Below are 57,167 nucleotides of genomic sequence, written 5' to 3'. Positions count from 1 at the left end.
CGCGGATGGCGCTCGATCTGGTCGACGAGGTAGCGGGACATGCTCTTTCCGAGGTCACCGCCGCGGATGAGCAGGTCCACGTGGGAAACACGGTCCGCGAGAAAGACGGTGGCCTGCCCGGCGGAGTTTCCGCCGCCGACGATGGCCACCGGGTCGGTGCCGCACATCCGCGCTTCCTGATGGGTTGCGGCGTAGTACACGCTGGTCCCCTCCAGTACCTCGATTCCCGGCACCGACAACTTGCGATATCGCGCCCCGGTGGCGAGCACGACGGCCCGGCCGCGAACCGTGCCGCCGTCCGCCAGCCGGAGCACGTGGAGCCCGTCCTCGGACCCCAGACCGGCGACCTCTGCCGACACCAGGATGCGGGCGCCGAACTTGCCGGCCTGGATCACGGCCCGCTCCGCCAATTCGGCCCCGGAGATCCCGGCCGGGAAGCCCAGGTAGTTCTCGATCCGGGAGGAGGTGCTCGCCTGGCCACCTGCGGCGAAGGACTCGAGTGTCACCGTGTTCAACCCGTCCGAAGCGGCGTACACGGACGCGGCCAGACCGGCCGGTCCCGCACCCACCACGACGAGGTCACACACGTGCTGGGCCGCATCCCGGGCCGAGTCCGGGACCGGAAGCCCGACGATGCGGGCGAGTTCCGCGTTCGTAGGATTGCGCAGCACCTTCTCGCCGTGCCAGATCACCACGGGAGTGTCCTCGGGGGCGACGCCCAGGCTGCGCAGCAGCTGCTCCGCCCGTTCGTCGCGCTCCAGATCGATCCACCTGTGGGGCAACCGGTTTCGCATGGCGAACTCACGAAGCCGCAACGTATCCGGTGAATAGCAGGAGCCGATGATCCGGAACCCCGAACCGAGCCCGATCAGCAGATGCCGCCGCACCAGGTAGGCGCGCAGGATCAGATCGCTGAGCACGGGATCGTGGGAAACCAGCTCGCGCACCCGCTCCGCCGGGACGACAAGTATCTCGCCGTCCTCGATCGTCTCGGCGGTGAAGAACGCCACCTGGCCTTCCAGCAACCCGAGCTCGCCCAGAAATCGACCGGGACCGTGCACGCGCAGTATCCGGCGTTCGCCGTCTCCGTCGCCCTCGTCGATGATCGCCACCTTGCCCGAGAGGATGACGAAGAAGTCGTTGCTGGGCTCGCCTTCTCGGACCAGCACCTCACCGGCGCCAACCGATCGACGCGTGCCACCGACCTCGAGCGTCGCGACCTGGTCGTCGCTCAGGCGCGGGTAGGCTCCCAGCTCATCCGAAGTCTCGGCGTCGACAGCCGGAATCTCGCGCACGGGAGCGCCGTCCTCAGACGAAGTTCTGGTCGACATAACACCAGCGCCAATCTTCACCCGGCTCCATCGACTGGACGATCGGATGGCCGACAGTGTGAGCGTGCGCGCTCGCATGCTTGCCCGGCGACGAGTCGCAGCAACCGACGTGTCCGCACGTCAGACACAGCCTCAGATGTACCCACGGGGTGCCGAGGCGAAGACATTCCTCGCAGCCCTGCGGCGTCCGGGGTGCGACGGGCCGGATCGCGGTTACGTGTGGGTCGACAGGGACTGAAGTCATGGCGTCGCCTCCTTGCCCGCATCCGCCGAGAGCGCCTGATCGAGCCATGTCCGCAGTTGTGGTACCGGAGCGGCGCCCGCCTGACGAGCCAGCACCTCGCCCCGGTCCATCACCAGCAGAGTCGGTACCGCGCGGACGGTGAATCGTTCGGCCGTCCTGGGCGCAGCATCCACGTCGACCTTCACCAGTTTGATTCGACCCGCGCGTTCCCTGGCGAGCTGCTCGAGCGCCGGACTGACCGTGCGGCACGGGCCACACCACGTGGCCCAGAGGTCGACGAGAACGGGGATCGAGGATCTCTCGGCGACCTCCGCGAAGTCGTCGTCCCCTGCCGAGGCGATCCAGGGCAGCGGCTCATGGCAGTTCCCGCATCGCGGTTTTCCTTCCCCGGCCGACGCCACCTTGTTGACCTTGCCGCAGTTCGGGCACTTCACCTTCTCGGTTCCCATGACAACACCTCTTCTCAGGCCGCCGCGACGGCAGGTTCGGCATACGCGACGGCGAGCTCGCCGCCGGCCACCGTGACACGGATGGTGCCCCCCGGTTCGATCTCGCCGCGCAACAGCGCACGGCCGATCCTGGTTTCGACCTCGTGGGCGATATACCGCCGCAGCGGCCGCGCACCGTAGACCGGGTCGAAACCGTGTTCGGCGATGAGCCGTCGCGCTTCCGGCGTGATATCCAGGTGTATCTGCCGCTCCGACAACCTGTTCCGAAGATCGGTGAGTTGTAGCTCCACGATGTGCTCGATCTGGGGCAGCGTGAGCGGGGTGAACAACACGATGTCGTCGACCCGGTTGAGGAACTCGGGGCGGAAGTGCCCGCGCAGCTCCGCGAGCACCCGCTCCCGCGCATCCGGTGTGATCTCGCCGTCGGCTGTGACTCCCCCGAGGAGATACTGGGATCCGATGTTGGAGGTCATGATGATCACCGTGTTCCGGAAATCGACCTGCCGCCCTTGAGAGTCGGTGATCCGGCCGTCATCGAGCACCTGCAGCAGGGTATTGAAGACGTCGGCGTGGGCCTTCTCGATCTCGTCGAAGAGCACGACGGAGTACGGCTTGCGGCGCACCGCCTCGGTGAGCTGGCCGCCCTCGTCGTACCCGACGTACCCGGGGGGCGCACCGATGAGCCTGCTCACGGTGTGCCGCTCCTGATACTCGCTCATGTCCAGGCGCACCATGTTGTCTTCGCTGTCGAAGAGGGCACTGGCCAGCGTCTTCGCGAGCTCGGTCTTGCCCACGCCCGTCGGGCCCAGGAAGATGAACGAACCGATCGGCCGGCGCGGGTCACGGATACCGGACCTCGCCCGGATCACCGCGTCCGCGACCAGTTGCACCGCCTCCTCCTGACCGACGACCCTCTCGTGCAGAATCTCGTCGAGCTTCAGCAGCTTCTCCCGCTCGCCTTCCTGCAACCGGGCAACCGGGATACCCGTCCACGCGGCCACGATCTCCGCGATCTCGTCTTCGGTGACCACCTCCCGGAGCAACGGATTCCGCCCCTGCCGGGCGGCCAGTTGCTCCTCCGCCGCCGTGAGCCTGCGTTCCAGCTCGGTGATCTCGCCGTATCGCAACTCGGCAGCACGATTGAGGTCGTAGTTGCGCTCCGCCTCTTCGGCCTCATGGCGCAACCGTTCCAGCTCTCCCCGCAGCTCCTGCACCCGCCGGATCGCCTGCCGCTCCGCCTCCCATTGCGCGTGCCGGGCGTCGGCCTCGGCCCGCAGGTCGGCCAGCTCCTTACGGAGCTCTTCGAGGCGCGCCTTGCTGGCCGCGTCCGTTTCCTTGGACAGCGCGGCCTCTTCGATCTCCAGCCGGGTGACCTTCCGGGTGAGCTCGTCGAGTTCGGCGGGCATCGAGTCGATCTCGGTCCGTAGCCGAGCGCATGCCTCATCGACCAGATCGATCGCCTTGTCCGGAAGGAAGCGGTCGGTGATGTACCGGTGCGAGAGGGTTACGGCGGCAACCAGGGCGCCGTCCTGAATCTTCACGCCGTGAAACACTTCGAGGCGTTCCCGAAGTCCGCGCAGAATCGAGATCGCATCCTCGATGCTGGGCTCGTCGACGAGAACGGTCTGGAATCGACGCTCCAGTGCCGCATCGGATTCGATGTGTTTGCGATATTCCTCGAGAGTGGTGGCGCCGATCATGTGCAGCTCGCCGCGGGCGAGCATCGGCTTGAGCATGTTGCCGGCGTCGAGAGACCCTTCGCCGCCGACCGATCCCGCCCCCACCACGGTATGTAACTCGTCGACGAACAACAGGATGCGCCCCTCGGCCGCCTTCACCTCCGACAGCACCGCCTGCAGTCGCTCCTCGAACTCGCCGCGGTACTTCGCGCCGGCCACCAGGGAACCCATGTCGAGCGAGAAGATCGTCTTGTCGCGCAGGCCCTCGGGCACGTCGCCGCGGACGATCCGCTGGGCGAGGCCCTCCACGATCGCGGTCTTACCGACGCCGGGGTCGCCGATCAGCACCGGATTGTTCTTCGTCTTCCGGCTCAAAATCTGTGTCACCCTGCGGATTTCGGCATCTCGGCCGATGACCGGATCGAGTTTGCCTGCCCGCCCCTCGGCGACGAGATCGCGTCCGTACTTCTCCAGAGCCTCATACGCCCCCTCCGGGGTGGCCGAGGTGACGCGCTGATTCCCGCGCACTGTGGTCAAGGCGGTGAGGAAGGCCTCCCGTGTGACCCCATGACGCGCGAGGACCCGTCCCGCCGCACTGGCCGACCCCTCCTCGGAGAGGGCCATCACGAGATGCTCCACCGACACATAGGAATCCTTGAGGCGCTTCGCCTCCCGTTCCGCGGCGTCGAGCAGCTTGGCCAAGCGCTGGGTGATCATCACCTGACCGGGCGTCGCGCCGGGGCCGCTGACCTTCGGCCTACGCTGCAGTTCACCTTGCAGATCGGATCGCAGGGCATCGACGTCCGCACCGGCCTGCTCGAGCAGTCGGGGTACCAGCCCTTCCGGCTGATCGACCAATGCGAGCAGCAGGTGCTCTCCGTCGACCTCGGTGTGCCCCATTCTGGTCGCGATGTTCTGAGCTTCCTGCAGGGCTTCTCGTGACTTTTCAGTCAGGCTGCCGGTGTCCATGTGGTGTCCTCCTTGCGCGGGAAGCTGCTTCGAGTTTCTCGATTCGATCCAGCAGATCGAGCACAAGCCCGATCGCCGAGTAGTTCAGGCCCAGGCCGGTCCGCAGCCGTTGGATGCGGGCGGCGTTAGCCACTTCGGATGGTTCGAACGACATCTCGCCGGCGGCGTCGCGGTGGGCATCGAGCAGGCCGAGAGCCACCAGCCTTCGTGCCAGATCCGGGTGCAGGCCGGTACGTTCGGCGAAGGCTTCCGGCGACAATCCGGGACGGCAAACCAATACGTACCGGGTGACCGGGGTCGGTGTGCTCATGTCTTTTTCCTCGGATCGAAGTTCGATTCGGCGGCCAGCTGTTCGAACAGTTCGCGTTCGCGCGCTGTGGGTTTCGACGGCACCATCACCTTGATTTCGGCGTAGAGATTGCCCTTGGCGCCACGCGGATTGGGCATCCCTTCTCCGCGCAGGCGCAACTTCCGGCCCGTCGAGGAGCCCGGTGCCACTTTGACTTTCGCCTCGCCGCCCGGGGTGGGAACGACAACGGTCGACCCGAGCACCGCCTCCCATGGCGATACGGGCAGGTCGACGTAGATGTCGCGGCCCTGTACCCGGAACCGGGGATGCGGTTTGATCCGCACCACGAGGTACAGATCCCCGGGCGGTGCGTCACCGTTGCTCCGGCCGCCTTGTCCGGCCAGCCGGATCCTTTGGCCGTCCAGGACACCGGCGGGGATGTCGACGTCGTACTGCCGTCCATCCAATCGGAGACTGCGTTTGCCGCCCCGATACGCCTCTTCCAGGGTCAGTTCCAGTTCCGCTTCCTGATCGGCGCCTGGGATCGGTCCGTACCCACCGGCGCCGCCGAACATCTGACCGAAGAGGTCGTCGAAACCGACGGCGCCCTCGCCGCCGAAACCGTGACCGAAGCGCACCCTTGTGCCGGTGCCGCCGTACCCGCCGGCGCTCGCCCGGACCCGTTCGTCGTAATCCTCGGGAATACGCCGGAAGTCGTCACCGAATCGGTCGTAGCGTTTCCGGGTGTCCGGATCGGACAACACCGAATAGGCCTCGTTGGCCTCCTTGAACTTGTCCTCCGCGGTGGGGTCCTTGTTCACGTCGGGGTGATACTTGCGCGCCAGCTTGCGGTAGGCCTGCTGGATTTCGTCGGTGCCGGCACCTCGTGGGACACCGAGCACTTCGTAGTAGTCACGCGCCATCGCTGCTCACCCCTCGGGCCGGCTGACGACCACGGAGGCGGGACGCAACTGCCGGCCGTCCTCCCCATAGCCGGGGCGCACGACCTCGATCACGGTCCCGGAGGGAAGGTCGGGTTGGGCCGCCACGCTGACCACTTCGTGGAGCTCCGGGGAGAACGGCACACCGACCTCGTCGTGGCGCTCGAAGCCGAACTGCGCCAGCACTTGTACCGCCTGGTCCCGGATCGCCTTCACGCCCTCGACGACGGCCTGGGGATCGCTGCCCGCATGGGCCAGGGCGAGCTCCAAGTTGTCCAGCACCGGGAGCCACGCGGCGGAAACCCTCGCCACCTCCGCGGCCCGTGCGCGCTCCAGATCCTTGGCAAACCGCTTGCGCAGGTTGTCCAGATCCGCCAGGGCCCTGCGCCAGCGGTCCTCGAGTTGAGCCAGCTCGGCCCCCGTGTCGGTGCGGTCAGGAGCCGTCTCGGCCTGATCCTCGTCGGTAGCCGACTCGGTCGCCGACTCATTCGTCGAATGATCTGCAGACCTTTCCATCGTGTGCCTCAGCTTCGATCGAATTCGGCGTCGATCACGTCGTCGTCATCCGACGACGACGCACCTCCGCCGCCTGCTGCCTGGTGTCCGTCGCCGCCGCCGGTCTGCGCCGACGCGAGCCCGTAGAGCAGCTGCTGCAGCTCCGAGGTGAGTGGCTCCACCTCCGCAGGCGAAGCATTGTCTTGCACGGCTTTTCGGGCGTCGGCGATCAGCATCTCGGCACGCGCCTTCTCGTGCGGAGGGGCACTGTCGCCGAGTGCGGCCAGTCGCCGTTCCACTTGATAGGCAACCGAATCGAGCGCGTTGCGCGCATCGACCGCCTTTCGCAGCGCCTCGTCCTCGGCCCGGTTCCGTTCGGCCTCCGCGAGCATGCGCTCGACCTCACTCTGGTCCAGGTTGCCCTGCTCGCTGATCGTGATGCCCTGCTCCTTACCGGTGTCCTTGTCGCGAGCTGTGACGTTGAGGATGCCGTTGGCGTCGATATCGAACGTGACTTCGACCTGGGCCTCGCCACGAGGCGCGGGGCGGATGTCTTCCAGCCGGAACCGACCGAGCACCCGGTTGTCGGCGGCCCGTTCGCGTTCGCCCTGCAGAACCACGACATCGACCGCCGACTGATTGTCTTCCGCGGTGGCGAACACCTCACTGCGCCGGACCGGGATCGTCGTGTTGCGCTCGATGATCTTGGTCATCACCCCGCCCTGGGTCTCGACACCGAGGGACAGCGGGGTGACATCGAGCAACAGCACATCGGAGACCTCGCCCTTGAGCACGCCCGCCTGAACCGCGGCGCCGAGCGCCACGACCTCGTCCGGGTTGACGCTCATGTTGGGGTCCTTGCCGCCGGTGAGCCGGCGAACCAGCGCCTGCACCGCCGGAATACGTGTCGACCCGCCGACCAGAATCACCTCGTCGATGTCGTTGGCGGTGACCTTGGCATCACTCATCGCCTGCTTCACCGGGCCGAGGCAGCGTTCCACCAGATCCGCCGTCAGATCCTCGAACTTCGATCGCATGACCGTGGTGGTGAGATGCTTGGGACCGTTCGCGTCAGCGGTGACGAAGGGCAGGTTGACCTGAGCCTGTGTCACCGAGGACAACTCGACCTTGGCCTTTTCTGCCGCCTCGAAGAGACGCTGTAACGCCTGCGGATCCTTGCGCAGATCGATGTTCTCCGCCCGTTGGAATTCGTCGGCGAGGTAGTCCACCAGACGTCGGTCGAAGTCGTCGCCGCCTAGATGGGAGTCGCCCGCCGTCGCACGAACCTCGACCACCCCGTCGCCGACGTCGAGCAGGCTCACATCGAAAGTGCCGCCACCGAGGTCGAAGACCAATACGGTCTCGTGGGTCTGCTTGTCCATGCCGTACGCCAGCGCCGCGGCGGTCGGCTCGTTGATGATCCGCAGAACGTCGAGTCCAGCGATCCGGCCGGCGTCCTTGGTGGCGTTGCGCTGCGCGTCGTTGAAGTAGGCCGGAACGGTGATGACCGCTTCCTTGACCTTCTCACCGAGGAACTTGCTCGCGTCGTCGACGAGCTTGCGCAGCACGAGGGCACTGATCTCCTCCGGCGCGTACTTCCTGCCCCGCACGTCGAATCGAGCTTCACCGTTGTCCCCCGGTACGACGTCGAAACTGACCGCCTTGGCCTCTTCGGAGACCTCGTCGTAATGACGTCCGATGAAGCGTTTCGCCGAATATATGGTGCCCTTCGGATTCAAGATCGCCTGTCGTCGGGCGAGCTGACCCACCAGGCGCTCCCCGCTCTCCGTGAACGCCACCACCGACGGCGTCGTTCGCGCTCCCTCGGTGTTGGAGATAACGACCGGCTCACCGCCTTGCCAGCTTGCGATGACCGAGTTCGTGGTGCCCAGGTCTATACCTACAGCGGTCGCCATGGCTCATTCCTTTCGACCGGTCCGGCCGGTGAGCAGGCGGACGGCTCGTCCGCGACCTCGACGTCGGCGAGGACCTCGTAGTGACGTGGTTGTGACGGCTGGGTTGAGGTGAAGTCGCGCACCGCCGGCCAATGCGAAGATCCCGCCGAACAGTGCGCTGGTCAGCCCGGCCGCGGCGGCGCCTCGCATAGCGGTCCGGCCGTAGTTCGATCGGCCGACGACCTGCTTGATGTCGTGTCCGTCGATGGCCGATTCGTCTACCGCGAAATGCTGGTCGGAGCGGAGGTCGACGGCGCTTTCAGCGTCGGCGTAGTCGTCGAACGTTGCTATTACCTGGCGGGCAGGTTGGTTCGGACGCATAGCGGAGGTTCCACGACCGGACTCGGACATCACGCCTCCTGGGCGTCGATGAATCGGTGTTCGCCGAGCCGGCGCATACTGGTTCGGCGTTCGGCTGGTCGGTCCAACCGCTCGAACTCACGGCTCAACCGCCTGACAGTTCCTCATTCGCCGCAGGGCGTCGAAAGAACGGGAGACGGTGGCGTCCAGAACCCAGCCGGAACACAGATGTCTGCCGGAACCCGCTCGAGGCGGCCGGTGCGCACACTCCGGGCATCAGCCACCACTCCCGGTGGCTACCACGCGTCGAACGCCCGAAACCAGAAATCTTTGCATCCGAGCGATGTGTCTCAGCAAGCTCGCAGCGGGGTCCCAATCCAGACATCACCGTGCTGTGTTGCCCCTCGTGCGGAGCAGCTCTCGATCCGCGCGATCAGCAACACCAGCGCGAGCACGATGATCAGGAGCAGCCAGGCGCCCTCAGTGAACTTCTCTCCAGCAGGACCAGCCCTGCCACCGCCGTGAGTACGGCCCCGAACTCGTTGAGTACTGCCCGGAGTTACCCATCCGGGTCTGCGGTCGTGGCGCCAGCACCGGACCAAACCGGCTTGGCTCGAGTTGCATCAGCCACCACTCCGGTGCTTCCACGAGTAGAACTCCGGTACGAAACATCGGGACTGCTGAGCCGAGCCCACAAATCAATGAGACCAATCGCAACCCCTAGCGATCGCGGAGCCGAAAGAGGAGACTCCAAGGAGGAGAGAACGCGACGCCTGGAATGCACCCACTACTTGTTGTCCATGACGCGAAACATGGTGGTGCGCCCTAGTTTTGGTGTGTTCTTCCGTTGCGTGCGCTATCGCGTCGGCTGCCCCAGCAGAACGGTTCGTTCGGTCGGTGGCTCATACATAACCGACTGTGGCCGCCGGGCGTCAACCGGAAACCCGCATGTGAGGGAGTGTCGAGATGAAAGCGCTTGTGTACGACGGGCCGCGTGAGGTTCATGTCAAGGATGTGCCCGATGCGAGGATTGAGCAGCCGACCGATGTGCTGGTAAAGATCACCAGCACCAACATTTGTGGGTCGGATCTACATATGTACGAGGGCCGCACCGATCTGGAACCCGGGATGGTCCTCGGTCACGAGAACCTGGGGATCGTCGCCGAGGTGGGCAATGCGGTGGTAAAGGTCACCACCGGGGACCGGGTGTGCCTGCCGTTCAACATCGGTTGCGGTTTCTGCCGAAACTGCGAGGAAGGGTTGACCGCGTTCTGCCTGACCGTGCATCCGGATCCGAAGATGGCGGGCGCCGCTTATGGTTTCGCCGGGATGGGACCGTTCTGGGGCGGACAGGCCGAGTATTTGCGGGTGCCGTTCGGCGACTTCAACTGTCTGCGGCTGCCCGAGGATGCTCAGGACAAAGAAAACGACTATGTGATGCTGTCGGACATTTTCCCGACCGGTTGGCACTGCACCCGTCTGGCCGATATGCAGCCTGGCGATTCGATGGTGGTCTACGGGGCCGGCCCGGTGGGCTTGATGGCTGCATATTCGGCGATGATCCAGGGCGCGAGCAAGGTGATGATAGTGGACCGGCATCCAGACCGGTTGCGCCTGGCCGAGCAGATCGGCGTCATACCGATCGACGACTCGAAGGGCGACCCGGTCGAGCAGGTGCTGGAGCAGACCAACGGGCGCGGTGCCGACAAGGGTTGTGAGTGCGTCGGCTATCAGGCCCATGACCCGCAGGGACATGAGGATTCGGCGATGACCATGAACCGGCTGGTCGATTCGGTGCGGTTCACCGGGCACATCGGCGTGGTGGGCATCTTCTTGCCGCAAGACCCGAACGCGCCCGACAAGCTGGAGAAGAAGGGCAGGATCGCCTTTGACATGGGCAAGTTCTGGTTCAAGGGTCAAAAGGCCGGAACCGGGCAGGCCAACGTCAAGCACTACAACCGCCAGCTTCGTGACCTGATCCATGAAGGCCGGGCCAAACCGTCGTGGATCGTCTCTCATGAACTCCCGCTGGCTGAGGCCGAGTCCGGCTACCAGCATTTCGATGCCCGCGACGACGGATGGACCAAGGTCGTCATGCATCCGTGAGGCGGCCCGGACCGAGAGGAGCGCCACGATGGCAAATGCACTGCAGGGCAAGCAGATCGCGAGACCGGCTGCCGACGGGATCGAAAGAGTCGAACTCGACCGACTCCGCGACGCCGTATCCGATGCCGCGGTCGATGTCTACGATGCCTTGCCGCTGAGGGGTGGCGCGGCGAACCCGGACGAGCTGCGAATCGCGGAAGCGGCGGTGTCGTTCGTGCGCGACTTCGTCGGTTCCCGAAAGTCGATCGGGGCAGGCGAAACGCTCACCCCATGCCCGAGTCTGCGGGCAGACCTGCGCAACGCCGGGGCCGACGTCGTCGAGGAAATCGTGATCTACGACAGCCTGATCCCGCGCAGGTCGCCCGACGACCTATCCGCGGTCTGTCAGGCCGTCGTCGAGCAGTTCGCGAAGACCGGGACAGGTGCGTCATGACAATCAATCAGACCTCAGTGTCCCTCGATGATGCGCAGCGGGTGATTGCCGCCGGGGAGGCCAAAGCCGCCGAAATCGAGTCGCCGTCGAATATTGCGGTGGTCGATGCCGGCGGCAACCTCGTAGCCCATGTGCGGATGGACGGTGCATGGATCGCCAGCATCGACATCTCGATCAACAAGGCATTCACCGCCCGAGCGCTGGATATCTCGACCGAGGACCTCGCAACCGATGCGGGTCCGGGCAAGCAGTTCTACGGGATACATACCTCCAACGGGGGGCGCATCATGATCTTCGCCGGCGGTGTGCCGCTGCGGCGAAATGGCCAGGTCGTCGGGGCGGTCGGCGTCAGCGGCGGCACCGGAGAGCAGGACAAGGCGGTCGCCGAGGCAGCCTCCACGGCGATGTGAGCGGGGCTGCTGCACCAAAGGTGACAAACTGACCCGCCCCACCGGTTGGGTTCCAACTCCAGTTGCCTACATATGTTAGATGTCATCGAATACACGATTTAGGGAAATCTGCCGCGTCGGGGTATACGAGTCCTGCCCTGCACCCGAAAGCCTGACGAATCTGCCAACTTTCCCGCTCCGTCACGAGCACGACGGAAGTTCTTATCACAAGTGGGGAGACGAGACTCTTAGGATTTCGCGATACCCCACGAACCACCCTCTTCGACTCCCCTGAGCCGCTATGTCTCCATCGGGGAAGCGGCTCAACGCGCCAGCGTTAGTCGAGACACCATCTGTCGGATGATCGCTGACGGCCAGCTACCGCATACAGATCTCGCGGTCGGGTCCGCATCGCCGTGGAAGACATCGACAAAGCCATGCGCCCATCAGGTGAGAGCGGCATGAAGCACCAGACTATTGCACGCAAGTTGCACGAACGGACACCGAATTGCTGAAAACCACGGGTGACCTGCACAAACAAAGTGGTCCCAGCTGGTTTCGAACCAGCGACCTCTCGCGTGTGAGGCGAGCGCTCTCCCGCTGAGCTATGGGACCGGGGATTTCGAGAGCGGCTGGGGTGCCGTTCCGAACGAGAAGGAACCTTAACACGCATCCCCGGTGTCACACCAAATCGGGGCTTGACCTGGGTGTTTCAGTCGAGCGGCGATGGACGGAACGTGAACGGGCACAGAAGGTCTCGCGATGTCGGCTCGGCGCGTGGTCGCCCCCTCCACCGAGTGAAGCATCGCGGGAGATCGGACGGGGCCGTGTCCGAACGGACCGCGGTTACAGAGTTCCGCGCCGCGGAACGAGACCCCTGGGCCGGTCCGCCGCGCCGCGACGGATGTGACCACAGGGATCGCCTGGCGCACCGGGCCGGCCGGGCGCCGCGCCGGCGCCACCGAGCCGGTGTCATCCGACGGAGCGCAACCACCCCGGAAAACACACCGGTGTTATTCACTTTTACCCCCATCTACCAGGCGATTTGTTGACGGTGCGGGTTGTGGGCTAATGTTCTCTCTCGCAGCCGGAAGGGGCCGAAAAGCCCCGGAGACGCAGCATGCGGATGTAGCGCAGTTGGTAGCGCATCACCTTGCCAAGGTGAGGGTCGCGGGTTCGAATCCCGTCATCCGCTCGAAGGCCAACCCGGCCTTGGTTGGCGGTGTGGCCGAGTGGTGAGGCAACGGCCTGCAAAGCCGTGCACACGGGTTCGATTCCCGTCGCCGCCTCTGAGTAGGCGAACCACGCGCGATTAGCTCAGCGGGAGAGCGCTTCCCTGACACGGAAGAGGTCACTGGTTCAATCCCAGTATCGCGCACCAACGAAGAACAGGTCAGCCCCGGTTTCGACCGGGGCTTTCTTGTATCCGCATCACGGATGTAACGAGTTCGCGGACGACTGGGTCCGCCGTCTCGTCGCCTGGGATACGGTCGAGGCCCAACCAGCCGAGCGGCAAGGAGAGATGTCGTGCGCGATTCGGTAACCGTCCACATGGCCGCGTCGCCGGCGCAGGTGTGGGCGCTGGTCAGCGATATCACGCGGATCGGCGAATTCAGTCCCGAGACGTTCGAGGCCGAATGGCTCGGCGGCGCAACGGGTCCCGCGGTGGGGGCGAAGTTCCGGGGGCACGTGCGGCGCAATCAGGTGGGGCCGGTCTACTGGACCACGTGCCGGGTAGACGTGTGCGAGCCCGAACGAGAATTCGCCTTCACCGTCCTCGGGCCCAGGGGGATGAACATCAACCGGTGGGGCTACCGGCTGGAACAGCGTGACGGCGGCACCGACGTCACCGAATCGTTCGAGCTCTCGACGATCCTGCCGCTGCGGCTGTACTGGACGGCGCTCGGGTGGGCGCGCGGACGGCGCAACCACAACGATATGGCCACCACCCTCAACCGGATGAAGATCGCCGTCGAGCACGGCTGATCCGCGGGTTCGACGCGCTATTCGGCGAATTCGACGCCCAGCACCCGATCCAGCACCCGCGCTCCGCTGTCGGTCAGCCGCAGCGTGCGGCGGGTACCCGGCCGTTCCACCCAGCCCGCCGATTCCATGCGGGTCAGTACCGCGGCACCGAGCGCACCGCTCAGATGATGGCGTTGCTCGCTCCAGTCGACGCAGAAACGCAGCAGGGGGCGGCGCCGGTCGCGGGCGGCGTCGAGATCCACGCCCAGCTCGGCGAACAGGGGCTCGGCATTCGGGCCCAGGCGGTACGGGTGGTCGGTCATCGGCGCCGAGATCGGATCTCCCTGTGCGCGTGCGGTTCCCGCGACGCCGTCGGTGCGGGTCAGCGCCTGCCGCTCGAGCAGTGCCTCGGTGACCGCGACGCCCAGTCGCCCGGCCAGGTGGTCGTAACAACTGCGCGCCCGGCGCAGCGCCGCCGCACGGGTGGATTCCCGCAGTGAACGCACGGGTCGCGTCGGCGCCAGCACTGCCAGCGCTTCGATCGCGGCGCCGACCTGGGCATTCGCAATGCGGTAGTACCGGTGGCGGCCGGATCGTTCGACCGTGAGCAGTCCCCCCTCCACGAGCCGGGCCAGGTGTTCGCTGGCCGTGGACGCCGCGACGCCGGCCTCCGCGGCCAGCACCGACGCCGGCAGCGCGCGCCCGTCCGCCAGGCCGATCATCATGCGCGCCCGGGTCGCGTCGGCCAGCAGGGCGCCGACAGCGGCGATATCGGAATACCCGTAGAGAGGTCGGCGATCGGTCATGACTCGAGTCTGCCGCGACGACACTTCGGTGCGCACCGAACCGTGGCCGTCCGCGCACGTCCGCGACGACAGCGGGCAGACGGTCAGCCGGCAATCGGCGGGCGACCTCGCTCCACAACCTTGACTACCGTTCCGGTTCGGCCGACATTGGGGTGGTGCGTATGCGTGCGGAGGAACTCGATGTGCCTCCGGCCGAAGGATTCGATCGGATCGGAACGGTCGAGATGACGCTGAGCGCGTTCGGTGCCGGTGATATCCACGGCTCGATCGACGAGATCGCCTATGCCGCCGCCGACCTCGGTGGCGAGTATTTCCACGTCACCGATTCCTTGGGCGCACGGGTCACCGCCGTGGTGTATCGCCGCAGTCGCCGGCGTCGGCGATGGTTCCGCCGCCGGACCTGACGCTGCGCCGCCAAGGAGACGGTGAGCGAAAGAAGCTGCGGCAGGACGCTGTTCACTTCACCCGCTGCCTCATCGCCGATACTTCGGTCCACACCGAAAGGTTGCGCACCGACACTGCGGATATGACTTCGACTCCACAGGTTCGCAACCCGGCCGCCATCCTCACGGTGATGGGCGCCGGGATGTTTCTGGTGTTGCTGGATGTGACCATCGTGAATGTCGCGCTGCCCGCGATCGGTCGCGGCCTGCATACCGACATCGCATCGCTGCAGTGGGTGGTGGACGGATACGTGGTCGCGATCGCGGGACTGCTGCTGGCGGCGGGAACCGTCGGCGATCGGATCGGGCATCGCCGGATGCTGCTCGCCGGATTCGCGGTCTTCGGACTGGCCTCGCTGGCGTGTGCACTGGCTCCGTCGGTCGGGGTGCTGATCGCCGCGCGGGTGGTCCAGGGCGTGGGCGGGGCGCTGCTGTTGCCCAGCACCATGGCCGTCATCGTGGACGTCTTCCCGGATCGGGCGGAACAGGCGAAGGCGCTGGGCACCTGGGCGGCGGTGTCGTCGCTGGCGTTGCCGGCCGGACCGCTGCTCGGCGGAATTCTCGTCGACCGCCTCGGGTGGCGGCCGGTTTTCTGGATCGCGGTGCCGCTGACGATCGCGGCGACCGTCGCGGCCCGGATCGTGGTACCGGCCGCACCACCGCGGCGCGGCGAGCGCATCGACGTGCCCGGACTGGCCGGATTCGTCCTCGGCCTGGGGGCGCTGGTGTTCGCCGTCATCTCCGCGGGGCACCACGCGGGGACGGCGGTCGTCGGCACCGCGGCGGTGGTCGCGGTGTGTGCGCCGGCGGGCGCCTACCTCTCGGCGCGGCGCAGCGCTCATCCGTTCCTGCCGGTGGACCTGTTGCGGCACAAGGATTTTCTCGCTCCCAATGTCGTCGCCCTGATGATGAACCTGATCTTCAACGGCATCCTGTTCATCGGCATGCTGTATCTGCAGGACACGCTGGGGCGCTCCCCCGTCGCGGCGGGCGTCAGCGTGCTGCCGCTGGCCCTGCCGCTGGTGCTGCTGGCGCCGGTGTCGGGACGATTGACCGCCCGGTACGGCCCGCGCCCGGCCATCGCGATCGGCTGTGCCCTCGCGGCATGCGGTTCGGCGATGCTGCTCACACTCGACGGCCGCGGTGGCAGCGGCGGACTGCTGCTGAGCTTCACCGTGCTCGGCTGCGGCTCCGGCCTCATCACGACATCGGTGGTCGCGGCGACGGTGCGTGCCACACCGGCGGACCGGTCCGGCCTGGCGACGGGAGTGTCCAATACCGCCCGGCAGGTCGGAACCGCCTGCGGTGTCGCGATATTCGGCGCGGTGGCCGGATCGCCGACCGGGCCGGGTTTCGTCGGCGCCATCCACCGGCTCGCGGCCGGCTCGACTCTCGCGTGGATGGTCGCGCTGCTGATCACCGTCTTCGCCGTGGAGGCCGGCGGGTCGGCAGCGGCCGACTCGGGCCGAGACAGCCGCCTCACCGAACCCGCGCGCCGCTGAACCGTCGAAGCGGCTCGCCGTTGAATCGGCCACCATATCGGCGGACACGCCCGCGCTCGCGCACCCGGAACCCGTACGAAGGCATAGGCTTTCGAAAGGACGTGCGAGACAGCGAAAGGCATGTGGTGACGACCAACCGGATCGAGGAGATACAGGCCGGGTTGCTCGACGACCTACGCGACGGCATCTCCTTCACCTCCGAGCAGATGGCCGACACGCTGGCGGACATGGTCGCGGCCCAAGCCGAGGAACGTCCCCGCGACGGCGAGCTGCTCACTCGCCGGCTCGGGCTCGACGGTGTGCGCCCGGAGACGCTGACGCTGCTGGGCGCCCGCTTCGAACTCTCGCGCGACCGGGTTCGCCAGCTCTACACCCGAGCGGCGGGGCAGCTGCTGCGGCGCGTGCAGGCCACCGGCCATCCCGATCCGGCCGTGTTCGCCGACCGGTATCCGGTCGGGTGGGGCGATCAGCGGCTGACCCGGACACTGCTCACCGAAACCTATGTCGGAGATTGCGATATCGCCGCCCAGGATCTGGCGTATCTGAAGTTGCGGCTGGCCGGGCATTCGCTGATCGACGCCAAACGGGTGGCCGGCTTCGTCTTCCAGCGCATCGCGGGCTGGCAGCAGCGTAGCCGGTGGCATCTCGATCGCCCCCGCACTGCCGAACCCGCTGCCGGGCAACTGCTTCCGCTGCTGCGACGGGTGGACTGGCCGAGCGGCGATCCCGGCGACCTGCCCGAGCTGCCGATCACGACGGTCGACGCCGACGACGACGCCCGCGGCCACATGTTCGCCGAGAAGCTCGGCCGCGAAACCACATTCGACACCGCTCTGCAAGCCCGGCTGCTGCGCATGCTCGACGAGGGCGAACAGGTCGACAGCTACACCGAGCGGCCCGTGGCCGTCGACTTCACCGTCGACGGCGTGGCGGATTCCTACTGTCCCACCGTCGCCGCCCGACTGACCGATGGACGCGTGCTATTGGCCGACGTGGTCGCCCTGGGACAGTTGGGATTACACGCCAACCGGGTGCGGCTCGAGGCGGCCCGCGCGCACGCGCATGCCCGCGGCTGGGGATGGCTGGTCTTCACCGGCAGCAGGCTCGGCGAGCCGGATCTGTTGCGGCACACGGTGTCCGCCCGTTCGGAGAACATTCTCCGCAACCGGCTCGCCACCGGCGCCGTGCAGTGGGCCGAATTCCGGAGCCTGGTCGACGAGACCGGCCTGGAACCGGTGGACCTGATCGCGCTCGCCCTGCGCCACGGCTGGCGCTGGGATCGTGCCCCGTTCCGGCTGAGCGCGACCTGACCTCACTTCAACATGAAACCCGCAACGATGAACGTCACGATCACCAGCATCGCGAAACAGGTCATCAGCTGCCAATGCAGCACCGCTTCGCGCTGACGCGCGATCCGTACCCGCAGACCGGCCTCGAGCCGGTCGCGATCGGACAGCCGGCGTTTGACCGCGTCCAGCTCACCGGCGACGAGTTCGGCGCGTTCGAGCCGATGCATCATCTTGTGCATCTGTTTGGCTTTGTCGCGAGTCGCCCTGCGCGCCAATGCCAATTCGGTGCGCTGGTCGAGCAGTTCCTGCCGCTGCTGCGCGATCATCATCGCCTGTGCGTGGGTGTGGGCCTCCCAATCGCTCACCGTCGCCCACCCTCTCGTGTCCTCGTCCAGATAGCCGCAGGCCAACTCGCCCGCGACCCAGCCATCGATGAATTCCCTTATTTCCCAGGGGGTTTCCCTGGGGCTGAGGATACCGTCGGAATCGATGACCAGCCCACCCGACAATGCCCGGTACTCACATCCGGCGGCGGCGAAATCGTCCACGCCCAGCGCCGGTATCTGCCCGATCCAATATCCGGTCGGGCACAGCCACAACACCTCGTCACAGCCCACCGCCTTCAACCGGGCCGTGCGTTTGCGCGCGTGCTCGATCGAGACCGGCGCGCTGCGCACCTCGATAGCGCACAACCGGTTCCCACGCCGCCACAGCAGACCGGGCGTCTGCGCACCCAGCGGCTTGTCCACCTCGGCATCGTCGGCACCCGCCGCCAGCAGCCTGCCGCGCAACCAGTATTTGAGCCGCTGCACATCCCAGTGACAGTTGCCACAGCCGGGTTCGCGACACCGGTCACCCGCCTGATGTCCGCGCGGATTCGGCTCCACCACAGGCAGTTTCACCGACTCCAGGGGAGCCAGCGTCGTCGTCTGCTGCCTCGTCTCGGCCCGTTCTGTCGTACTCACGCGACCACTCCCCTACCCGTGCACCAGCGGCCCGTGCGGCCCGCTGTATCCAGAGTGCCGCACGTGCCAGGGGGCTACACGTCCCCGTGACCGGTTTCGTTATCCAACCGGGAGCCCCACGTGATCATCGAGTCCGGTGAACTGCGGAATCGCCCGCGCTCGGACAGCGGCGTAATCGCGACGTTGCGAAGCCGGAACTTCTCCTGCCGGGTGCGTGGCTCGGGCGCTCCGCTACCGCCTCCGGGCTTTCACCCATTAGGCTGCGCAGATGTTCGACCGCGGATACATTCCTGTATCGACCACGCTGCGGGCCGCCCGCACCGCCAATTCGGTGGCCTTCGCGCTGCAGGGCTTCTTCCTCGCGGTCGTCCTCACCGAACTGCCGCAGCAGCGGGATCGACTCGGGCTCACCGACACCGTCATCCTGGTCGCGGTCGTGATGATCTCCGGGCTGGCCGCCGGCGGCAGTTTGCTGGCCGAGCGGGTGGCGGTGCACTGGTCGAGCCGGGTGGCGCTGCGGGCCGGGCTCGCGCTGATCGCGGTGACGGGACTGGCGATCGCGGTCGCGCCGAACATCGTGGTGGCGCTGATCGCGCTCGGTTGTTACGGCGTCGCGGTCGGCATGGTCGACGCGGGCACGAATATGCAGGCGGTGTTCATTCAGCACGGATACGGGCGGTTCGTGCTGTCGTCGTTCTACGCCGCGTGGAGTGCCGGGTCGATTCTGGGCGCATTGTTCGTCTCGGGCTGCCAGAAGGTCGGAATCACCCTGCCGTACGCGGTCACTGTCGCCGCCGCGGTGGTCGCGGTGGCAAGTCAGGTGTTCGGGCCGCGGCTGCTCGGCGCCGGCCATGCCGAGGCCCAGCCCGCCGAACCGGGCCGCGCGCCCGAAACCGTTGCGGCCGTTGCCCTGCGGGCATATCTCGCGTTGGGAATCGCGGTGGCGCTGGTGTTCGCCATCGATCTGGCGGTGGGCAACTGGTCCGCGCTGTATCTCACCGACGATCTGCTGTCCTCGTCGGCGACGGCGGCCTTAGCGCTGGCCGCCTACCAGGGCGCCTCGCTGCTCACCCGGCTCAGCGGCGACTGGTGGGTGCGCCGATACGGCGCGCGGGCGGTGGTCCGGGTGGCCGCCGGGATCGGCGTGCTCGGCCTGGCACTGGTCGTGGCCGCGCCCGGACCAGCCACGGCACTGGCCGGATTCCTCATCGCGGGCCTGGGCCTGCCCGTGATCGCACCGCTGTGCTTCAGCGAGGCCGGGCGGCTGACCGAAGGCCGCGGACTGGACGCGGTGATCGCCCGGCTCAATCTGTTCAACTACGCGGGCACGCTGATCGGTGGCGGCGTGGTCGGGGCCGTCGCCGATGCGTCGAGCTTGCGGAGCGGGTTCGCGATCCCGCTGCTGTTCGCCGTCGTCCTGATCGCCACCGCGCGTTTCTTCCGGCCGCGCCCGGCGCCCGGCGAGCTGTCGTCGACCCGTTCCGGACATGTTGTACTGGACCCATGACCGAGCAAGTCGTCGTCGACCGCGCCGGGATCTGGGACGCGGAGGAATTGAGCGACGTCGCGACCGCGACGTTTCCCCTGGCGTGCCCGCCGGAGTTGACCGAGGAGAACATCGACACCTTCATCACCGAGGTGCTGTCCGGCGAACGGTTCGGCGAGTATCTGAGCGATCCGCAGCGGATCGTGCTCAAGGCCGTCGTCGGCGGCGAGATCGTCGGCTACACCATGCTGATCTCCGGTGAACCGGTCGATCCCGCGGTCGCCGCCATGATCGCGGCCCGCCCAGCGCTCGAGATCAGCAAGATGTACGTGATGCCCGGCCACCACGGCAGTGGCGTCTCGACCGCCCTGATGGACGCGGTGGTGGATTACGCTCGCCGCGGCGGATATTCGGTGGTCTGGCTCGGTGTCAACCAGCGCAACGAGCGGGCCCAGCGCTTCTACGGCAAGCACGGTTTCCGCCGCGTCGGCACCAAGACCTTCACCGTCGGCAATCAGGTATGCCACGACTTCGTGATGCAACGGCGGGTGTGAATCCGGCTGTTCCGCAACCGGATTCGGCCCGCCCGTCGAAACCGCCAGTCAGGCGAGCAGCTTCGCCTTCAACGCCGCGATATCGCCGTCGGTCAGCTTCAGTCCGTCGTGCACGTAGTTGTCGAAACTGCCGTAGCTCTGATTCACCTGATCGAAGGCGGAATCCAGGGCCGACTGCAGCACTCCGTCGACCGCGTCGCCCTCGGCGGCGTCGCGGTAGTAGTTCGACAGCAGGAAGTCGTAGTTCACGGTCTCGCGGTCCACGCCGAGGATCGTCAGCAGGACAGCCGCGGTCCAGCCGGTACGATCCTTCCCGGCCGAGCAGTGGAACAGCACCGAACCGTCGCTGCCGGCGATGTCGTGCAGGACACCGGCGAACGCCTCGCTCGCACCGGGAGCCGTGATGAACGCGCGATACAGGTCGCTGCCCGCGCTCAGCGTCGAGGCCATGACCTGGGGCGGGGCCTGCCCGATCACATCGCGAATATTCAGCGTCGCACCGACCGGTACGCGATCCGGCCCCAGTGCGCGTTCGTAGCTCGTGCGCAGATCGTCGACGACCCGCAGCCCGCGCGCGGACAGCGCGGCGGCATCCGCGTCGGACAATCTGCTCAGGTCCGCGGTGCGGAACACCAGGCCGGTCTCGACGACGTGGCCGTCGGTGGTGCGGTATCCGCCGATATCGCGCGCGTTCTGCACACTGGCCAGCCGCAGCGACCGGTCTTCGGTGTGCACCGAGACCGACGAGGACGCCGGGGGCGGGTCGGCGGCAACCGCGACACCCAGCGCCGGACCGGCCGCGATGAAAGCGCCGACGGCGACGGTGGCGGCGAGGCGAATCGAACGATGGGCCATGTCAGCTCCGTTCAGAGGGAAACTGGACAGTCGTCCATGGTAGGGAATTCGCCTCCCGACAGTACGCTGTACGAACCGGGATCAGCCCGCCGGGACCTCGAATCGTGACAGCGCCAGCAGGCGCGAGATCGCGCGCAGATACTTCTTGCGGTAGCCGCCGCCGAGCATCTCCTCGGAGAAGATCTTGTCCAGCGGCGCGCCCGACACGGTGACCGGCGTCCCGGCGTCGTAGAGCCGGTCGGCCAGCACCACCATCCGCAGCGCCACTGCCTGATCGGTGATGGTGTGCACCGCCGAGATGTAGACCGCCGACACCCCGGCGATCAGCGAACCGTACTTCGACGGATGCAGCGTGCTCAGGTGCGTGAGCAGTGCGTCGAAGTCGTCCAGCGTGGAATTCGTTGTGGCCGCGGCCTTTTCCGACAGCAGCGCCGAATCGGTGGGTTCCGGCGCCGGCGGCAGATCGCGGTGGCGGTAGTCGGGGCCGTCGACGCGGACGGTGTCGAACAGCGAACCCAGCTTGCGGATCTCGCGCAGGAAGTCCTGGGCGGCGAACCGGCCCTCACCGAGCTGATCGGGCAGCGTGTTCGAGGTCGCCGCCACCGACACGCCGCGCGCGGTCAGTTCGGTGAGCAGCCGCGACACCAGCATGGTGTCGCCCGGATCGTCGAGTTCGAATTCGTCGATGCACAGCACGCTGTTGCCGCCCAGACGTTCCACCGCGTTCGTGAAGCCCAGGGCGCCCACGAGATTCGTCACCTCACCGAAGGTGCCGAACGACTTCGGACCCGGGGAGGCATGGAAGATCGAGGCCAGCAGGTGCGTCTTGCCGACACCGAATCCGCCGTCGAGATACAGCCCGGCGCCGTCGACCCGCTTCTTCTTCCCGAACAGCGACTTCTTACCGGCGGCGGCATGAATCTTGCCCACCCGCGCGGCGAAATCCTCGGCCGCGCGCACGGCCGCGGCCTGGCTCGGCTCCTTGGGATCGGGAATGTAGGAGGCAAAACTCACCTCGTCGAACGTGGGCGGCGGCACCATCTGGGCGATGAGTTGATCGGCCGGAACCTCCGGATGACGATCGACGAGGCGTTGTTGCACGCTCGTAGCGTACTGACGTGGTGTGATCGGACCTTATGCAGCGTGTCCCCGATGCGATCCAGTTCACAGCACTGACCACTGGCGGTGCCGGCGAGATCACCGACCTGGTTCAGCTCTACACCTATCCGGCGGCCCTGGAACGGCCGTGGATCCGGGTCAACTTCATCGCCAGCCTCGACGGCGCGGTCACCGTCGACGACCGCTCCGGCGCCCTGGGCCGGCCCGCCGACGCCACCGTCTTCGCCATCCTGCGCGATCTGGCCGACGTGATCGTCGTCGGCGCCGGGACCGCGCGCGTGGAGAACTACGGCGGTGCGCGCACCGATTCCCGGCGGCGCATGCGCCTGCACCACCACGGGCTGGGCGGGGCGCGCGACGGTGCGCCGCCGCCGGTCGCGGTGGTGACGGCGAGCGCGGCGCTGGACCCGGCGTGCCGGCTGTTCACCGACACCCAGCGCCCGCCGATGATCCTCACCACCGCCGCGGCCGACGGCGAACGCAAACGCCTGCTCGCCGAGACCGGCGCGGAGGTGATCGAGGCCGGGCAGAGCACCGTCACCGCCACCGACATCCGCCGGGTGCTGGGCGAGCGCGGACTGCTGCGGGTGCTGTGCGAGGGCGGCCCGTCGCTGTTCGGCGAACTGATCGGCGCGGGCGCGGTCGACGAATTGTGCCTGACCGTCTCACCGCTGCTGGTGGGCGGCACGGCGGGCCGAATCGCGGTGTCGCCCAATGCCTTGCCGACCCCGATGAGCCTGCGCCACGCATTGATCGACGACGACGGCACGGTGCTGACGCGGTGGGAGCGCAGCCGCACCCAAGGCTGAAACGGCGCGCCGGACCTGGCAGGCTGTAGCGCATGCGTTGGACTCGCGCCGCTCTGCTGGCATCGTCGCTGACGGTTCTGCTGACCACCGCCTGTGGTGCCGGGCCATCGCAGCGACCGGGCGTGGCGGTGGAACAACCGCACGGCGGCTCGGGCCCGGCCACCAGCACCAGCGCCGCGCCGGCGGCGCCACCGCAGGCGCAGGTCCCCAAAACCGATCTGGCCTGGCACGATTGCGCGGCACCGACCTTCAGCTCGCTGGGCACCGGGGCGCCGCCGGCCGGGGTGAGTTTCGACTGCGCGGAGTTCTCGGCGCCGATCGATTCCGGCGGCACGGTCCTGGGCACCTTCCGCATCGCCGCGGTCCGCGCGCGCACGCCGCAGACGCCCGCCGACGCGGCACCGCTGGTAGTGACCTCCGGCGGCGATCGATCCTCCACCGCGACCGTCGCCGGTCTGGTCTCCGGGCCGGGCGCGGCGATTCTGGCGAGCCGGCCGGTGGTCGGGGTGGATCGACGCGGTATCGGCAGCTCCCAGCCGATCGACTGCCTGCCCGACGACACCCGGCAGGGGCTGGCCGACAACGGCCAGTTCGCCCCTGGTGGCGGCGACCGGGTGGATGCGGTGGCGACACTGAGCCAGAACGCCACCGTCGCCTGCCAGGACTTCCTGCAGCCCTATCAGGGCACCTTCGACGCCCCGCACGCCGCCGACGACATCGAACAGCTGCGCAAGCAGTGGCAGGTCGACCACATCGATCTGCTGGGCACCGGAAACGGCGCGCGCGTAGCGCTGAGCTATGCCGCCAAATTCGGCGACCGGCTGGCCCGGCTGGTGCTCGATTCGCCGGAACCGGCGAACACCGATGCGGTGACGCGCACCGAACAGCAGGTGAAGGGCACCGAGGCGGCGCTGACCGGATTCGCCCGCCGCTGCGCCGATCTCGGATGCTCACTGGGCGCGGATCCGCGGGCCGCGATCACCGATCTGATCAACCGGGCGGGAGCGGGACAACTCGGCGCCCTGTCGGCATCGGCGCTGACCACCACGATCACCGCGTTCCTCGGCGACCCACGCGCGGATCAGGCCTCCCGCACCACCGAACTGGCCGATGCGCTCTCTGCGGCCGGACGCGGCGATCAGGGGCCTTTGCAGGCTCTGGTCACCCGGGAGGCGGCAGCGGTGGGAGCCGACGGGCAATTCGTCTCCCGCTGCAGCGACAACCAGCAGCCCGCCACCCCCGACCGCGCCAAGCAGCTCGAGATCGAATGGGCTGCCAAATATCCCGCCTTCGGTAAGACGGCGGCGACCGGACTGATGGAATGTTCGGCATGGCCGGTGACGCAGGCGCCGCGACTGCCGGACAAGTTCACCCTGCCGGTGCTGGTGCTGGGTACGGCCGCCGATCCCGTCGTCGGCGGCGACGGGCGATCCTCGGTCACCGGCGCGCTGGGTGCGGCGGGCGCGCGCACCTCCACCGTGCAGTGGCAGGGCTGGGGGCATCCGGTGTTCACCCACTCGGGCTGCGCGCAGCAGAACATCGCCGGCTATCTGAAGGACGGCACCCTGCCCGCCGACGGCACCGCCTGCCCGGCCTGAGGTTATCGTGCGGCCACGCACGAAGTGGCCGGGCGCACACCCGGCAAAAGCGGTCACCGGCACGCCCGACGGCGGGTCCGCGCAACCAGCGCGCAGGTTTCCGGTGTACCGTGCCCCAGTGTTCCTTCGTCAGCTCGAGCCGCGCACCGCTCGCACCACCGCCGAAGTGTTCAACTTCGCACTGTGGCCGTTTGCGATCCTCACAGTGCTGCATCAGGTCATCGTCAAAGGGACCAACTTCTCCATCACCGACGATTTCGCGCCGGTCTACAAGGCGTCACTGGCCTTCCTCAACGGACGCGCCATCTACGGCGAGAACTTCGACCTGGTCGACCCGCACTATCTGTACCCGCCCAGCGGCACCCTGCTGATCGCGCCGCTTGCGCTGATCGACCCGGAGAAATCGCGTTGGTGCTTCATCGCGCTCAACGCGGTGGCGATCATCCTCGCCTGGTATCTGCTGCTGCGGCTGTTCAAGTTCTCGACGAAATCGGTGGCCGCGCCGCTGCTGCTGTTGCTGATGTTCGCCTCCGAAACCGTCATCAACACACTGGGTTTCGGCAACGTCAACGGGTGCCTGCTGCTGGCCGAGGTGCTGTTCATCCACCTGCTGCTGCAGCGACGCGATCTGCTGGCGGGGCTGGTCATGGGACTCACGATCGCGGTCAAACCGACGCTGGCGCCGCTGCTGCTGATACCGCTGGCGCGCCGCCAGTGGCAGGTGTTCATCACCGCGATCGGCGTGCCGGTGGTGCTGATGGCGGTCGCGTGGCCGCTGACCAAGGATCCGATGGACTTCGTCCACCGCACGCTGCCCTATCTGCTCAAATCGCGCGACTACTTCAACAGCGCGATCGCGGGCAATGCCGAGTACTACGGACTGCCGGTATGGCTGACCTGGAGTATGCGCATCGTGCTCGGTGTGCTGGTGCTGATCTCGCTGTGGCTGCTGTACCGGTACTGCCGCGAGGACGAACTGTTCTTCGTCTGCACCACCGCGGGCATCATCCTGATCGCGTCCTGGCTGCTGTCGGGTCTGGGACAGCAGTACTACTCGATGATGCTGTTCCCGTTCCTCATGACGGTGGTGCTGCGCAATTCGGTGCTGCGCAACTGGCCGGCCTGGCTGGCGATCTTCGGGTTCATGACCTACGACAAATGGCTGCTCGACCACTGGCAGAGCACCGGGCGGGCGCTCGAGTACCTGCGCGTCACCTTCGGCTGGGCGCTGCTGCTGATCGTGACGTTCTGCGTCCTCGGCGACCGGTATCTCGCGGCGCGGCGCGAGGGCCGGCTGGACTCGGGAATCGAACCGGCGTTCCTGTTGCCCGAGACGACCACCAAGGCTCCGGCCGCGACTGCCGATCCGGCGCCGCGCATCGATCGCCACGAACCGCTGCCCGACGACGACACCATGGAACCGACAGCGCAGCCGGAGGCCGGTGCGCTGCGCTGACCTGCGGTGATCGGTCGCGGCCCGGGGATGGTCGCGCGACGCCACTAGACTCGCGTCATGAGCTCACAGGATGGTTCGCCCGCGACTTCATCGCTTCCGGCACCCAAGATCGAGCTGAGCCCGCAGCAGTGGCGGGCGCGGCTGACCCCGCAGGAGTACGCGGTGCTGCGCGAAGCGGGCACCGAACGCGCCTTCACCGGTGAATACACCGATACCGAAACCACCGGCGTCTACACGTGCCGGGCCTGCGGCGCCGAATTGTTCCGCAGCGCCGAGAAGTTCCATTCGCACTGCGGGTGGCCGTCGTTCTTCGATCCGGCCGATTCCGATGCGGTGATTCTGCGGGCCGACGACTCGCTGGGGATGCGCCGGGTCGAGGTGCTGTGCGCCAACTGCCACAGCCACCTCGGGCACGTCTTCGAGGGCGAGGGTTATGCGACCCCGACCGACAAGCGGTATTGCATCAACTCGATCGCGCTGCGCCTGCACCCCTCGGACGACGCGGCGGGCTGATCGCGGCGCCGGTTGAAACTCACCGCCCGAGCGTGCCGGATGCGATCCGCCGACCGCTGCGGATCGCGCGCCAAGCAGGCGCGCGACCGAGCTGACGGGAAGACCCTACGGGCCCGGCCGCATCCCGGCACGCCCCGAATTTCGGGGGCACCGGCGGATCGCGCCGCGCAGGACGGTGTTTTCGAGGCTCAGGGCGTCGAGGCTCAGGGCAGGGCGTTGACCAACTGCTCGACATCCACGCGCGGGCCGCTGAAGAACGGAATCTCCTCGCGCACGTGGTTGCGGGCGTCGGTGGCGCGCAGATCGCGCATCAGGTCGACGATGCGGTGCAGTTCCGGGGCCTCGAAGGCGAGAATCCACTCGTAGTCGCCGAGGGCGAACGAGGCCACGGTGTTGGCCCGCACGTCCGGATAGGCGCGGGCCTGCTTGCCGTGGTCCGCGAGCATGCGACGACGCTCTTCGTCGGGCAGCAGGTACCAGTCGTAGGAGCGCACGAACGGGTAGACGCAGATGTAGTTGCCCGGTTCCTCGCCGGCCAGGAAGGCCGGGATGTGGCTCTTGTTGAACTCCGCGGGGCGATGCAGGGCGGCGTTGCTCCACACCGGCGTGCTCGCGCGCCCCAGATCGGTGGTGCGGCGGAAATCGGCGTAGGCGGCCTGCACATCCTCGATCCGCTCGGCATGCCACCAGATCATGAAATCGGCGTCGGCGCGCAGCCCCGCGACGTCGTAGAGGCCGCGGACCACGACGCCACGCTCCTCGAGCGAGTCGAAGAATTCCCGCGCCTGCTTGACCACGGTGTCGCGCTGATCCCCCAGCACTCCGGGTTTGACCTGGAACACCGAGAACATCAGATACCGGATGGTCGAATTGAGAGCTTGGTAATCGAGTCGCGCCATAGCCTCCATCGTGCCACTGGGCGGTGTCCAGCAGAACGCCCGCACCCGTGTTGTTCGGCACGGTCGCTTCGCGTACAGGCGCCCGCACGCGGTCGGCCGACATCGGTTGTCCGCCACCCGTTCGATGCGCGTCGACGGCCCGGAACCGGCGAGGCAAGGGCGTGGGCTCGCAGGCCGGTCTTCCCGGGCCGATGCGGGCCGATCGAGTTCTGCACGGACAGTCGGCTGGTCACTCGGCACCGGCATTGCTGTGCGCTGCCGCCGGCCGGAGCGAACCCGATCGTCCACTACGAATCGATCATCGGGCCAGAATGCGTTGCGCCGCAGCGGTTCCCGAGGCGGCACAGGCCGGGACGCCGACGCCGTGCAGGTACGCTCCGGCGATCGCGAGGCCGGGCAGTGCGGCAACCGCCGATTCCAGTTCGGTGATCCGAGTGGTATGGCCGGGCGCGTACTGCGGGAGGCCGCCGCGCCAGCGTTGCACCAGGGCCGTTTCGGGGTGGATCGCGAGACCGGTCACGGTGGAGAGGTCGGCCACGGCGGCCGCGACGAGATCGTCGTCCGACCAGCTCAGCGGGGTGTCGTCACCGAAGCGGCCGAACGAGGCGCGTACCAGCGCCACGTCGCGCTCGGCCAGATGCGGCCATTTGCGGCTGGAGAGGGTAAAGGCCTTGGCGCGCAACGGTTCTCCGGTGGCGACCAGAATGCCGGAATTGTCGGGCAGTGGGGTGTCGGCCGGCAGGCCCAGGGCGACCACGGCGGATGAGGACAGTTCGATACCGGCCGCGGCCGCGGCTGCTTCCGGAGCCACCGGCCGCAGCAACTCAGCGGTGACGGGCGCCGGGGTGGCGAGAATCACCGCGTCGGCCTCGCCGACCGGATCGATCCGCCATCCGGTGGCCGTACGCGCCAGACCCGTTGCAGCCGCACCGGTTTCGACCTTCGGCGCCGCGGCCTCGCGCAGGGCGTCCAGAAGCACCCGATATCCGTCGCGCAGGCCGCCGAAAACCGGGGCGGTGGACGGCGGCGGCAGGGCGTCGGCGACCGCCCGGGTGAGATTCGGCGCGCCGGCGTCGAGGGCGGCGGCCAGGGTCGGCAGCGCCGCGCGCACGCCGATCGACTCCGCACGCCCGGCATACACCCCGCCCAGCAGCGGATCGACACTGCGTTGCACCACCTGCGCACCGAAACGGTCGCCGACCAGCTCGGCGACCGACACGTCACCGGCGCGTTCCCAGCGCAGCGGGCGGCTGGGCTCGGCGGCGATCCGGTCGAGCGTCTCGGCGTCCACCAGGCCGGCCACGGCATCGGGCCCGGTGGGAATGCCCATCAGCGTGCCTTCGGGCAGGGGGTGGGCGGTGCCGCCGGACCAGATCAGCGGTCGCCGCCCGGCCGGATGCACCAGCTGCTCGGTCAGCCCCAATTCCGCGAGCAGCGCCGGGATTTCGGGCCGTCGGCCCACGAACGCCTCCGCGCCCAGATCCACCGGCTCACCTGCCAGCTCACCGGTGTGCAGAATGCCACCGACCCGATCGCGCCGCTCCACCAGCACCAGTTCGAGCTCCGAGCCGAGGGCCACTCGCAGCCGATACGCCGCGACCAGACCACTGATCCCGCCCCCGACCACCACGACCCGCATAGCTGCTCCTCAACTCGTCCCCGCGCCGGCGCGCGACGCTACCGCACCCCTGCAACGTACTCGCCTCGGGAGGGGCGCCCAGGTACCGCCTCGATGCCACGCTCACGGTTCCACGTGCGTGAGTTCGCCGCACCACTGGCGACGATCGGGGCTTACAGCGGCGTGGGCAGGCTGTGGATCAGTTCGACCGCCGCGGTGATGGCGCCGGGGTCGGTGTCGGGCAGCACGCCGTGGCCCAGGTTGAAGATATGACCGGTGGCGCCGAGGGTGATCGCCTCGTCCGCCTCGTGGGCGATCCGGCGGATCTCACGCTCGACGACCGAGCTGCCCGCGAACAGGACGGCCGGATCGAGATTGCCCTGCAAGGCTTTTCCGGGCCCGACGCGGCGCGCGGCGGCAGTCAGCGGCACCCGCCAATCGACGCCGACGACATCGGCTCCGGCCTCCCCCATCGCACCCAGCAGTTCACCCGTGCCGACCCCGAAGTGGATGCGCGGCACACCGGCTTCCCCGATCTCGGCGAAAACCCGTTCCGAATGCGGCAGAACGAATTCCCGGTACTGCGCCAGCGACAACGCGCCCGCCCACGAGTCGAACAATTGCACCGCGTCCACCCCGGCCGCGATCTGGGCGCGCAGGAATTCCACGGTGATATCGGTGAGCACACCGAGCAGCGCGTGCCAGGTCTGCGGGTCGCCGAGCATCAGCGCCTTGGTCCGCTCGTGGTTGCGGCTGGGGCCGCCCTCCACCAGATAGGACGCGAGAGTGAAAGGGGCACCGGCGAATCCGATGAGCGGCGTCTCGCCGAGTTCGTCGAGCAACAGCCGCACACCGTCGGTGATCGCGCCGACCTCCTCGCGGCGCAGCCGCGGCAGCGCGCGCACATCGTCGACCGAGCGCACCGGATTCGCGATCACCGGCCCCACGCCGGGCACGATATCGAGCTCGATGCCGGCCGCCTTGAGCGGAACGACGATGTCGGAGAACAGGATTGCCGCGTCCACACCGTGGCGGCGGATCGGCTGCAGCGTGATCTCGCACACCAGCTCCGGATCGAAACACGACTCCAGCATCCCGATGCCCGCGCGGAGTTCGCGGTACTCGGGCAGGGACCGTCCGGCCTGCCGCATGAACCAGACGGGACGGCGGCCGGGTCCGGCGCCGGTGGCGGCGGCGAGGAAGGGCGCATCGGGCAAGCGGCGGCGGGTTGGTGTGCTCATCCCCGCTATCGTATGCCGCCGCCGGGCGCCTACCCGCGCGGCCGTCCACGCCCGGTCACAGCGCCCGTAGCGGCGCGCCTCCGCGTGCCGGACACCGGAGAGGTCTACCGTTCACAGTCGTGACACCGCTCGACTTCCGCGACGGCGCCGCACCGACCCCGGGCCCTGACAGCGAACCAGCCCAGTTTCGCGCCGCGGTCGATGCGATGGGCACCGCATCCGTCCATCCTCGGATCGAGCTCGCACCGATCCGGCCCCCACAACGCCTGGCACCCTTTTCGTACGCCATCGGAGCCGAGGTCAAGCATCCCGACACCAATGTCATCCCGGTCGATTCCGACGACGACGCCTTCGGCCGCCTGATTCTGCTGCACGACCCGAACGGGCACGAGGCCTGGCACGGCGTTTTCCGATTGGTGGCCTACATCCAGGCCGATATCGACGCGGCCTTGGCCGGCGATCCGCTGCTGCCGGAGGTCGCCTGGAGCTGGCTGGTCGACGCCCTGGAATCGCGCGGCGAGGAGTTCACGGCGCTCGGCGGCACGGTGACCTCCACGAGTTCGGTCCGCTACGGCGATATCGCCGGGCCGCCGCGCGCCTATCAGCTGGAGTTGCGTGCCTCGTGGACGGTCGGCTCACCCCAGCTGGCCCCGCATGTCGAGGCGTTCTGCGAGGTGCTGGCCTACGCGGCGGGACTGCCCCCGGCCGGCATCACCCATTTGCGGCCGCATCCGCAGATTGCCGACGACCAGTTCTGAGCGACACGTAGAGTTCGGGCTATGCCCGAAGCCGACGAGTCCGACACCATCTCGAGGACATCACCCGCATCGCAGCACCAGCCCGCGCAGCAGGACGCGGACAGCGTGGTTCCTCTGCTCGCCCCGGCCGACGGCATTCCTCCGGTTCTCGATTCCGCTCGTGAGATCGCGGAAGCGGCCGCCGCGCTGGCCGCCGGTTCCGGCCCGCTGGCCGTCGACGCCGAACGCGCCTCCGGATTCCGCTATTCCAACCGGGCCTATCTGATCCAATTGCGCCGGCGCGGCAGCGGGACCTTCCTCATCGACCCGATTCCGGATCCGGCCGCGGTGGACGCCTTGGCGGCGGTGATCAACGACCTGGAATGGGTACTGCACTCCGCCGACCAGGACCTGCCGTGCCTGGCCGAACTGGGGCTGCGACCGGCCCGGCTGTTCGACACCGAACTGGGTGGCCGGTTGGCCGGATTCGAGCGGGTCGGATTGGCCGCTATGGTGGCGCGGCTGCTGGGCCGGGAACTGCGCAAGGGACACGGCGCGGCCGACTGGTCGACCCGGCCGCTGCCGCAGGACTGGCTCAACTACGCGGCCCTGGACGTGGAACTGCTGGTCGAATTGCGCGACGAGGTCGCGGCAGCGCTGAGCGATCAGGGTAAATCCGATTGGGCCGCACAGGAATTCGACCATGTACGCACCGCCCGGCCCGCGCCGCCGAAGCCGGATCGCTGGCGGCGCACCTCGGGCATCCACACGCTGCGGCGGGCGCGGCAGCTCGCGACCGTCCGCGAATTGTGGACGGCGCGTGACGGTATCGCGCGTCATCGCGATGTGGCCCCGGCGCGAATTTTGCCGGATTCGGCGATCATCGCCGCGGCACAGGCGGATCCGAAGACGGTGCCGCAGTTGCGCGCCCTGCCGGTGTTCGGTGGTCCGCGGCAGCGCAGATATTCGCGGGAATGGCTCACCGCGGTGGAACGTGCTCGCGCGCTGCCGGATTCGGAGTTGCCGCCGATGTCGCAGCCGTTCGACGGTCCGCCGCCGGTCAATCGCTGGGAGCGCCGCGATCCGGTCGCGGCGGCTCGCCTGGCCGCAGCCCGGGCGGCGATGAACGGACTGTCGGAACGACACGCGGTGCCGGTGGAGAATCTGCTGACTCCCGATCTGTTGCGCCGGCTGTGCTGGGACGGGCTGCCCGAATTCCGCACCGGCGCAACGCCGTCGGACCCCGCAGCGGTGATCGACAAATATCTCGAGGCCGGGGGCGCCCGGACCTGGCAGCGCGAACTGGCGGTTCCCGAGCTGGCCGCGGCGCTGTTCCCGGAGCCGGCTCAGTCCTCGTAGACCGGTGTGCGCCGGTCGCGGCGCGCGCGGATGGCCTCGTCGAAATTCTCGGTGGTCAGCCGCACATACAGTTGCGCCGTACCTTCGTGCTGCATATGTGACTCCAGGCTGCCGGCCTCCATCCCGCTCCACAGCATGCGCTTGGTGAGCTCGGTGCCGACCCGGCTGTAGCCGATGATGCGTTCGGCCAGTTCGTAACACGTGTCGAGAAGTTTGTCGGCGGCGACCGTGCGGGAGACCAGGCCGATCCGCTCGGCCTCGGCGGCGTCGATGTCACGGCCGGACAGCATGATCTCGAAGGCGCGGGAGGCGCCGATCGCGCGCGGCAACAGGTAACTGATGCCGAGTTCGGCGGAGGTCAGTCCGTTGTTGATGCCGGCGGCACGGAAATAGGCCTGCTCCGATGCGATGCGGATATCGGTGGCCATACTCAGGCAGAACCCACCGCCGATCGCGGCCCCGTTGATCGCCGCGATCACCGGCTGATGCATGCGCCGCAGTGTGGTCATCACATTGTCGAGCAGATCCATGGAACGGCGCGCCACGGTGGTGCGGGTGAGGCCCTCGATATTCGGGACCCGGCCGGCGCCCTGCAGATCGGCGCCGGAGCAGAACCCGTGGCCCGCGCCGGTGAGCACGACGACGCGAACCTCGTTGTCGGCGGCCACGGACTCGAGCGTCTCCCGCAGCGGGATCATGACGTCGAACGCCATGGCGTTCATGCGTTCGGGCCGGTTCAGGGTGACCAGCGCGATCTGCGGGCGAGGCTTCTCGACGAGCACGAACGACATGCAGACTCCTACCGGCGACGAAAACTGTAACCGGTTTCAGAATCTACACCGCACCACCGGTCAGCCACCGGGTAACGCGCTCGGCGATGTTCTCGGCCGTCAGGCCCAGCTCCTGATGGATCTGGGCGCGCGAGCTGTGCTCCAGGAACTGCTGCGGCACGCCGAGTTCGCGGGTCGGCACGTCGAGTCCGGAATCGCGCAGCCGCGCGGAGACGGTGCATCCGATACCGCCGTGCAGGCCGCCGTCCTCGACGGTGACCACCATGCGATAGTTCTCGGCCAGTTTGACGATGGTGTCGGAGACCGGCAGCACCCAGCGCGGGTCCACCACCGTCACCGAAATCCCGCGATCCGCCAGCAGATCCGCCGCGGCGACCGCGGTGGCGCCGAGCGCGCCGACCGCCACCAGGAGGACGTCACCGCGCACCGCCTGCGCCGAGGAGCCTTCCGGCCTCCGCAGCACGTCGACACCGTCGAGCCGTTCCAGCGCCGAAACCTCCTCGACGACAGGACCTTTCGGGAAACGCAGGGCGGTCGGCCCGTCGGCGACGGCCAGCGCCTCGGCCAGTTCCTCGCGCAGGGTCACCGCATCGCGCGGGGCGGCGACGCGGATGCCGGGCACGATGCCCAGCACCGACAGATCCCACATGCCATTGTGGCTGGCCCCGTCGTCGCCGGTGATGCCGGCGCGGTCCAGCACCAGGGTCACCGGCAGCTTCAGCAGCGCCACATCCATCAGCAGCTGATCGAACGCGCGGTTGAGGAAGGTCGAATAGATCGCCACCACCGGATGCAGACCACCCAGCGCCAGTCCGGCGGCGGAGGTCATCGCATGCTGTTCGGCGATACCCACATCGAACAGCCGGTCGGGGAACCGCTCACCGAACGGCGCGAGCCCGGTCGGACCCGACATGGCGGCGGTGAGGGCGACGATATCGTCGCGCTGTTCACCGTGGCGGATCAGTTCCTCGGAGAACACCGATGTCCATCCGACGGTCTTGCCGCCGGTCGGCTGTCCGGTCTCGGGGTCGATGGCGCCGATGGAATGCATCTGGTCGGCGACGTGGTCGACCGCGGGCTGATATCCGCGGCCCTTGAGCGTCACCGCGTGCACCACGACCGGGCCGCCGAAATCCTTGGCGCGGCGCAGCGCGGCCTCGAGCGCCACCGGATCGTGCCCGTCCACCGGGCCGACGTACTTGAGCCCGAGATCGCTGAACAGCTCCTGCGGGGCGACCGCGTCCTTGATGCCGGCCTTGAGCGCGTGCAGCATCGAATAGGCCGAGCTGCCGACGCGCGGAATGCCCTGGACGAACCGCTTGGTGGCGTCGAGCGCCTGCTCGTAGGCCGGTTGCATGCGCAGCGCGGTCAACCGGTCGGCCAATCCGCCGATGGTCGGCGAATACGAGCGGCCGTTGTCGTTGACCACGATGATCAGCGACCGATCCGGGCCCGCGGCGATATTGTTCAACGCCTCCCAGCACATGCCGCCGGTGAGCGCACCGTCACCGACGACGGCGACCACGTGGCGATCCTGCCCGGTCAGCGCGAAGGCCTTGGCCAGACCGTCGGCGTAGGACAGCGAGGCCGAGGCGTGCGAGGACTCCACCCAGTCGTGCTCGCTCTCGGCGCGGCTCGGGTAGCCCGACAGGCCGCCCTGTTTGCGCAGCCGATCGAATTTGTCCTTGCGGCCGGTGAGGATCTTGTGCACGTAGGCCTGGTGGCCGGTGTCGAAGATGATCGGGTCGGCCGGGGAGTCGAAGACCCGGTGCAGGGCGATGGTCAATTCCACCACCCCCAGATTCGGGCCCAGATGACCGCCGGTGACCGCTACTTTGCGGACCAGGAACTCCCGAATCTCCTCGGCCAGCTCGCGCAGCTGCGGCACCGTCAGCCGGCGCAGGTCCTCGGGCGTATCGACCCGGGAAAGAACTCCCACCGTTCTCGCTCCCTCTCCGTGGCTCATCTGTTTCGAAACAGTCTACGGAGCCGCGTCGGGCCCCGACGACGGGAACGACCGGCGAGCTGCGACATCCGATATCGGTGTGAGGCTCGACATAGATCAACCGCATTACAGTGGGTGACTGCCCGTCCCGCCCGCAGGAAGGACGATATGACCGCCGAGCAGCAGCGAGCCGATATTTCAGGGCAGCAGCGAGCCGATATTTCCCGTCCCGCCACCGTCACGACGTTCGGTCACGGGGTGGCCACGGCGACGCCCGATCGGATGCAGGTATCGATCTCGATCGAAACGCGCGCCGAGGCGGTGGCGGCGGCCTACGGCCGGGCCGGTGAACGCACCGCCGCGGTCACCGGCGCCCTGCGCGCCGACGGCGTCGCCGCGAGCGATATCGCCACCACCGGACTGTCCGTGCGGACCGAGACGACGTGGACCGAGAACGAGGGCACACGCATCACCGGGTACGTGGCGACCACCTCGCTGACGGTGAACCTGCGTATCCCGGCCGATCCCGCCGCCGCTGACGCAGCTTCCGATCCCGCGGCTGCCGATCCCGCGGCCGTGATCGCCCGGGCCGTGGAGGCGGGGGGCGACGATGTCCGCTTGGGCGGGCTGAACCTCACCGTCGCCGACCGCGCCGACCTGCTGATCCGCGCCCGGGAAGCGGCGTGGGACGACGCCCTCGACCGCGCCCGCCGCTACGCGGCCCGCGCCGAACGCGCGCTCGGACCGGTGCTGGAGATCACCGAAAACGCCGCGGCGACACCGGAACCCCGCGGCGATATCCGTTTCGTAGCCGCTCGATCAGCGGCCCCGGGCGCCCCGGTTCCGGTCGAATACGGTGAGCACGAGGTCACCGCGGATCTGCGGGCGACCTGGCAGTTGAGTTGAACCGCAACAGATCTCGCCGGCAGTAGGTCGCCGTCTCCGACAGCTCCCCCGTCACCTACGCCCGCGACGCCTGTCCGACGGGATCACCGGCCGACCTCGTCGACGCCGCCGCTGTCTACGCCCGTTCGAACAGCGCCAGGCACTCCACATGATGCGTCGCGGGGAAGGCATCGAAGGCGCGCAGCTCGCGTACTCGGTAACCCGCCTCCCGGTAGAGTCCCACGTCTCGCGCGAAAGCCGCTGGATCGCAACCGATGTGGACGATGCGCGCGGGCGCGGCGGCGGCGAGCGGGGTGATGACCTGTTTCCCGGCGCCCGCACGCGGCGGATCGAGGACGACGACCTCGGGGGCGCGCTCCTGGGCGGCGATCCAGCGTTCGACCCGATCGGAGCGCAGGTCGACGGCGGGCAGGTCGCGCAGGGCGGCGGTGCCGTCGGCCACCGCCGAGCGCGCCGATTCGACGCCGAGCACGGATCCGCCGGGACCGGTCTGCTCGGCCAGGCGCGCGGCGAAGACACCGGCGCCGCAGTACAGATCCCATGCGGTGGCGCCCGGAGCGAGGTCGGCCCACTCGGCCACCACATCCGAATAGCGTTGCGCCGCATCGCGATGCGGCTGCCAGAAGCCGGTCGCGGAGACCTCCCAGCGGCGGCCGGCCACATACTGCACCGCCCGTCCGCTGCCGGACACCACGCGCTCCGCGCGCCGCGCATGCGCGGCGGCACGGCGCGCGGCGGTCGCGCGGCGATCGCCGCCACGCCGCGGGGGTGCGGCCGGCGGCGCGAGTTCCACGATATGGCGCAGGCCGTCCGCGTCGACGGCGATCACCAATTCGGCGCCGGGAGTCCACGCGCGGTCGGCGATGCCGTCCATCGCGCCCGAAACAGGTTGAGGGCAGCGCAAATCCGTGATCACGTCACTGCTGCGATACCGATGTACGCCGGCACGGCCCTCGGCATCGACAACCAATCGCACCCGAGTGCGCCACCCCACCTCGGGCGCCTCGGGGACGGGGACGGCCACGGTCGCATCCTCGCGGAGCCGGTGATCGGCATCCGGTTCGGACCCGGGCGCCGGCCCGCGGGAGCGTCCCGCACCACCCGCCTCGGATCCGAGACCGGTCTCGCGCACCGGGAGCGTCTCCACGACGATGTCGGTCTCCCAGTGCGCGAGCCGCCGCAACTGCTCGCGGACGACCGACGCCTTCAGGGCACGCTGCGCCTGCGGGGTGGCGAAGGCGAAATCGCAGCAGCCGGCGCCGCCGGGACCCGAGACCGGGCAATTCGGCGCCACGCGGTCCGGCGACGCCTCCAGAATGTCGATCGCCTCGGCGCGGCAGAACGAGCCGCCGCGGTCCTCGGTCACCCGGGCACGCACCAGTTCCCCGGGCAGACCGTGCCGGACGAAGAGCACCCGGCCCTCGTGCCGGGCGACGCAGAAACCACCGTGGCCGGGTGGTCCCAGCCGCACCTGCAGGGTGCGTCCGGACCAGTCCGGCCCGGCACTCACGAACGATCCTCGTAACCGCGGCGAACCGAGCCCGGGGCGTTGACCACTTCGGGGCGGCGTGCCTTGGCCGACGAACTCAGCTGCCACGGCACGCTCGTCACCATCACGCCCGGCTCGAACAGCAACCGGCCCTTGAGCCGCAGCGCACTCTGGTTGTGCAGCAACTGCTCCCACCAGTGGCCGACCACGTATTCAGGGATGAAGACCGTCACCACATCGCGCGGCGAATCCTTGCGCACCCGCTTCACGTAATCCACCACCGGCTTGGTGATTTCGCGGTAGGGCGATTCGATCACCTTGAGCGGCACCGGAATATCGCTGTCGGCCCACTCCCGCACCAGCGCCCGGGTGTCGGCTTCGTCGACGTTGACGGTGACCGCCTCCAGCGTGTCCGGGCGGGTGGCCCGGGCGTAGGCGAGCGCGCGCCGCGTCGGCAGATGCAGTTTCGACACCAGCACGATCGAATGGGTGCGGCTGGGCAGCACCCCGGTGAACTCCTGCTCCTCGAGCTCGCGCCCGACGGTGTCGTAGTGGCGGCGGATCAGCCGCATCAGGCCGAAGATCGCGGCCATGGTGACGATCGCGATCCAGGCGCCGGCGAGGAATTTCGTGATGAGCACGATGATCAGCACGGCGCCGGTCATGGTCAGGCCGATGGCGTTGATGACGCGTGAGCGCAGCATCCGCCGGCGCACCGCCGGATCGGTTTCGGTACGCAACAGCCGCGTCCAGTGCCGCAGCATGCCGGTCTGGCTCAGCACGAACGAGACGAACACACCGACGATGTAGAGCTGGATGAGCCGCGTCACCTCGGCGCCGAACAGGACCACGAACGCGATCGCGGCGCCGGACAGGAACAGGATGCCGTTGCTGAACGCCAGCCGGTCGCCACGGGTGTGCAGCTGCCGGGGCAGGAACCGGTCCTGCGCCAGGATCGAGCCGAGCACCGGGAAGCCGTTGAAGGCGGTGTTCGCGGCCAGCACCAGGATCAGCGCGGTGACGATGGTGATGTAGAAGAAGCCGAGCGGGAAACCGTCGAAGATCGTGTGCGCCAGCTGAGCGACCAGCGTCTTCTGTTCATAGCCGGCCGGCGCCCCGACCAGATCGGACGAGTTCGCCGCGAAGACGACACCGAGCTTGCGCGCCATCAGGATGATGCCCATCAGCAGGGTGACGGCGATGACACCCAGCATCAGCAGTGTCGTGGCGGCATTGCGGGATTTCGGCTTGCGGAACGCGGGCACGCCGTTGCTGATCGCCTCCACGCCGGTCAGCGCCGCACATCCGGAGGAGAACGCGCGCGCGATCAGGAAGGTGAACGCGATGCCCTGCAGATGTGACTCGTTGCCGTTGAGACCGAATCCGGACGATTCGGCGTGCAGGTCGTCGCCGAAGACGAAGATCCGTACCGCCCCCCAGGCCAGCATCAGGAAGATCCCGATCATGAAGCCATAGGTGGGAATCGAGAACGTGGTTCCCGATTCGCGCACCCCGCGCAGATTCATGGCGGTCAGCAGAACGATCGCCGCCACCGCGAACAGCACCTTGTGGGTGGACACGAACGGCACGGCGGACCCGATGTTCGACGCCGCCGAGGAGATCGACACCGCGACGGTGAGGACGTAGTCGACCATCAACGCACTGCCGACGGTGAGCCCGGCCATCGGTCCGAGATTGACCGTCGCGACCTCGTAGTCACCGCCACCGGACGGATAGGCGTGCACATTCTGCCGATAACTGGCGACCACGACCGCCATCACGGTCGCGACCGCCAGCCCGATCCACGGCGTGTAGACGTAGGCGGACAAACCCGCCGTGGACAGCACGAGGAAGATCTCCTCGGGCGCATACGCCACCGACGACAGCGCGTCGGAGGCGAAGACGGGCAGCGCGATCCGCTTGGGCAGCAGGGTATGTCCCAGGGAATCGCTACGGAAAGGGCGGCCGACCACCATACGCTTGACGGCCGTCGTCAACTTGGACACTCGGCACAGCATAAGGGCAGGACCGGATGTGACATAGCGGGCGGTTCACTCGCGTTTCGGTCCCGGCCGATGGGGGAACATGCTGCGGGGAACCGTCAACGGGTACGGTTCCCTCGAGAGGGAACCAGACCGGACACCACGGTTTTCGGCGGAATTGGGGTTGACACGGTGTACGTAGTGATCATGGGGTGCGGCCGAGTCGGCTCCGCATTGGCACGCGCCCTGGTCCGGATCGGCCACGAGGTAGCCGTGATCGACCGGGATCCGGGCGCATTCCTGCGCCTGGGCAAGGACTTTCCCGGTGAGCGGGTCACCGGCGTCGGCTTCGATCGGGGCGTGCTGATCCGCGCGGGCATCGAGCGCGCCGGCGCGTTCGCCGCGGTGTCCAACGGCGACAACTCCAACATCATCTCCGCACGTGTGGCCCGCGAGACCTTCGGGGTGGAACGGGTGGTGGCCCGCATCTACGACGCCAAGCGCGCGGCGGTCTACGAGCGGCTCGGCATTCCCACGATCGCCACCGTGCCGTGGACCACCGACCGGTTCCTGCGCACGCTCACCGGCGACGAAACCACCGCCACCTGGCGCGATCCCACGGGCACCGGCTCGGTCACCGAACTCGTTCTGCACGAGGACTGGTACGGGCGTACCGTGCGGGATCTGGAAGATGCGGTACCGGTGCGGGTGGCCTTCCTGGTCCGCTTCGGGCAGGCGCTGCTGCCCACCAGCAAAACGGTGCTGCAGGCCGACGACACGGTCTACATCGCCGCCGTCTCCGACAAGGTCGGCGAGGCCGTGGCCGTCGCCGCCACCGCCCCTTCGAGCGAGGACAAGTCGTGAACGTAGCGATCGCGGGAGCAGGCGCCGTCGGCCGCTCCATCGCCCAGGAATTGCTTCGGGGCGGGCATCGGGTCACCCTGCTCGAGCGGCGGCTCGACCACATCGACCCGACGGTCGCCGCCTCGGCCGTCTGGATGCACGGCGACGCCTGCGAACTCGAACTGCTCGAGGAAGCGGGCCTGCAGGACTACGAGGTGGTGATCGCGGCCACCGGCGACGACAAGGCCAATCTCGTGTTCAGCCTGCTCGCCAAGACCGAATTCGGGGTGCGCCGCGTGGTCGCGCGGGTCAACGATCCGCGCAACGAGTGGCTGTTCGACGGTTCCTGGGGTGTGGACGTCGCGGTCTCGACACCGCGGCTGCTGGCCTCGCTGGCCGAGGAAGCGGTCTCGGTCGGCGACCTGGTCCGGCTGATGACGCTGCGTCAGGGCCAGGCGAACCTCGTCGAGATCACCCTGCCCACCGACACCGCGCTGGCCGGTCGCGCGGTGCGTACGCTCTCTCTGCCCCGCGACGTCGCCCTGGTGACGATCCTGCGCGGCGGCCGGGTGATCGTCCCCCAGCCTGACGATCCGCTGGAGGGCGAGGACGAGCTGCTGTTCGTGTCCACGGTGGAGGCCGAGGACGAACTGCGCCGCAGTCTGGCCACGGAACCGGCGGGCGCGACTCCCGCCGGCGCGGAGCCGCCCGCGATCTGAATCCGCTCAGGCGGTTTCGGGGAGCAGTTGCGCGCGCAGCTTGGTCAGCGCGCGATGCTGCATGACCCGGACCACGCCGGGACTCGTGCCGATGGCCTCGGCGGTCTGCGCGGCCGTCCAGCCGAGCACGATCCGCATCACCAGCACCTCCCGATGGGCCGGCGCGAGAATCTTCATCAGCTCGCGGGTGGCTTGGCGACGTTCCAGGTTGAGCGCCAGCTCCTCGGGTCCCGGTGCGGTGGAGGCGGTGTCGGGGAATTCGGCCACCGGATAGGACGGATGCTGCTGGGCGCGGCGGAACGCGTCGGCCACCTTGTTGGCGGAGATGCCGTAGACGAACGCCAGGAACGATTTTCCCTGATCGCGGTAGCGGGGAATCGCGGTGACGGTCGCGATACAGATCTCCTGCGCGATGTCGTCCGCGGTGACGTGCGGATTGTTGCTGCTTCCGACGCGTGCGGCGCAATAGCGGCGCACCAGCGGGTGCACGATCCGGATGATCTCGGTGACCGCGCGCTGGTCGCCCGCGGCGGCCGGGCCGATCAGGCGGTCCAGTTCGGCGGCGGCGCGGCGGCTGTCGGACCCCGCGGGCGCCGATCTCGGCGAACGGACTCCCGCGCCCTTCGCCGGGCCGGGCACCGTCACCGTGTCGTTCTCGGTATCCACCGGGGATCCTCTCGCCGATCGCTACTGACTGACACGATCGTGCGCCGAATCCGGTCCGTGGAATAGATACCCCAGGGGTGGGTTCTGCCCACCCCATCGTTGTCCGCCCCCAGAATCGGGGGCATTACCCGACTCGGAGTCGGTTCGGTCCGCCGATACTGTTCGGCGCGCTATTCGGTGGCCGAGGAGACCGGCATATGGCCGGCGCGGCGCACCGCCCACACCGTCACCAGCAGCGCGACCGCGGTCAACGGCCAGCCCATCGCGATGCGGGCGGCGGCCAGCCAGCCGGTGCTGTCGGTGTCGTAGAAATGATTCTGCACCAGGTACCGGGCGCCGAAGACGATCACCCACACCACCGTGGCCAGATCGTAGAGTCGCATCGCGCGCCGATCCGAACGCCAGCTGTGGCCGTGGCCGTTGAGCACACCCCAGATCACGCCGGCCAGCGGCCAGCGCACCAGCAACGACACCAGGAAGACTCCGGCGTAGACCAGACTCGCCCAGATGCCGAAGAGGAAGTAGCCCTTCGCGGCGCCGGTGCGGTGGGCGATGAAGGCGCAGACCGCGACACCGATGAACCCGGAGATCGCCGGCTGGATCGGCGACCGGCGGATCAGCCGCCAGATCAGGACACCGGCGGCGGTGGCCAGCGCCGCCCAGATGGCGGCCGTCAGGCCCCACAGCGTATTGGCGGGGACGAACACCACCACCGGCAGCGTGGAGTAGATCAGTCCGCTGATGCCACCGAGTTGCTCGAGCAGCGTCTGCTCGATCTCCTCCTCGCGGTCCTCGCCGGTGTAGGAATGGTCGTCCTCGCCGGCGGCCGGATGACGCGGGGCATCACCGCCGGACTCGCGCAGGCGGTGACGGCCGCGCCCCGCAACGGGGTTCGCGCGGAGTCCGGCCACGGCGGCCGGGTCGGCGCCCTCGTTGTTGTGGGGTATCGGCATACGTCAGGAATTCTCGCGGAGTTCGTAGTAGGGGTTGAACATCACCTTGGCGCCATCGCGTTCACCGATGCGGCCACGGACCAGGATACGGCGTCCCGATTCGACACCGGGTATGCGGCGCCTGCCGATCCATACCAGGGTCACCGCGTCGGTGCCGTCGAAGAATTCGGCCTCCACCGAAGCGCTGGCCGACTTCGGACAGGCCTCCACACTGCGCAATCGCCCCAGCATGGTGACCTCTTCGCCACGTCGGCATTCCGCCGCCCTGCACGCGCCCGACGCTTCGGAGGTCTCCGCCAGCTCCTCCGCATCGAGTACGTCGAGATCGGCCGTCAGACGACGCCCCAGACGCCGGAAATAACCGCTGTCGGGGCCTACCTTGCCCGCGGCACCGGAACCCGCCTTGTTTCCGCCTGTGAAAGGCATCTTGCAACACTTCCTGCACTACAGACGGCGTGGGTCACACGTCGTCGGTTTCCCACACGACCGGCTGATGGGCCGTACACCGCCACTGTAGATGCACCCGGACGCCCTCGCTACGGGAGCCCGGCACCACCGTCACGGCGCTGACCGCACCGTTTGCTGGGTTCCCCGCCGATCCACGCGCGAACCCTCGGATTCGAGTGGTCGACAACACGTTTTTCGCGCACCGGAAGGGCGCGCCGGACCGCCGGGCTCCGCCGGTGATCGGAGGGGCGCGAGGCTCACTCGGCCCAGCGGCTAGGCTGCGGCCGTGGCAGAACTACCCCGTGCCGGCGGCTCGCGCCCGGCCGTCGTCGTCGCCCTGCCGGGCACCGGATCCGATGCCGACTTCGCCCGGCGAGCGTTCGAACCCGCTTGTGCCGCAATGGATCTGCCGTTCATCGCGGTGGAGCCGCAGCCGCGGGCCGTGGTCGCGAGCTGCCGCGCGGCGCTGGACGAGGCGGCCCTCCTCGGGCCGGTGCTCGCCGCGGGGATTTCGCTGGGCGCCGCGATCGCGGTGGAATGGGCCGGCGCCCACCCGGAATCGGCGTTCGGGGTGGTCGCGGCCCTGCCGGCCTGGACCGGTTCCGATATCACGGGGTGCCCGGCGGCGCTCAGCGCGGCGAGCACCGCGGCCCAGCTGCGCGCCGACGGCTTGGAACCGGTGATCGAACGGATGCGCGCGGGCAGCCCGGCCTGGCTGGGCCGGGCGCTGACCCAGTCGTGGCGCACGCACTGGCCCGATCTGCCGTCGGCGCTGGAAGAGGCCGCCACCTATGCCTGGCCGGACGCGGAATCGCTTGCGGCACTGCGCGTTCCGACCACCGTCGTGGCGGCGGTCGACGATCCGGTGCATCCGCTCGCCGTCGCCGAACAGTGGTACGAGCTGATCCCGCGGGCGCGCATCCACCGCATCACGCTCGACGAGCTCGGCGCCGATCCGGGGATTCTCGGCGCCCGGGGCGTCCCGGACCTGGTCACGCAGGAACTGCGGGCCTGACGGCTTCCGGGCGCCCGGCCGTACCGCGGACGCCCGGAAGCGGTCAGTTGAGACCGAGTTGCTGCATCGCCGAGCCTTCGGCGCCGCGACGCGGCCCCTGCTGTTCGGCGGTGACCACCGGGAAGGTGCCCGTCGCGGCCGCCTCGGCCGCGGCCGCCTGCGCGGCCAGCGCCTGCTGCTGCGCCTCGACCTGCTGCTGATGCGCCGCGATCAACTGGTCGGCAAGTTCCTGCGGCAGCACCACCGGCAACGGTTCCCGCACCGGCATCGGCTCGTCGCCGCGGCGCACCACGGTCTCGGCGAGAATCGCGCGGGCCGCCTCGACCAGCGGGCCGCCCTCGTCGGCGGCGCCCGAGGGCCCCGCCGCCACCAGCCGGACCATCCAGCGGTAACCGTCGACGCCGATGAAGCGCAGGTCGGCGCCCTCGGTCACCGCGTGCAGTTCGCGACCCCACGGCCCGGTCTGCACCGAGACCTGCGCGCCGTCGGCCCGCAGCGATTCCGCCAGATCCGCGGCGACGGTCCGCCACTGGCCCGGCGATTTCGGTGCCGCGTAGGCCGCCACGGTGAGACGTCCGTGCGGGGTCGCGAGATGAACCGCCTGCGGCGTGCCGTCGGGCGTCATCTCCACCTGCAACTGACCGCCGTCGGGGACCGGCAGGAGCACCGAACCCAGATCGAGATGCTGGTCGGAGATCTCGGCGAGAATCTCGGCCACCTCGTCGTAATCGAAGGGCCCGGTCCGCGGTGCGGAATCCTCGCCCTCGCCGGCGTCGCGGTCCTCGTCCTCGTACTCGTCGGCGTCGTATTCGTCGGCGTAGTCGGCGTCGTCGTCGAAGCCCTCGGTGTCGTCGAGACTTTCGGCGTCGTACGCGTCGGCCTCGGCATAGGCCTCCGCACCGGCATATGCGGAATCGTCCACGTAGCCGGAGGTTTCGACGGGATCCTCGGCGTAGGCAGCGGCGTAACCCGGAGTTTCGGCGTACGAGTCGGCGCCGTGCGCACCGGAGGACTGCCGGTAGGGGTCGGCTACCGCGAAACCACCTGTGGCCGGGCCGGATTCGGCGGTGTCGTACCCGCGACCGGCGTACGGGTCCGGCGCCGCGGCATGCGGCTGCGCGGGCTCGCGATAGCCGGGAGCTTCGACCTCCACCGGGCGATGCCGCCCCGTCTGCGGGTGGCCGTACTCGACGTCACCGGCATCGGGGCGCTGCTGTCCGGGCACGACGGGGTGCCGGCCGGTAACCGTCGGCGCGGGCGTACTCGTCGGCTCCGCGGCGCGTCGCGGCGGAGGTGGAGCCCCGGGGGGTGAGCCGGCCGGGGCCGGTCGGGGACCACCCGGACCGCCCGGCGCCGGACGTCCGGGTCCCGGAGGAAGCCGTGGCACCGAACCCGTCGGGGGCCCGGCCGGGTTCGCGCCGGGCGGAATCCGCCGGACCGAACCCGTCACCGGACCGCCCGGTGCGGGCGCTGCGCCGGGAATTCTCGGCACGGCACCCGTGCCACCCGGCCCCGGAGGATTGCGTCGAGTCGGGCCCGTACCGGCCGGGGGACCGGGATTGCGCTGCATCGCACCGGAGTCCAGCGGGCCGCCGGGAATCCGCGGTGTGGGTCCGGTGCCGGCCGGACCCCCCGGGATCCGAGGTGTTGCACCGGTTCCCGCCGGACCGCCGGGAATCCGCGGGGTCGCACCGCTCCCGACAGGACCACCGGGAACGCGCGGAATCGCGCCGGTGCCGACCGGCCCACCGGGGACGCGCGGCATCGCCCCCGTGCCCGCCGGGCCACCGGGAACGCGCGGGATCGCGCCGGTTCCGCCCGCCGGCCGCGGCGGCAACTGGCCGGAAGGGATGCGCGGAATGGGGCCGGTGTCGTCCATATCCCCCGGCACCGGCGGCAGGTCCGGACGCCGTCCGCTCGGCGCTCGCCGCGGCGGACGGACCGGCGCGTCACCGCGTGCCGGAGTACCCGGGCGCGCCGGCATTCGTGCGTGCGCGCCCGTCTCGTACGGGTCGGGCCGCGCACTGGGATACGGCGCAGCCGGACGTCCCGGCGTCCCGTACCCGGGCGGAGTCATACCGTGGTCCGGCTCCGCGCGGCCGTGCCGCCCGGTGCGCCCGCCCGCAGCTTCCGCGCTCGGCCCGGCCGGATAGTCCGGCTCGGAATAGCCGGGGCCGTAGGCGGATTCGCCGTAGACTCCGTCGTCCCCCAGATCCGGTGCCCGGTGCGTACCGGTCCGGTAGCCGCCCTCGGCGTATCCCTCGTCGTAATAGGAATCGCCATAGCCGGTGTCGTCCCGCTCGGAGTCATGATCGGATCGATGATCTCCACGGCCGAACATGTTCATACCTCCCCTCCGGCGCGGCCCGCCCCGCCGGATTGCGGCGACAGACTGTGGTGTCCGCCGCTCGACCCGTAACCGCCTGCGCCGCGCGCTGTTTCGTCGAGCTGGTCGACCTCCACGAAATCCACCAGTTCCACACGCTGCACCAGCAATTGTGCGATCCGATCGCCGCGGCGCAACTGAATCGCCGTGCGCGGGTCGTGATTGATCAGGCAGACCTTGATCTCGCCCCGGTATCCGGCGTCGATCGTGCCCGGCGTGTTGACGACGGACAGACCCGTCTTGGCGGCCAGCCCCGACCGGGGATGAATGAGGCCGACGGTGCCCTCCGGCAACGCGACGGCGATTCCGGTGCCGACGAGCACCCGCTCGCCCGGCTCCAGGATGACGTCTTCGGTGGTGCACAAATCCACTCCGGCATCGCCCGGGTGCGCGCGCGTGGGCACCGGGACGCCGGGATCGAGCCGCAGCAGAGGTATGGGTGCAAGTCCGGTCACGTCCAGCGAGCCTACGCGTCCGGCGGCCGGGCCGTGGGAGCGCCGGGCTCCGATGTGGCGGCACCGAGCGGCCGCGGTCGCGGACAGCCCGGACCGGCTCCCGCCGACAGCGAATATGTCGGCCTGACCTAGCATGATGTGGTGTCCGACCAGTCCCACGCAGTACCTCCCCACGAGTCCTCGGCGCGCGCACACGCCGATACCCCCGCCGCGGTCTATTCCGAACGGCTGTGGGTTCCGCTGTGGTGGTGGCCGGTGGCGCTGGCGGTGACCGGTCTGCTGGCCGCCGAAATCCATATGGGAGCGCCGGGTATCCGGGCGTGGCTGCCGTATGTGCTGCTGTTCCCGGTGCCCGTCTGGGCGCTGCTCTGGGTGAGTCGCCACCGGGTCGAGGTGGCACCGGATGCCGACGGCATCCTCGAATTGCGCGCGGACCGGGCCCATCTACCGGTAACGTATGTATCCCGGGCGGTACCCGTACCGGCCAGCGCGAAAAGCGCGGCACTGGGTCGTCAGCTCGACCCGGCCGCGTTCGTCCAGCATCGACCCTGGATCGGGCCCATGGTCCTGCTCGTCCTCGACGATCCGGACGACCCCGCTCCGTACTGGCTGATCAGCACGCGTAAACCCGCGCAGGTGCTGGCCGCGCTCGGCGTGCCGAGCGCGGGCTGACGGGACCTGCCGGGCTGTTTGTCGTCGTTTCTCTCAGCTACCCGCGGAACTGATCCGCTGCGGCCGCACGGATCGCTCAGGCCGCGCAATCCATGCAGATCATCTGCCCGCCGGCCTCGCTGGCGAGTCTGCTGCGGTGGTGAACCAGGAAGCAGCTCGAGCAGGTGAACTCGTCGGCCTGCTTCGGGATCACCCGGACCGAGAGCACCTCCTCGGACAGATCCGCGCCGGGAAGCTCGAACGACTCCGCGGTATCGGATTCGTCGATATCCACGACGGCGGACGCGGCCTCGTTGCGACGAGCCTTCAGCTCCTCGAGCGAGTCCTCCGACACTTCGTCGGATTCACTGCGCCTAGGTGCGTCATAGTCGGTTGCCATGTCGTCTTCCCCTCGTCCTTACTCCGTATATCCCGGACCGGCTCCGCCGAACGTCGATCCCTGTCGGAATCGCCGGCGATGCCGCCCCGCCGTGGTGTACGTCACGTGTACACCGCTCGCCGCCCGGCCGGATCACCCTGATCCATACCGGATCGCGCTCGGTCAACGCAGGACATGCCCTGGTTGTTCCCGAAATCGCTTCCCTGATTCACATCAGCCGATTCGTATCGGGCCGCCAGACAATAGCGGACGCCGGGGCAAAAGTCGCAATCAAAACTCGAGCGAGTCGAAACCGACGGGTAATCGTCACTGCGACAGCACGGTTGTGGCGATACGCCATCGCTTCGTGCTCGGCGGCGCCTCGGCCCGTGACCCGATCGCGACGCGGGCGGCCGCGCCGATCGTTACCATCCCGATATCCGGCATCGCCGTAGCTGCCTGTTTCCGCGCCGAACCGGCGCGCAGGTGTCCGCGTGCGCGACTGTCGCCCGCCAACTCGTAAGGTGTGCGTGTGGTTTCACTGATCACCGAAGGCAGCGCGGTCGACAACAAGGGCCGTCCGTTCCTGCGGCGCCGCTACCAGCCGTGGGTCGCACTCATCGCGGTTCTCGCCCTCATCTGCGCAATCGTGTGGATCAAGGCGCTGACCACCGCCGACACCACCCATACCGCGATGGCCTGCAATTCGCCGGCCCCCGCCACGGATGCGAACTCCCCGCAGCCCGCGCCGCTGGGCGAGGTGGTGTCCCCGTCGCGGCTGCACGATGTGGAGCCGGCGCCGCTGGCCCAGGCCAAGGTGCGGGTGCTCAACGGGTCCGGCCAGCGCGGCCTGGCCGAGCACATCGCGTCCAAGCTCGGTGACTACGGCTTCGCCAGCCCGCCGGCCCCCGTGTTCGGCAACGATCCGGTCTATCTGAACGGCGACCTGGTGTGCACCGGCCAGATCCGCTACGGCGTGAGCGGTCGCCCGGCCGCGGCCGCCGTCCAGCTCGTCGCGCCGTGCGCGGAGCTGATCGAGGATCAGCGCACCGACGACACCGTCGACCTGGCCCTGGGCACGCTGTTCGGCAACGATCTGCAGCCGAGCACCGATGCCGAGGAAGTGCTGCGCGCCTTGAAGAATCCGGCGCCCAACGGCCCGGACGTCGATTCGGCGCTGCTGCAGGCCGCCCGCACCGCCCGCTGCTGAAGCCGAGCCGCGCTCACTCCTCGGGGATGGGCGCGGCGACACCGAGCCGGTCGAACAGGTCGGCGAGCTCGTCGGCGATGCCCGCGGCGGCGGCCACGGTCAGCTCCCCCTGCGCGCCGTTGGAGTCCGCGCCGGGCAGCCGCAGTACCGCACCCGCCTCGGCCGCGATCAGGGCTCCGGCGGCCCAGTCCCACGGATTGAGGCCGTGTTCGTAGTGGGCGTCCACGCGACCCGCGGCCACCATGCAGAGGTCCAGGGCGGCCGAGCCGATCCGGCGGATGTCGCGGACTTTCGGCAGCAGCTGCGCCACGAGTTCGCCCTGCCGTTCCCGTCGCGCCGCGCCGTAGCCGAAGCCGGTGGCCAGCAGAGCCAGCCGGACGGAGTCGATATCGTTGCAGCGCAACGTGATCGGCTCCTCGTCGCCGCCGGCCAGGGTGGCACCCGCGCCCAGTCCGGCGCTGTAGGTCACCCCACCGGCCACGTCGACGACGGTACCGGCCAGCGAACGGCCGCCGCGCATCGCGGCCACCGATACCGCGTAGGCCGGGATGCCGTACACGAAGTTGACCGTGCCGTCGATCGGATCGACCACCCACACGATCTCCCCGGCGGCGCCGAGGCTGCCACCGCCCTCCTCACCGAGGACCCTCTCCCCCGGGCGCGTCTCGGCCAGCAACGACCGGATCAGCTGCTCGGTTTCGGTGTCGACCACGGTGACCGGATCGGTGGGCGTCGACTTGGTGCGGACCGAGTCGTCCTCGGTGCGCCCCGGGCCGAACACCTCGGGACGGCGGCGGCGGACGTGTGCCGCCGCGGTCTCGGCCAGATAAACTGAAACACGGCGTAATTCGGCGATTTCGGCAGGGTCGAGGACGGGCGCTTCCGCGATGTCGGCGGGTGAATTCGTCTCGGGCACGGTTTCCATCCGACCACAGATCCGCCCGGACTCGCATCCGCGCGGTCGCGGCCACGGGCGCGTCGCGCGGTGTAACGTGCCGCTGGCACCTTCATCGGCCTAGACCACAGGGAACGAGGAGTTCGCGATGTCCGCTCGGGGGCAAGCATTCGGAATCGATATCGGGGGTAGCGGGGTGAAGGGCGCGGTCGTCGACCTCGCCACCGGCGACCTCGCCCACGAACGGATCAAGATCTCCACGCCCCACCCGGCCACCCCGAACGCCATCGCCGAAACCGTCGCCAAACTCGTCACCCAGGCCGACTGGGACGGCCCGGTCGGGCTCACCCTGCCCAGCGTGGTGGTCAACGGCATCGCCCGCACCGCCGCCAACATCGACAAGAGCTGGATCGACACCGACGCGCGTCAGCTGTTCTCGCTGGCGCTGGGCGGACGCGACGTCGTGGTGCTCAACGACGCCGACGCCGCGGGCCTGGCCGAGGACCGCTACGGCGCGGCCCGCAACATCGACGGCCTGGTGATGCTGTTGACCTTCGGCACCGGTATCGGCTCGGCGCTGCTGAACCACGGCGTCCTGGTGCCCAACACCGAACTGGGCCACATCGAGGTGCACGGCAAGGAGGCCGAGCACCGGGCCGCGTCGTCGGTGAAGGAACGAAAGAATCTGTCGTACAAGGAGTGGGCCGCCGAGGTGACGAAGGTACTGGTCACCCTGGAGGACCTGTTCTGGCCGACGGTCTTCGTCGCCGGCGGCGGGATCAGCCGCGATGCCGAGCACTGGATCCCGTTGCTGGCCAATCGGACTCCGGTCGCGGCCGCCCATCTCCGCAACACCGCGGGTATCGTGGGCGCCGCGATGGCCGTGGATAGCGGGATCGCGCCGTGAGCACTCGTTGCCGATAGTTACAATGGAACGAGACCGGCGGTGAGCCGGAAAACAACCCCGGCACGTAGAGCCGGGTTCAACCCCGACAGAACCGCTCCGCCGGATGATTACTCTGGCGTGACGCCGCACGAGACCGTCACGAAAGGGCGTACGTGGTAGCCACGAATACCCGACAGACCGCCGAATCGGCCGACGCTGCCGACTCCGCAGAAGGCACCGCAGCACGGCCGGTCCGCAAGGCTGCCGCGAAAAAGGCCCCGGCCAAGAAGGTCGCCGCGAAGAAGGCCCCCGCCAAGAAAGCGGGAGCCAAGGCTGCAAAGAAAGCACCCGCCAAGAAGGCCACCACGAAGAAGGCGGCCCCCGGCGCGGACAACGAAGCCGACGAGCATCTCGACGACGAGTCGCTGGAACTCGACGACCTCGGTGACCTGGAGGTCTCCGAGGACGATCTGAGCGACGACGGCGAAGAGCTGGTCGAAGAGACCGCCGAGGACGAAGAGGCCGAAGCCGAGGACGAGGAAGCCGACGAGCCCTCGGAGAAGGACAAGGCCTCCGGCGATTTCGTCTGGGACGAAGAGGAATCCGAGGCCCTGCGCCAGGCCCGCAAGGATGCCGAGCTCACGGCGTCCGCGGACTCGGTGCGCGCCTACCTCAAGCAGATCGGCAAGGTCGCGCTGCTCAACGCGGAGGAGGAGGTCGAACTCGCCAAGCGGATCGAGGCCGGTCTCTACGCCACCGAGAAGCTGCGCGAATTCGCCGACAAGGGCGAGAAGCTGCCGGTGGCCACCCGCCGCGATCTGCAGTGGATCATGCGCGACGGCAACCGTGCCAAGAACCACCTGCTCGAGGCCAACCTGCGTCTGGTCGTCTCGCTGGCCAAGCGCTACACCGGCCGCGGCATGGCGTTCCTGGACCTGATCCAGGAGGGCAACCTGGGTCTGATCCGCGCGGTGGAGAAGTTCGACTACACCAAGGGCTACAAGTTCTCCACGTATGCGACCTGGTGGATCCGGCAGGCCATCACCCGCGCGATGGCCGACCAGGCCCGCACCATCCGTATTCCGGTGCACATGGTCGAGGTCATCAACAAGCTGGGCCGCATCCAGCGCGAGCTGCTGCAGGACCTGGGCCGCGAGCCCACGCCCGAAGAGCTCGCCAAGGAAATGGACATCACGCCGGAGAAGGTCCTCGAGATCCAGCAGTACGCGCGTGAGCCCATCTCGCTGGACCAGACCATCGGCGACGAGGGCGATTCCCAGCTGGGCGACTTCATCGAGGATTCCGAGGCGGTCGTCGCGGTCGACGCGGTGAGCTTCACCCTGCTGCAGGATCAGCTGCAGTCGGTGCTGGAAACCTTGTCCGAGCGTGAGGCGGGCGTGGTCCGGCTGCGCTTCGGTCTCACCGACGGCCAGCCGCGCACCCTCGACGAGATCGGCCAGGTCTACGGGGTCACCCGTGAGCGCATCCGCCAGATCGAGTCGAAGACGATGAGCAAGCTGCGCCACCCCAGCCGGTCGCAGGTGTTGCGCGACTACCTGGACTGATATCCGCGATCCCGATGATGCCGCCGAGGTTCCGCCTCGGCGGCATCGTCGTTATGTCCGGGTATTGCCGCGACGGCCCCATAGGGTGGGCTGTCGTGGATCAGTTGGTGTTGGTTTTCGTGCTGGCGTTCGCGACGATCCTGGCGCAGCCGCTAAGCCGGCGGCTCGGTTTGGCGCCCGCGGTGCTGATGACGGTCTTCGGGCTCGTCATGGCGGTGCTGCCGTTCGTGCCGAATATCGCGCTGGCGCCCGAGCTGATCCTCCCGCTGGTCCTGCCGCCGTTGCTCTACGCCTCGGCGCGGCGCACCTCCTGGCAGCAGTTCGCGTCCAACGCGGGGGCGATCCTGTTGCGAGCGGTCGGTCTGGTGGTGGCCACCGCGGCCGCGGTCGCCGCGATCTTCCATCTCTGGTATCCGGCGCTGCCGGTGGGCACGGCGTTCGCCCTGGGCGCGGTGGTGGCGCCGCCGGATCCGGTGGCGGTGAGCGCGATGGCGAACCGGCTGGGCCTGCCGCGGCGTCTGGTGGCGGTGCTCGAGGGTGAGGGCCTGTTCAACGACGTGACCGCGGTGGTGATCTACGACGTCGCGGTGCAGGCGGTGGTGACCGGGCAATTCTCGGCCTGGCGGACCGCGGTCGACTTCGTGGTCTCGGCGGTGGTGGCGATGGCGGTCGGGCTCGCGCTCGGATGGGCCGGCAGTGCCCTGATGCGGCGGCTGACGGAGGCGCCGTGGCAGGTTGCCCTCGGATTGCTACTCCCGTTCGCCGCCTACGGACTCGCCGAGGCCGCGCACGGTTCGGCGGTGCTCGCGGTCCTCGTGTGCGCACTGTATCTCACCGATGCCGCAACGGATTTCAGCGATGTGGGATACCGAATCGTCGGCGATTCGTTCTGGGACGTAATCGACATGCTGGTCACCGGATTCGCCTTCGGACTGGTGGGCCTGGAGCTGAGCACGGTGCTCGCCACCACCGGTCCGAACTGGCCACGCCTGCTCGGCGGGGCGGCCGCGGTGGTCGGCGTGGTGGTTGCCCTGCGGGTGCTGTGGCTGCTCGCCAGTACCGCGCTGTTTCGCGGATGGTGGCGGCGCCGGCGGGTGGACGAGCCGTACACCTGGCGCGAGACCGTGGTCACCTGGTGGGCCGGCATGCGCGGCGTGGTGACCGTCGCGCTGGCGCTGGCGTTGCCGCTGACCACCGATTCGGGCGCGGACTTCCCCGGCCGCACCGAGGTCCTGTTCATCGCGTTCGTCGTGGTGGTGTTCACGCTGCTGCTGCAGGGTCCCACGCTGCCTCTGGTCGCTCGCTGGACCGGGGTGAAGGCCGATACCGAGGTCGAGCGAGCCATGGAGCGACGGCTGTGGACGCGGATCCTGCGCGCGGAACTGGCCCGGCTGGAGGACATCGCCGACAACGAGGATCTGCCCGACGAGGTGTATCAGCGGCTGCGCGACAGCGTGGAACGCCGGTTGATGCGCGCCGACCCGGAAGCGGCCCAGGCCGCCGACGGCACCAAGACCGTCGAGCACGCCATGCGGCTGACCGGCAAATTGCGCACCATCAGCAACGACGTCCTCGACGCCGGCCGCGGTGAGGCGCTGGCCGCCCGGCGCGAACCGGGTATGCCGCCGGATCTGGTGGACCGCGTGATGCGCCGGCTGGATCTGCGCCCGCCGCCGCTGCTGTGAGGTAGCGGACTCGCGCGACGGTCGAGTCCCCTGGACACCCTGCGGCGATCGAGCCCCGGTCCACGGACACGCGACGCGAACTGGCCTCGCGCTCCGGCAAACACCAGCTATTTTCCAGGACTAACGTTCGGGAAATTTACTACCTGCGAGTATATAGCTAATGTGCGGACGGTCACCGGCATGGGGATGCGGTGACGCACTTTCGGCAAGGAGTCCGCATGCTTCAGATCGACCAGTTCACCTACGGGTGGTTGACACCCACACTGGCCTACGTCATGTCCGTCATCGGTTCGTTGCTCGCGTTGCGCTGTATGGTGCGCGCGCGGGCCAACCCCGAGCGCCGCGGATGGGTCGTCACCGCGGCCGTGGCCCTGGGCGGTACGGGCGTCTGGGTCATGCACTTCATCGCGATGCTGGGTTTCTCGGTCCATGGGGCGACCATTCGCTACGACATCCCGATCACGTTGATCAGCGCCGCGATCGCGGTGGTCGTGGTCTGGATCGGCCTGTCGCTGGTGATCCGCCGGCGGGGCGACACCTCGGCGCTGCTGACCGGCGGGGCGGTCACCGGGCTGGGTGTGGCCGCGATGCACTACGCCGGCATGTACGCGATGAAGACCGATGTCGCGATGCACTACGACGCGTGGCTGGTCCTCGTCTCCATCGTTATCGCGGTGGTGGCGGCGACCGCGGCGCTGTGGTTCGCGCTGCACGTCGAGGGACTGCTCGCGACCATCGGTTCGGCGATGATCATGGGGGTCGCGGTCTGCGGTATGCACTACACCGGCATGTACGCCATGCAGGCCCATATGGCCGAGCACATGCAGGCGCCGTCGGGGGCGCAGGCCAATCAGCTGCTGACCCCGCTGATCATCGGCGTCAGCATGGTGACGCTGCTGCTGTTCCTGCAGGTCGGCATCACCGATATCCACGAGCCGGATCTGTCGCGCATCCGTGGGCAGCGCGCGAGCCGTTACTGGCCCAGCAGCACCGAGTCCGACTCCCCGGCGACCGGGTCGTTCGCTCGCGAGGAGTACCCCGGCGAGCAGACACACCGGCACCGCCGCTAGCCGCCGTCGGCAGGGCCCGCGCAATGCGGTGACCGCACAGCTCACCGGCGGGAAACCGCCGCGAGGCGAACCTGTGGCACCGGATTGCGCGGGTCGGTGGGCGGACCGGCCCGCCGCGGGCGACACTGGCATACGTGGCGTCTTCCGCTTTGAATCACTACCGGTCCCCGTGGGCCCGGACGCTCGACCTCGACACCGGGCGCCGGCAACTGCTGGACTGGTGGCACGGCCCGGATCGGATCTACCGGGCCGGGAAGGCGGTCCACGACCATCTGGCCGGTGCGCCGGCCTCCTGCGCCTACGCGTTCACATTGTTCGTCACCTGGTGGACGCTGCGCGGGATCAGTGATTTCGCCGGGCACCGGCTGATCCTGTCGGCCTCGACGAATCTGCACAATATGCGCCGGGAGCCGGTACAAGTGCTGGTCGCGTCGGCGTTCTGGACCGACGGCGGATTTCCGTGGGTGATCATCATCGGCTTCCTGACGGTGATGGCCTTCGCCGAGCGCTGGCTGGGGACGTTGCGCTGGATCATGGTGTTCGCCTGCGGCCACGTCGGCGCCTCGATGATCGTGGTCACCGGCATCGCCTTCGCGGTGCACCACGAGCTGATTCCGCTGCGCATCGCGGTGGCTTCCGATGTGGGGTCCTCCTACGGTTTCACCGCGGTGCTGGCCGCGCTGAGCTTCCATCTGCGCGGTACACCCCGGGCCGTGTGGGCGGTCGGGTTGCTGGCCTGGTTCGGCTTCGCCGCCTGGCACGGGCGCACGTTCACCGACTACGGCCACCTGATGGCGCTGTTCATCGGCTTCGTGGTCGGGGCGGTCGCGGTGGCGTTGTCGCGGCGGCTCGAGCGGATCCGCGACCAGCGGCCCGCGGGCACCCGCCGCGCACCGGGCGACACCGCGCCCCGGCCGATCGACCATCCCGCGCCCGCCCTGGTGAGCGAGGACGAGCCCTCAGCCGACGGCCGGAGCGAGCCGACGCTGCATTGAGCGCACCACGGGTTCGACCACGCGCGCCGCGACCGGGCCGAGGATCGCCATCAGCAAGACGTAGGCCGAGGCCAGCGCCGCCAGCTTGCCCGGTACCGCACCGACCGAAACGGCAAGTCCCGCAATGACGATCGAGAATTCACCGCGGGCCACCAGGGCGGCGCCGGCGCGCGCACGACCGAGCCGTCCGATGCCCTGCCGCTTGGCCGCGAACCACCCGGTTCCGATCTTGGTCAGCGTGGTGATCACGGCCAGCAGCACCGCCCAGCCGAGGACCTGCGGGATCTTGTGCGGATCGGTGTTGAGGCCGAAGGCCACGAAGAAGATGGCGGCGAACAGATCCCGCAGCGGTTCCAGGAGTTTCGCGGCGCTCTGCGCGGTGGATCCGGAGATCGCGATACCCAGCAGGAACGCGCCGACCGCGGCCGAGACGTTCAGCG

The 57,167-nt window shown here is 68.6% G+C and carries 52 protein-coding genes, 4 tRNA genes and 2 pseudogenes (2 of these 58 cut by a window edge); 29 read left to right on the top strand and 29 right to left on the bottom strand.

Annotated elements, in window-relative coordinates; all coding sequences use genetic code 11:
- The 9 genes and pseudogenes from ACPCUW_RS28225 to ACPCUW_RS28185 all read right to left on the bottom strand — a co-directional run.
- On the bottom strand, positions 1-1,331 hold the 5' portion of the coding sequence (locus ACPCUW_RS28225) for an FAD-dependent oxidoreductase (RefSeq protein ID WP_423428154.1). 397 nt of this gene lie to the left of the window's left edge; 1,331 of the gene's 1,728 nt are visible here — the first part of the coding sequence; its start codon is at positions 1,329-1,331; its stop codon lies off the left edge, out of view.
- Positions 1,309-1,575, bottom strand: coding sequence for a UBP-type zinc finger domain-containing protein (locus tag ACPCUW_RS28220; protein ID WP_082857380.1), 267 nt, complete (start codon positions 1,573-1,575; stop codon positions 1,309-1,311). Before ACPCUW_RS28220 ends, ACPCUW_RS28225 begins: the two co-directional genes overlap by 23 nt.
- Positions 1,572-2,024, bottom strand: coding sequence for a thioredoxin (trxA, locus tag ACPCUW_RS28215; protein WP_423428152.1), 453 nt, complete (start codon positions 2,022-2,024; stop codon positions 1,572-1,574). The genes ACPCUW_RS28220 and trxA overlap by 4 nt, the downstream gene beginning before the upstream one ends.
- A 14-nt stretch (positions 2,025-2,038) precedes the next feature.
- Positions 2,039-4,672: an ATP-dependent chaperone ClpB gene (clpB, locus tag ACPCUW_RS28210; protein ID WP_423428150.1), complete on the bottom strand. Its 2,634-nt coding sequence runs from the start codon at positions 4,670-4,672 to the stop codon at positions 2,039-2,041.
- Positions 4,654-4,982 (bottom strand): annotated as a pseudogene (locus ACPCUW_RS28205) (chaperone modulator CbpM). The gene clpB and the pseudogene ACPCUW_RS28205 overlap by 19 nt, the downstream one beginning before the upstream one ends.
- Entirely contained in the window at positions 4,979-5,884 is a 906-nt protein-coding gene (locus ACPCUW_RS28200; RefSeq protein ID WP_423428149.1) for a DnaJ C-terminal domain-containing protein, read from the bottom strand. Before ACPCUW_RS28200 ends, ACPCUW_RS28205 begins: the two are co-directional and overlap by 4 nt.
- 6 nt (positions 5,885-5,890) lie before the next feature.
- Positions 5,891-6,418 (bottom strand): nucleotide exchange factor GrpE, encoded by a 528-nt coding sequence (locus ACPCUW_RS28195; protein ID WP_423428147.1) that lies wholly within the window; start codon positions 6,416-6,418, stop codon positions 5,891-5,893.
- An 8-nt stretch (positions 6,419-6,426) separates the two neighbouring features.
- Entirely contained in the window at positions 6,427-8,313 is a 1,887-nt protein-coding gene (gene dnaK, locus ACPCUW_RS28190) for a molecular chaperone DnaK (RefSeq protein WP_423428146.1), read from the bottom strand.
- 3 nt (positions 8,314-8,316) lie between these two features.
- Positions 8,317-8,703, bottom strand: a pseudogene (locus tag ACPCUW_RS28185) (general stress protein).
- A gap of 915 nt (positions 8,704-9,618) precedes the next feature.
- Here ACPCUW_RS28185 and ACPCUW_RS28180 point away from each other — a divergent pair.
- From ACPCUW_RS28180 to ACPCUW_RS28170, 3 genes are read left to right on the top strand one after another with little or no spacing between them, the layout of a single operon-like run.
- Positions 9,619-10,758: a glutathione-independent formaldehyde dehydrogenase gene (locus ACPCUW_RS28180; protein ID WP_423428144.1), complete on the top strand. Its 1,140-nt coding sequence runs from the start codon at positions 9,619-9,621 to the stop codon at positions 10,756-10,758.
- Between the two features lie 28 nt (positions 10,759-10,786).
- A complete protein-coding gene (locus ACPCUW_RS28175) occupies positions 10,787-11,191 on the top strand; it encodes a peptidase C56 (RefSeq protein WP_423428164.1) in 405 nt (134 codons plus the stop codon).
- Positions 11,188-11,601: a GlcG/HbpS family heme-binding protein gene (locus tag ACPCUW_RS28170; protein WP_423428142.1), complete on the top strand. Its 414-nt coding sequence runs from the start codon at positions 11,188-11,190 to the stop codon at positions 11,599-11,601. The genes ACPCUW_RS28175 and ACPCUW_RS28170 overlap by 4 nt, the downstream gene beginning before the upstream one ends.
- A 522-nt stretch (positions 11,602-12,123) precedes the next feature.
- On the opposite strand, the gene ACPCUW_RS28165 is transcribed toward ACPCUW_RS28170, so the two are convergent.
- Positions 12,124-12,195: transfer RNA gene (locus tag ACPCUW_RS28165), tRNA-Val, on the bottom strand.
- 507 nt (positions 12,196-12,702) lie between these two features.
- Here ACPCUW_RS28165 and ACPCUW_RS28160 point away from each other — a divergent pair.
- From ACPCUW_RS28160 to ACPCUW_RS28145, 4 genes are all read left to right on the top strand, one after another.
- A tRNA-Gly gene (locus ACPCUW_RS28160) sits at positions 12,703-12,775 on the top strand.
- Positions 12,776-12,798: 23 nt separating this feature from the next.
- Positions 12,799-12,869, top strand: a tRNA-Cys gene (locus tag ACPCUW_RS28155).
- 17 nt (positions 12,870-12,886) lie between these two features.
- A tRNA-Val gene (locus ACPCUW_RS28150) sits at positions 12,887-12,961 on the top strand.
- A 146-nt stretch (positions 12,962-13,107) separates the two neighbouring features.
- The gene (locus tag ACPCUW_RS28145; protein WP_305781312.1) at positions 13,108-13,566 is read left to right on the top strand and encodes an SRPBCC family protein; all 459 of its coding nucleotides are present in this window, start codon (positions 13,108-13,110) and stop codon (positions 13,564-13,566) included.
- A 17-nt stretch (positions 13,567-13,583) separates the two neighbouring features.
- Here the strand turns inward: ACPCUW_RS28145 and ACPCUW_RS28140 are convergent, their stop codons facing one another.
- Positions 13,584-14,351: an ArsR/SmtB family transcription factor gene (locus ACPCUW_RS28140; protein WP_063019332.1), complete on the bottom strand. Its 768-nt coding sequence runs from the start codon at positions 14,349-14,351 to the stop codon at positions 13,584-13,586.
- Between the two features lie 161 nt (positions 14,352-14,512).
- Here ACPCUW_RS28140 and ACPCUW_RS28135 point away from each other — a divergent pair, with 161 nt between their 5' ends.
- The 3 genes from ACPCUW_RS28135 (at position 14,513) to ACPCUW_RS28125 (ending at position 17,606) form a co-directional block, all read left to right on the top strand.
- Positions 14,513-14,755: a hypothetical protein gene (locus tag ACPCUW_RS28135; RefSeq protein ID WP_030517190.1), complete on the top strand. Its 243-nt coding sequence runs from the start codon at positions 14,513-14,515 to the stop codon at positions 14,753-14,755.
- A 122-nt stretch (positions 14,756-14,877) separates the two neighbouring features.
- Positions 14,878-16,296 carry an MFS transporter gene (locus ACPCUW_RS28130; RefSeq protein ID WP_423428140.1) on the top strand — a complete coding sequence of 473 codons (1,419 nt, stop codon included), beginning with the start codon at positions 14,878-14,880 and terminating at the stop codon, positions 16,294-16,296.
- 125 nt (positions 16,297-16,421) lie between these two features.
- Complete coding sequence (locus tag ACPCUW_RS28125) at positions 16,422-17,606, top strand: hypothetical protein (RefSeq protein WP_104407482.1); 1,185 nt, start codon at positions 16,422-16,424, stop codon at positions 17,604-17,606.
- A 2-nt stretch (positions 17,607-17,608) separates the two neighbouring features.
- Here the strand turns inward: ACPCUW_RS28125 and ACPCUW_RS28120 are convergent, their stop codons facing one another.
- Positions 17,609-18,550, bottom strand: a complete 942-nt coding sequence (locus ACPCUW_RS28120; RefSeq protein ID WP_227462843.1) for a hypothetical protein — start codon at positions 18,548-18,550, stop codon at positions 17,609-17,611.
- 268 nt (positions 18,551-18,818) lie between these two features.
- Here ACPCUW_RS28120 and ACPCUW_RS28115 point away from each other — a divergent pair, with 268 nt between their 5' ends.
- Together ACPCUW_RS28115 and ACPCUW_RS28110 are read left to right on the top strand one after the other, a co-directional pair.
- Positions 18,819-20,057, top strand: a complete 1,239-nt coding sequence (locus ACPCUW_RS28115; RefSeq protein ID WP_305781308.1) for an MFS transporter — start codon at positions 18,819-18,821, stop codon at positions 20,055-20,057.
- Entirely contained in the window at positions 20,054-20,590 is a 537-nt protein-coding gene (locus ACPCUW_RS28110) for a GNAT family N-acetyltransferase (protein ID WP_305781307.1), read from the top strand. Before ACPCUW_RS28115 ends, ACPCUW_RS28110 begins: the two co-directional genes overlap by 4 nt.
- A 48-nt stretch (positions 20,591-20,638) precedes the next feature.
- On the opposite strand, the gene ACPCUW_RS28105 is transcribed toward ACPCUW_RS28110, so the two are convergent.
- Both ACPCUW_RS28105 and zapE read right to left on the bottom strand, forming a co-directional pair.
- Entirely contained in the window at positions 20,639-21,445 is an 807-nt protein-coding gene (locus ACPCUW_RS28105) for a tyrosine-protein phosphatase (protein ID WP_423428139.1), read from the bottom strand.
- A gap of 81 nt (positions 21,446-21,526) precedes the next feature.
- Positions 21,527-22,546 carry a cell division protein ZapE gene (gene zapE / locus ACPCUW_RS28100; protein ID WP_423428137.1) on the bottom strand — a complete coding sequence of 340 codons (1,020 nt, stop codon included), beginning with the start codon at positions 22,544-22,546 and terminating at the stop codon, positions 21,527-21,529.
- A 35-nt stretch (positions 22,547-22,581) separates the two neighbouring features.
- On the opposite strand from zapE, the gene ACPCUW_RS28095 reads away from it, so the two are divergent.
- The 4 genes from ACPCUW_RS28095 (at position 22,582) to msrB (ending at position 26,940) form a co-directional block, all read left to right on the top strand.
- The gene (locus ACPCUW_RS28095) at positions 22,582-23,373 is read left to right on the top strand and encodes a pyrimidine reductase family protein (protein ID WP_064901775.1); all 792 of its coding nucleotides are present in this window, start codon (positions 22,582-22,584) and stop codon (positions 23,371-23,373) included.
- A gap of 32 nt (positions 23,374-23,405) precedes the next feature.
- A complete protein-coding gene (locus ACPCUW_RS28090; protein ID WP_423428135.1) occupies positions 23,406-24,971 on the top strand; it encodes an alpha/beta hydrolase in 1,566 nt (521 codons plus the stop codon).
- 118 nt (positions 24,972-25,089) lie between these two features.
- Positions 25,090-26,427 carry a glycosyltransferase family 87 protein gene (locus ACPCUW_RS28085; RefSeq protein WP_305781302.1) on the top strand — a complete coding sequence of 446 codons (1,338 nt, stop codon included), beginning with the start codon at positions 25,090-25,092 and terminating at the stop codon, positions 26,425-26,427.
- Positions 26,428-26,484: 57 nt separating this feature from the next.
- Positions 26,485-26,940: a peptide-methionine (R)-S-oxide reductase MsrB gene (gene msrB, locus ACPCUW_RS28080; protein ID WP_423428133.1), complete on the top strand. Its 456-nt coding sequence runs from the start codon at positions 26,485-26,487 to the stop codon at positions 26,938-26,940.
- Between the two features lie 203 nt (positions 26,941-27,143).
- Here the strand turns inward: msrB and hemQ are convergent, their stop codons facing one another.
- The 3 genes from hemQ to hemE form a co-directional block, all read right to left on the bottom strand.
- Positions 27,144-27,839: a hydrogen peroxide-dependent heme synthase gene (gene hemQ / locus ACPCUW_RS28075; RefSeq protein WP_063019309.1), complete on the bottom strand. Its 696-nt coding sequence runs from the start codon at positions 27,837-27,839 to the stop codon at positions 27,144-27,146.
- Between the two features lie 298 nt (positions 27,840-28,137).
- Positions 28,138-29,478, bottom strand: coding sequence for a protoporphyrinogen oxidase (locus ACPCUW_RS28070; protein WP_423428132.1), 1,341 nt, complete (start codon positions 29,476-29,478; stop codon positions 28,138-28,140).
- Between the two features lie 152 nt (positions 29,479-29,630).
- Entirely contained in the window at positions 29,631-30,698 is a 1,068-nt protein-coding gene (hemE, locus tag ACPCUW_RS28065; RefSeq protein WP_063019313.1) for a uroporphyrinogen decarboxylase, read from the bottom strand.
- Positions 30,699-30,817: 119 nt separating this feature from the next.
- Between hemE and ACPCUW_RS28060 the strand changes: the two genes are divergently transcribed.
- Both ACPCUW_RS28060 and ACPCUW_RS28055 read left to right on the top strand, forming a co-directional pair.
- Positions 30,818-31,456: a DUF3000 domain-containing protein gene (locus ACPCUW_RS28060; RefSeq protein ID WP_082857462.1), complete on the top strand. Its 639-nt coding sequence runs from the start codon at positions 30,818-30,820 to the stop codon at positions 31,454-31,456.
- A gap of 21 nt (positions 31,457-31,477) precedes the next feature.
- The gene (locus ACPCUW_RS28055) at positions 31,478-32,794 is read left to right on the top strand and encodes an HRDC domain-containing protein (protein WP_104364474.1); all 1,317 of its coding nucleotides are present in this window, start codon (positions 31,478-31,480) and stop codon (positions 32,792-32,794) included.
- Here ACPCUW_RS28055 and ACPCUW_RS28050 read toward each other — a convergent pair.
- Together ACPCUW_RS28050 and dxs are read right to left on the bottom strand one after the other, a co-directional pair.
- On the bottom strand, positions 32,782-33,585 hold the full coding sequence (locus ACPCUW_RS28050; RefSeq protein WP_030517206.1) for an enoyl-CoA hydratase: 804 nt from the start codon (positions 33,583-33,585) through the stop codon (positions 32,782-32,784). The genes ACPCUW_RS28055 and ACPCUW_RS28050 overlap by 13 nt on opposite strands.
- 43 nt (positions 33,586-33,628) lie before the next feature.
- Positions 33,629-35,524, bottom strand: coding sequence for a 1-deoxy-D-xylulose-5-phosphate synthase (dxs, locus tag ACPCUW_RS28045; RefSeq protein WP_423428130.1), 1,896 nt, complete (start codon positions 35,522-35,524; stop codon positions 33,629-33,631).
- A gap of 174 nt (positions 35,525-35,698) precedes the next feature.
- On the opposite strand from dxs, the gene ACPCUW_RS28040 reads away from it, so the two are divergent.
- A complete protein-coding gene (locus ACPCUW_RS28040) occupies positions 35,699-36,436 on the top strand; it encodes an SIMPL domain-containing protein (RefSeq protein ID WP_305781298.1) in 738 nt (245 codons plus the stop codon).
- Positions 36,437-36,551: 115 nt separating this feature from the next.
- Here ACPCUW_RS28040 and ACPCUW_RS28035 read toward each other — a convergent pair whose 3' ends face one another.
- Both ACPCUW_RS28035 and ACPCUW_RS28030 read right to left on the bottom strand, forming a co-directional pair.
- Entirely contained in the window at positions 36,552-37,946 is a 1,395-nt protein-coding gene (locus ACPCUW_RS28035) for a class I SAM-dependent RNA methyltransferase (protein ID WP_423428128.1), read from the bottom strand.
- Positions 37,943-39,931, bottom strand: a complete 1,989-nt coding sequence (locus ACPCUW_RS28030; protein WP_423428126.1) for an APC family permease — start codon at positions 39,929-39,931, stop codon at positions 37,943-37,945. Before ACPCUW_RS28030 ends, ACPCUW_RS28035 begins: the two co-directional genes overlap by 4 nt.
- A gap of 168 nt (positions 39,932-40,099) precedes the next feature.
- Between ACPCUW_RS28030 and ACPCUW_RS28025 the strand changes: the two genes are divergently transcribed.
- Together ACPCUW_RS28025 and ACPCUW_RS28020 are read left to right on the top strand one after the other, a co-directional pair.
- A complete protein-coding gene (locus ACPCUW_RS28025) occupies positions 40,100-40,771 on the top strand; it encodes a potassium channel family protein (protein WP_030517211.1) in 672 nt (223 codons plus the stop codon).
- On the top strand, positions 40,768-41,469 hold the full coding sequence (locus tag ACPCUW_RS28020) for a potassium channel family protein (RefSeq protein WP_063019523.1): 702 nt from the start codon (positions 40,768-40,770) through the stop codon (positions 41,467-41,469). The genes ACPCUW_RS28025 and ACPCUW_RS28020 overlap by 4 nt, the downstream gene beginning before the upstream one ends.
- Before the next feature lie 6 nt (positions 41,470-41,475).
- Here the strand turns inward: ACPCUW_RS28020 and ACPCUW_RS28015 are convergent, their stop codons facing one another.
- The 3 genes from ACPCUW_RS28015 to ACPCUW_RS28005 form a co-directional block, all read right to left on the bottom strand.
- Entirely contained in the window at positions 41,476-42,135 is a 660-nt protein-coding gene (locus tag ACPCUW_RS28015) for a sigma-70 family RNA polymerase sigma factor (protein WP_308248266.1), read from the bottom strand.
- Between the two features lie 170 nt (positions 42,136-42,305).
- The gene (locus tag ACPCUW_RS28010) at positions 42,306-42,911 is read right to left on the bottom strand and encodes a DUF3159 domain-containing protein (protein WP_063019529.1); all 606 of its coding nucleotides are present in this window, start codon (positions 42,909-42,911) and stop codon (positions 42,306-42,308) included.
- Between the two features lie 180 nt (positions 42,912-43,091).
- The gene (locus tag ACPCUW_RS28005) at positions 43,092-43,514 is read right to left on the bottom strand and encodes an OB-fold nucleic acid binding domain-containing protein (protein ID WP_051756768.1); all 423 of its coding nucleotides are present in this window, start codon (positions 43,512-43,514) and stop codon (positions 43,092-43,094) included.
- A 307-nt stretch (positions 43,515-43,821) separates the two neighbouring features.
- Here ACPCUW_RS28005 and ACPCUW_RS28000 point away from each other — a divergent pair, with 307 nt between their 5' ends.
- Positions 43,822-44,550: an alpha/beta fold hydrolase gene (locus ACPCUW_RS28000; protein ID WP_030517216.1), complete on the top strand. Its 729-nt coding sequence runs from the start codon at positions 43,822-43,824 to the stop codon at positions 44,548-44,550.
- A gap of 43 nt (positions 44,551-44,593) precedes the next feature.
- Here the strand turns inward: ACPCUW_RS28000 and ACPCUW_RS27995 are convergent, their stop codons facing one another.
- Both ACPCUW_RS27995 and dut read right to left on the bottom strand, forming a co-directional pair.
- Entirely contained in the window at positions 44,594-45,472 is an 879-nt protein-coding gene (locus tag ACPCUW_RS27995; RefSeq protein ID WP_063019531.1) for a DUF3710 domain-containing protein, read from the bottom strand.
- Positions 45,473-46,893: 1,421 nt separating this feature from the next.
- A complete protein-coding gene (gene dut, locus ACPCUW_RS27990) occupies positions 46,894-47,391 on the bottom strand; it encodes a dUTP diphosphatase (RefSeq protein WP_104392449.1) in 498 nt (165 codons plus the stop codon).
- A 138-nt stretch (positions 47,392-47,529) separates the two neighbouring features.
- On the opposite strand from dut, the gene ACPCUW_RS27985 reads away from it, so the two are divergent.
- Positions 47,530-48,063, top strand: a complete 534-nt coding sequence (locus ACPCUW_RS27985; protein WP_423428122.1) for a DUF3093 domain-containing protein — start codon at positions 47,530-47,532, stop codon at positions 48,061-48,063.
- A gap of 76 nt (positions 48,064-48,139) precedes the next feature.
- Here the strand turns inward: ACPCUW_RS27985 and ACPCUW_RS27980 are convergent, their stop codons facing one another.
- A complete protein-coding gene (locus tag ACPCUW_RS27980; protein WP_025351469.1) occupies positions 48,140-48,442 on the bottom strand; it encodes a DUF4193 domain-containing protein in 303 nt (100 codons plus the stop codon).
- Between the two features lie 511 nt (positions 48,443-48,953).
- Between ACPCUW_RS27980 and cei the strand changes: the two genes are divergently transcribed.
- The gene (cei, locus tag ACPCUW_RS27975; RefSeq protein WP_030517220.1) at positions 48,954-49,631 is read left to right on the top strand and encodes an envelope integrity protein Cei; all 678 of its coding nucleotides are present in this window, start codon (positions 48,954-48,956) and stop codon (positions 49,629-49,631) included.
- Between the two features lie 13 nt (positions 49,632-49,644).
- On the opposite strand, the gene ACPCUW_RS27970 is transcribed toward cei, so the two are convergent.
- Positions 49,645-50,556 (bottom strand): inositol monophosphatase family protein, encoded by a 912-nt coding sequence (locus ACPCUW_RS27970; RefSeq protein WP_423428120.1) that lies wholly within the window; start codon positions 50,554-50,556, stop codon positions 49,645-49,647.
- A gap of 118 nt (positions 50,557-50,674) precedes the next feature.
- Between ACPCUW_RS27970 and ppgK the strand changes: the two genes are divergently transcribed.
- The 5 genes from ppgK to ACPCUW_RS27945 all read left to right on the top strand — a co-directional run bounded on the left by ppgK (position 50,675) and on the right by ACPCUW_RS27945 (position 56,727).
- Positions 50,675-51,433, top strand: coding sequence for a polyphosphate--glucose phosphotransferase (gene ppgK, locus ACPCUW_RS27965; protein ID WP_030517222.1), 759 nt, complete (start codon positions 50,675-50,677; stop codon positions 51,431-51,433).
- A gap of 152 nt (positions 51,434-51,585) precedes the next feature.
- A complete protein-coding gene (locus ACPCUW_RS27960; RefSeq protein WP_063019137.1) occupies positions 51,586-52,977 on the top strand; it encodes an RNA polymerase sigma factor in 1,392 nt (463 codons plus the stop codon).
- A 95-nt stretch (positions 52,978-53,072) separates the two neighbouring features.
- Positions 53,073-54,662 (top strand): Na+/H+ antiporter, encoded by a 1,590-nt coding sequence (locus ACPCUW_RS27955; protein WP_423428118.1) that lies wholly within the window; start codon positions 53,073-53,075, stop codon positions 54,660-54,662.
- A gap of 218 nt (positions 54,663-54,880) precedes the next feature.
- Positions 54,881-55,732, top strand: a complete 852-nt coding sequence (locus tag ACPCUW_RS27950) for an MHYT domain-containing protein (protein ID WP_063910946.1) — start codon at positions 54,881-54,883, stop codon at positions 55,730-55,732.
- 134 nt (positions 55,733-55,866) lie between these two features.
- A complete protein-coding gene (locus ACPCUW_RS27945; protein WP_423428116.1) occupies positions 55,867-56,727 on the top strand; it encodes a rhomboid-like protein in 861 nt (286 codons plus the stop codon).
- Here ACPCUW_RS27945 and ACPCUW_RS27940 read toward each other — a convergent pair.
- Positions 56,692-57,167: the final stretch of a cation:proton antiporter gene (locus ACPCUW_RS27940; protein WP_030517227.1), read on the bottom strand. 703 nt of this gene lie beyond the right edge of the window; only the last 476 of its 1,179 coding nucleotides appear in the window; the start codon falls outside the window, past its right edge; it ends in the stop codon at positions 56,692-56,694. The genes ACPCUW_RS27945 and ACPCUW_RS27940 overlap by 36 nt on opposite strands.

The organism is Nocardia sp. AB354, assembly GCF_049538315.1.
GTDB classification, from domain to species: domain Bacteria; phylum Actinomycetota; class Actinomycetes; order Mycobacteriales; family Mycobacteriaceae; genus Nocardia; species Nocardia nova.
This window is presented reverse-complemented; position numbering and strand designations above follow the sequence as displayed.

Coding starts and splice junctions, on each gene's coding strand:
- clpB (WP_423428150.1), bottom strand. CDS start 4,672: ATGGACACCGGCAGCCTGACTGAAAAGTCACGAGAAGCCCTGCAGGAA.
- dnaK (WP_423428146.1), bottom strand. CDS start 8,313: ATGGCGACCGCTGTAGGTATAGACCTGGGCACCACGAACTCGGTCATC.
- ACPCUW_RS28195 (WP_423428147.1), bottom strand. CDS start 6,418: ATGGAAAGGTCTGCAGATCATTCGACGAATGAGTCGGCGACCGAGTCG.
- ACPCUW_RS28055 (WP_104364474.1), top strand. CDS start 31,478: ATGCCCGAAGCCGACGAGTCCGACACCATCTCGAGGACATCACCCGCA.
- msrB (WP_423428133.1), top strand. CDS start 26,485: ATGAGCTCACAGGATGGTTCGCCCGCGACTTCATCGCTTCCGGCACCC.
- ACPCUW_RS28180 (WP_423428144.1), top strand. CDS start 9,619: ATGAAAGCGCTTGTGTACGACGGGCCGCGTGAGGTTCATGTCAAGGAT.
- hemE (WP_063019313.1), bottom strand. CDS start 30,698: ATGAGCACACCAACCCGCCGCCGCTTGCCCGATGCGCCCTTCCTCGCC.
- ACPCUW_RS28105 (WP_423428139.1), bottom strand. CDS start 21,445: ATGGCCCATCGTTCGATTCGCCTCGCCGCCACCGTCGCCGTCGGCGCT.
- ACPCUW_RS28140 (WP_063019332.1), bottom strand. CDS start 14,351: ATGACCGATCGCCGACCTCTCTACGGGTATTCCGATATCGCCGCTGTC.
- ACPCUW_RS28130 (WP_423428140.1), top strand. CDS start 14,878: ATGACTTCGACTCCACAGGTTCGCAACCCGGCCGCCATCCTCACGGTG.
- ACPCUW_RS28135 (WP_030517190.1), top strand. CDS start 14,513: ATGCGTGCGGAGGAACTCGATGTGCCTCCGGCCGAAGGATTCGATCGG.
- ACPCUW_RS28200 (WP_423428149.1), bottom strand. CDS start 5,884: ATGGCGCGTGACTACTACGAAGTGCTCGGTGTCCCACGAGGTGCCGGC.
- ppgK (WP_030517222.1), top strand. CDS start 50,675: ATGTCCGCTCGGGGGCAAGCATTCGGAATCGATATCGGGGGTAGCGGG.
- ACPCUW_RS28090 (WP_423428135.1), top strand. CDS start 23,406: ATGCGTTGGACTCGCGCCGCTCTGCTGGCATCGTCGCTGACGGTTCTG.
- ACPCUW_RS28110 (WP_305781307.1), top strand. CDS start 20,054: ATGACCGAGCAAGTCGTCGTCGACCGCGCCGGGATCTGGGACGCGGAG.
- ACPCUW_RS28040 (WP_305781298.1), top strand. CDS start 35,699: ATGACCGCCGAGCAGCAGCGAGCCGATATTTCAGGGCAGCAGCGAGCC.
- ACPCUW_RS27980 (WP_025351469.1), bottom strand. CDS start 48,442: ATGGCAACCGACTATGACGCACCTAGGCGCAGTGAATCCGACGAAGTG.
- ACPCUW_RS28220 (WP_082857380.1), bottom strand. CDS start 1,575: ATGACTTCAGTCCCTGTCGACCCACACGTAACCGCGATCCGGCCCGTC.
- ACPCUW_RS28050 (WP_030517206.1), bottom strand. CDS start 33,585: ATGTCGTTCGTGCTCGTCGAGAAGCCTCGCCCGCAGATCGCGCTGGTC.
- ACPCUW_RS28175 (WP_423428164.1), top strand. CDS start 10,787: ATGGCAAATGCACTGCAGGGCAAGCAGATCGCGAGACCGGCTGCCGAC.
- ACPCUW_RS28070 (WP_423428132.1), bottom strand. CDS start 29,478: ATGCGGGTCGTGGTGGTCGGGGGCGGGATCAGTGGTCTGGTCGCGGCG.
- ACPCUW_RS28115 (WP_305781308.1), top strand. CDS start 18,819: ATGTTCGACCGCGGATACATTCCTGTATCGACCACGCTGCGGGCCGCC.
- trxA (WP_423428152.1), bottom strand. CDS start 2,024: ATGGGAACCGAGAAGGTGAAGTGCCCGAACTGCGGCAAGGTCAACAAG.
- ACPCUW_RS27970 (WP_423428120.1), bottom strand. CDS start 50,556: ATGGAAACCGTGCCCGAGACGAATTCACCCGCCGACATCGCGGAAGCG.
- ACPCUW_RS28095 (WP_064901775.1), top strand. CDS start 22,582: ATGCAGCGTGTCCCCGATGCGATCCAGTTCACAGCACTGACCACTGGC.
- ACPCUW_RS27950 (WP_063910946.1), top strand. CDS start 54,881: ATGCTTCAGATCGACCAGTTCACCTACGGGTGGTTGACACCCACACTG.
- hemQ (WP_063019309.1), bottom strand. CDS start 27,839: ATGGCGCGACTCGATTACCAAGCTCTCAATTCGACCATCCGGTATCTG.
- ACPCUW_RS28170 (WP_423428142.1), top strand. CDS start 11,188: ATGACAATCAATCAGACCTCAGTGTCCCTCGATGATGCGCAGCGGGTG.
- ACPCUW_RS28005 (WP_051756768.1), bottom strand. CDS start 43,514: ATGCCTTTCACAGGCGGAAACAAGGCGGGTTCCGGTGCCGCGGGCAAG.